The organism is Pseudoalteromonas prydzensis (genome assembly GCF_001661495.1).
Taxonomy (GTDB): Bacteria; Pseudomonadota; Gammaproteobacteria; order Enterobacterales; family Alteromonadaceae; genus Pseudoalteromonas; species Pseudoalteromonas prydzensis.
Map to the genome: position 1 here is coordinate 1 of NZ_BDDT01000020.1, position 51,784 is coordinate 51,784.

Annotated in this window: 49 protein-coding genes, 1 rRNA gene and 1 riboswitch; of the genes, 11 read left to right on the forward strand and 39 right to left on the reverse strand. The window is 39.8% G+C overall.

Annotated elements, in window-relative coordinates:
• Positions 1 to 491 precede the first annotated feature (491 nt).
• Positions 492 to 971, forward strand: coding sequence for an RNA recognition motif domain-containing protein (locus A7968_RS21365; RefSeq protein WP_064668535.1), 480 nt, complete (start codon positions 492 to 494; stop codon positions 969 to 971).
• On the opposite strand, the gene murI is transcribed toward A7968_RS21365, so the two are convergent.
• Both murI and A7968_RS21375 read right to left on the reverse strand, forming a co-directional pair.
• On the reverse strand, positions 934 to 1,725 hold the full coding sequence (gene murI, locus A7968_RS21370; protein WP_064668536.1) for a glutamate racemase: 792 nt from the start codon (positions 1,723 to 1,725) through the stop codon (positions 934 to 936). The genes A7968_RS21365 and murI overlap by 38 nt on opposite strands.
• A 63-nt stretch (positions 1,726 to 1,788) precedes the next feature.
• A complete protein-coding gene (locus A7968_RS21375) occupies positions 1,789 to 2,910 on the reverse strand; it encodes a DUF5610 domain-containing protein (RefSeq protein ID WP_064668537.1) in 1,122 nt (373 codons plus the stop codon).
• Between the two features lie 165 nt (positions 2,911 to 3,075).
• Between A7968_RS21375 and trmA the strand changes: the two genes are divergently transcribed.
• Positions 3,076 to 4,173, forward strand: a complete 1,098-nt coding sequence (trmA, locus tag A7968_RS21380) for a tRNA (uridine(54)-C5)-methyltransferase TrmA (protein ID WP_064668538.1) — start codon at positions 3,076 to 3,078, stop codon at positions 4,171 to 4,173.
• Positions 4,174 to 4,195: 22 nt separating this feature from the next.
• Here trmA and A7968_RS21385 read toward each other — a convergent pair whose 3' ends face one another.
• The 18 genes from A7968_RS21385 to galU all read right to left on the reverse strand — a co-directional run bounded on the left by A7968_RS21385 (position 4,196) and on the right by galU (position 23,621).
• Entirely contained in the window at positions 4,196 to 4,900 is a 705-nt protein-coding gene (locus A7968_RS21385; RefSeq protein ID WP_064668539.1) for a VpsP family polysaccharide biosynthesis protein, read from the reverse strand.
• Positions 4,890 to 5,627 carry a tyrosine-protein phosphatase gene (locus A7968_RS21390; RefSeq protein ID WP_064668540.1) on the reverse strand — a complete coding sequence of 246 codons (738 nt, stop codon included), beginning with the start codon at positions 5,625 to 5,627 and terminating at the stop codon, positions 4,890 to 4,892. The genes A7968_RS21385 and A7968_RS21390 overlap by 11 nt, the downstream gene beginning before the upstream one ends.
• Positions 5,624 to 7,840: a GumC family protein gene (locus A7968_RS21395; protein WP_064668582.1), complete on the reverse strand. Its 2,217-nt coding sequence runs from the start codon at positions 7,838 to 7,840 to the stop codon at positions 5,624 to 5,626. Before A7968_RS21395 ends, A7968_RS21390 begins: the two co-directional genes overlap by 4 nt.
• Positions 7,841 to 7,861: 21 nt before the next feature.
• Positions 7,862 to 8,386 carry a polysaccharide biosynthesis/export family protein gene (locus A7968_RS21400; protein WP_064668541.1) on the reverse strand — a complete coding sequence of 175 codons (525 nt, stop codon included), beginning with the start codon at positions 8,384 to 8,386 and terminating at the stop codon, positions 7,862 to 7,864.
• A gap of 2 nt (positions 8,387 to 8,388) precedes the next feature.
• On the reverse strand, positions 8,389 to 9,582 hold the full coding sequence (locus A7968_RS21405; RefSeq protein WP_167542984.1) for an outer membrane beta-barrel protein: 1,194 nt from the start codon (positions 9,580 to 9,582) through the stop codon (positions 8,389 to 8,391).
• A gap of 1 nt (position 9,583) precedes the next feature.
• Positions 9,584 to 10,984 (reverse strand): undecaprenyl-phosphate glucose phosphotransferase, encoded by a 1,401-nt coding sequence (locus A7968_RS21410; protein WP_064668543.1) that lies wholly within the window; start codon positions 10,982 to 10,984, stop codon positions 9,584 to 9,586.
• A gap of 537 nt (positions 10,985 to 11,521) precedes the next feature.
• Entirely contained in the window at positions 11,522 to 12,373 is an 852-nt protein-coding gene (locus A7968_RS21415) for a polysaccharide lyase family 20 protein (RefSeq protein ID WP_064668544.1), read from the reverse strand.
• Positions 12,374 to 12,431: 58 nt separating this feature from the next.
• Positions 12,432 to 12,514, reverse strand: a riboswitch (cyclic di-GMP riboswitch).
• Positions 12,515 to 12,621: 107 nt separating this feature from the next.
• Positions 12,622 to 13,353 (reverse strand): WecB/TagA/CpsF family glycosyltransferase, encoded by a 732-nt coding sequence (locus A7968_RS21420; protein WP_064668545.1) that lies wholly within the window; start codon positions 13,351 to 13,353, stop codon positions 12,622 to 12,624.
• A gap of 7 nt (positions 13,354 to 13,360) precedes the next feature.
• The gene (locus A7968_RS21425) at positions 13,361 to 14,107 is read right to left on the reverse strand and encodes a heparin lyase I family protein (protein WP_064668546.1); all 747 of its coding nucleotides are present in this window, start codon (positions 14,105 to 14,107) and stop codon (positions 13,361 to 13,363) included.
• Positions 14,085 to 15,122, reverse strand: a complete 1,038-nt coding sequence (locus A7968_RS21430) for a glycosyltransferase family 4 protein (protein WP_064668547.1) — start codon at positions 15,120 to 15,122, stop codon at positions 14,085 to 14,087. Before A7968_RS21430 ends, A7968_RS21425 begins: the two co-directional genes overlap by 23 nt.
• Before the next feature lie 2 nt (positions 15,123 to 15,124).
• Positions 15,125 to 15,682, reverse strand: a complete 558-nt coding sequence (locus A7968_RS23735) for a serine O-acetyltransferase (protein WP_064668548.1) — start codon at positions 15,680 to 15,682, stop codon at positions 15,125 to 15,127.
• The gene (locus A7968_RS21440; protein WP_064668549.1) at positions 15,675 to 16,772 is read right to left on the reverse strand and encodes a glycosyltransferase; all 1,098 of its coding nucleotides are present in this window, start codon (positions 16,770 to 16,772) and stop codon (positions 15,675 to 15,677) included. The genes A7968_RS23735 and A7968_RS21440 overlap by 8 nt, the downstream gene beginning before the upstream one ends.
• Positions 16,769 to 17,698: a glycosyltransferase family 2 protein gene (locus A7968_RS21445; protein WP_064668550.1), complete on the reverse strand. Its 930-nt coding sequence runs from the start codon at positions 17,696 to 17,698 to the stop codon at positions 16,769 to 16,771. Before A7968_RS21445 ends, A7968_RS21440 begins: the two co-directional genes overlap by 4 nt.
• Position 17,699: 1 nt before the next feature.
• Entirely contained in the window at positions 17,700 to 19,022 is a 1,323-nt protein-coding gene (locus tag A7968_RS21450; protein WP_064668551.1) for a flippase, read from the reverse strand.
• Positions 19,015 to 20,235, reverse strand: a complete 1,221-nt coding sequence (locus tag A7968_RS21455) for an O-antigen ligase family protein (protein WP_064668552.1) — start codon at positions 20,233 to 20,235, stop codon at positions 19,015 to 19,017. The genes A7968_RS21450 and A7968_RS21455 overlap by 8 nt, the downstream gene beginning before the upstream one ends.
• Before the next feature lie 48 nt (positions 20,236 to 20,283).
• Positions 20,284 to 21,522, reverse strand: coding sequence for a UDP-N-acetyl-D-mannosamine dehydrogenase (gene wecC, locus A7968_RS21460; RefSeq protein ID WP_064668553.1), 1,239 nt, complete (start codon positions 21,520 to 21,522; stop codon positions 20,284 to 20,286).
• Between the two features lie 25 nt (positions 21,523 to 21,547).
• Positions 21,548 to 22,681, reverse strand: coding sequence for a non-hydrolyzing UDP-N-acetylglucosamine 2-epimerase (wecB, locus tag A7968_RS21465; RefSeq protein WP_064668554.1), 1,134 nt, complete (start codon positions 22,679 to 22,681; stop codon positions 21,548 to 21,550).
• Between the two features lie 4 nt (positions 22,682 to 22,685).
• Positions 22,686 to 23,621 (reverse strand): UTP--glucose-1-phosphate uridylyltransferase GalU, encoded by a 936-nt coding sequence (galU, locus tag A7968_RS21470; RefSeq protein ID WP_064668555.1) that lies wholly within the window; start codon positions 23,619 to 23,621, stop codon positions 22,686 to 22,688.
• A 328-nt stretch (positions 23,622 to 23,949) separates the two neighbouring features.
• Between galU and A7968_RS21475 the strand changes: the two genes are divergently transcribed.
• The 4 genes from A7968_RS21475 to A7968_RS23855 all read left to right on the forward strand — a co-directional run bounded on the left by A7968_RS21475 (position 23,950) and on the right by A7968_RS23855 (position 28,521).
• Positions 23,950 to 24,615: a transglutaminase-like cysteine peptidase gene (locus A7968_RS21475; protein WP_064668556.1), complete on the forward strand. Its 666-nt coding sequence runs from the start codon at positions 23,950 to 23,952 to the stop codon at positions 24,613 to 24,615.
• 15 nt (positions 24,616 to 24,630) lie between these two features.
• Complete coding sequence (locus tag A7968_RS21480) at positions 24,631 to 26,622, forward strand: bifunctional diguanylate cyclase/phosphodiesterase (RefSeq protein ID WP_064668557.1); 1,992 nt, start codon at positions 24,631 to 24,633, stop codon at positions 26,620 to 26,622.
• 21 nt (positions 26,623 to 26,643) lie between these two features.
• Positions 26,644 to 27,126: a hypothetical protein gene (locus tag A7968_RS21485; protein WP_064668558.1), complete on the forward strand. Its 483-nt coding sequence runs from the start codon at positions 26,644 to 26,646 to the stop codon at positions 27,124 to 27,126.
• Between the two features lie 699 nt (positions 27,127 to 27,825).
• Entirely contained in the window at positions 27,826 to 28,521 is a 696-nt protein-coding gene (locus tag A7968_RS23855; protein ID WP_371850155.1) for an O-antigen ligase family protein, read from the forward strand.
• On the opposite strand, the gene A7968_RS21495 is transcribed toward A7968_RS23855, so the two are convergent.
• The 5 genes from A7968_RS21495 to ccoG all read right to left on the reverse strand — a co-directional run bounded on the left by A7968_RS21495 (position 28,462) and on the right by ccoG (position 32,804).
• Complete coding sequence (locus A7968_RS21495; protein WP_064668560.1) at positions 28,462 to 28,950, reverse strand: 2-thiouracil desulfurase family protein; 489 nt, start codon at positions 28,948 to 28,950, stop codon at positions 28,462 to 28,464. The genes A7968_RS23855 and A7968_RS21495 overlap by 60 nt on opposite strands.
• A gap of 56 nt (positions 28,951 to 29,006) precedes the next feature.
• Entirely contained in the window at positions 29,007 to 29,642 is a 636-nt protein-coding gene (locus A7968_RS21500) for a thiol:disulfide interchange protein DsbA/DsbL (RefSeq protein WP_064668561.1), read from the reverse strand.
• A gap of 34 nt (positions 29,643 to 29,676) precedes the next feature.
• A complete protein-coding gene (locus A7968_RS21505) occupies positions 29,677 to 30,300 on the reverse strand; it encodes a thiol:disulfide interchange protein DsbA/DsbL (RefSeq protein ID WP_064668562.1) in 624 nt (207 codons plus the stop codon).
• 27 nt (positions 30,301 to 30,327) lie between these two features.
• Complete coding sequence (locus A7968_RS21510; protein WP_064668563.1) at positions 30,328 to 31,305, reverse strand: serine/threonine protein kinase; 978 nt, start codon at positions 31,303 to 31,305, stop codon at positions 30,328 to 30,330.
• 68 nt (positions 31,306 to 31,373) lie between these two features.
• Positions 31,374 to 32,804 carry a cytochrome c oxidase accessory protein CcoG gene (gene ccoG / locus A7968_RS21515; RefSeq protein WP_064668564.1) on the reverse strand — a complete coding sequence of 477 codons (1,431 nt, stop codon included), beginning with the start codon at positions 32,802 to 32,804 and terminating at the stop codon, positions 31,374 to 31,376.
• A gap of 292 nt (positions 32,805 to 33,096) precedes the next feature.
• Here ccoG and A7968_RS21520 point away from each other — a divergent pair, with 292 nt between their 5' ends.
• Positions 33,097 to 33,456, forward strand: a complete 360-nt coding sequence (locus tag A7968_RS21520) for a hypothetical protein (RefSeq protein ID WP_064668565.1) — start codon at positions 33,097 to 33,099, stop codon at positions 33,454 to 33,456.
• A 205-nt stretch (positions 33,457 to 33,661) separates the two neighbouring features.
• On the opposite strand, the gene A7968_RS21530 is transcribed toward A7968_RS21520, so the two are convergent.
• From A7968_RS21530 to gspC, 13 genes are all read right to left on the reverse strand, one after another.
• Positions 33,662 to 34,282: a UPF0149 family protein gene (locus tag A7968_RS21530; RefSeq protein WP_064668567.1), complete on the reverse strand. Its 621-nt coding sequence runs from the start codon at positions 34,280 to 34,282 to the stop codon at positions 33,662 to 33,664.
• Positions 34,283 to 34,300: 18 nt separating this feature from the next.
• Complete coding sequence (locus tag A7968_RS21535; RefSeq protein ID WP_064668568.1) at positions 34,301 to 35,059, reverse strand: type II secretion system protein N; 759 nt, start codon at positions 35,057 to 35,059, stop codon at positions 34,301 to 34,303.
• A 3-nt stretch (positions 35,060 to 35,062) separates the two neighbouring features.
• Positions 35,063 to 35,536 (reverse strand): type II secretion system protein M, encoded by a 474-nt coding sequence (locus tag A7968_RS21540; RefSeq protein WP_064668569.1) that lies wholly within the window; start codon positions 35,534 to 35,536, stop codon positions 35,063 to 35,065.
• The gene (gene gspL, locus A7968_RS21545) at positions 35,533 to 36,741 is read right to left on the reverse strand and encodes a type II secretion system protein GspL (RefSeq protein WP_064668570.1); all 1,209 of its coding nucleotides are present in this window, start codon (positions 36,739 to 36,741) and stop codon (positions 35,533 to 35,535) included. Before gspL ends, A7968_RS21540 begins: the two co-directional genes overlap by 4 nt.
• On the reverse strand, positions 36,738 to 37,733 hold the full coding sequence (gene gspK / locus A7968_RS21550; protein WP_064668571.1) for a type II secretion system minor pseudopilin GspK: 996 nt from the start codon (positions 37,731 to 37,733) through the stop codon (positions 36,738 to 36,740). The genes gspL and gspK overlap by 4 nt, the downstream gene beginning before the upstream one ends.
• Entirely contained in the window at positions 37,723 to 38,448 is a 726-nt protein-coding gene (gene gspJ, locus A7968_RS21555) for a type II secretion system minor pseudopilin GspJ (RefSeq protein WP_064668572.1), read from the reverse strand. Before gspJ ends, gspK begins: the two co-directional genes overlap by 11 nt.
• A complete protein-coding gene (gspI, locus tag A7968_RS21560; RefSeq protein ID WP_064668573.1) occupies positions 38,449 to 38,826 on the reverse strand; it encodes a type II secretion system minor pseudopilin GspI in 378 nt (125 codons plus the stop codon).
• Positions 38,826 to 39,428 carry a type II secretion system minor pseudopilin GspH gene (gene gspH / locus A7968_RS21565; RefSeq protein WP_064668574.1) on the reverse strand — a complete coding sequence of 201 codons (603 nt, stop codon included), beginning with the start codon at positions 39,426 to 39,428 and terminating at the stop codon, positions 38,826 to 38,828. Before gspH ends, gspI begins: the two co-directional genes overlap by 1 nt.
• A 49-nt stretch (positions 39,429 to 39,477) precedes the next feature.
• Positions 39,478 to 39,897, reverse strand: a complete 420-nt coding sequence (gene gspG, locus A7968_RS21570) for a type II secretion system major pseudopilin GspG (RefSeq protein WP_064668575.1) — start codon at positions 39,895 to 39,897, stop codon at positions 39,478 to 39,480.
• A gap of 74 nt (positions 39,898 to 39,971) precedes the next feature.
• A complete protein-coding gene (gene gspF, locus A7968_RS21575; protein WP_064668576.1) occupies positions 39,972 to 41,207 on the reverse strand; it encodes a type II secretion system inner membrane protein GspF in 1,236 nt (411 codons plus the stop codon).
• Positions 41,208 to 41,209: 2 nt separating this feature from the next.
• The gene (gene gspE, locus A7968_RS21580) at positions 41,210 to 42,769 is read right to left on the reverse strand and encodes a type II secretion system ATPase GspE (protein WP_064668583.1); all 1,560 of its coding nucleotides are present in this window, start codon (positions 42,767 to 42,769) and stop codon (positions 41,210 to 41,212) included.
• Complete coding sequence (gene gspD / locus A7968_RS21585) at positions 42,762 to 44,825, reverse strand: type II secretion system secretin GspD (protein ID WP_064668577.1); 2,064 nt, start codon at positions 44,823 to 44,825, stop codon at positions 42,762 to 42,764. Before gspD ends, gspE begins: the two co-directional genes overlap by 8 nt.
• Before the next feature lie 23 nt (positions 44,826 to 44,848).
• Complete coding sequence (gene gspC, locus A7968_RS21590) at positions 44,849 to 45,796, reverse strand: type II secretion system protein GspC (RefSeq protein ID WP_064668578.1); 948 nt, start codon at positions 45,794 to 45,796, stop codon at positions 44,849 to 44,851.
• A 203-nt stretch (positions 45,797 to 45,999) separates the two neighbouring features.
• Here gspC and hslR point away from each other — a divergent pair, with 203 nt between their 5' ends.
• From hslR to A7968_RS21610, 4 genes are all read left to right on the forward strand, one after another.
• Positions 46,000 to 46,422, forward strand: coding sequence for a ribosome-associated heat shock protein Hsp15 (gene hslR / locus A7968_RS21595; RefSeq protein WP_371850156.1), 423 nt, complete (start codon positions 46,000 to 46,002; stop codon positions 46,420 to 46,422).
• Positions 46,423 to 46,434: 12 nt separating this feature from the next.
• The gene (gene hslO / locus A7968_RS21600) at positions 46,435 to 47,280 is read left to right on the forward strand and encodes an Hsp33 family molecular chaperone HslO (protein WP_064668579.1); all 846 of its coding nucleotides are present in this window, start codon (positions 46,435 to 46,437) and stop codon (positions 47,278 to 47,280) included.
• A gap of 265 nt (positions 47,281 to 47,545) precedes the next feature.
• A complete protein-coding gene (locus tag A7968_RS21605) occupies positions 47,546 to 49,084 on the forward strand; it encodes a phosphoenolpyruvate carboxykinase (RefSeq protein WP_064668580.1) in 1,539 nt (512 codons plus the stop codon).
• A 580-nt stretch (positions 49,085 to 49,664) separates the two neighbouring features.
• Positions 49,665 to 51,056 (forward strand): MATE family efflux transporter, encoded by a 1,392-nt coding sequence (locus tag A7968_RS21610; RefSeq protein WP_064668581.1) that lies wholly within the window; start codon positions 49,665 to 49,667, stop codon positions 51,054 to 51,056.
• Positions 51,057 to 51,474: 418 nt separating this feature from the next.
• Here A7968_RS21610 and rrf read toward each other — a convergent pair.
• Positions 51,475 to 51,589, reverse strand: a 5S ribosomal RNA gene (gene rrf / locus A7968_RS21615).
• Positions 51,590 to 51,784: the final 195 nt, after the last annotated feature.

Consider the following 51,784-nt stretch of genomic DNA (forward strand, 5'->3'; position numbering starts at 1 on the left):
TCATCTAGCGAACTAGAATCTGCTGTTAGAACTCAATCTGTACGAGTGCCCACACAGATGATTGCTTTATATTGTTAAAGAACGTTGCGATTAAAGCGCTTTGCTTTACGTCGCTAGGGCTGCGCATGTTACGCTTTCCTATTTTTTTGTCAACACTTAATTTTAAACTTTCTAAAAAATCTAAACTCAAGTTTTACTCGACTTACTAAGTAGCTCGTGCCCCGCTATGCGTTGCGCTCTGCCGTCTCAGTGGGGTCGCATTATAGGGAGTTCCAAAAACAGATCAACACTTTTTTTCGATCTTTTAATCGTTCGCTCAAAAAGCATGCAAAACCACCTAAAAAACACATTAAACACCCTTTTTACTCACTTTTTTTGCTGTAAATTAAATAATTTCACACAAATAACATTGCTATGTTCATTTATCGCGTTAAGATAGCAAGTTCACAATGTTAAATTAATGTTTATTTCCTGTTTATTGGTAGATCAAAATGAAATTACCCGATCAAAAATCTCTTATCTCTTCAGTTATCCTTGCTGTTATTGGTTTCGTTATAGTTAACTTTGCACTTTCAAGCCTACAATTAAGTCCTGCACTATTATTTGCTGCTGGTTTATTAATTGGTGGTGTGGTTGTTGCTGCAATGTCATCTGGCGATGTAGAAGAAGCCGAAGTAAAAACAAAAACACTTTATGTTGGCAATCTTCCTTATCGTGCAAATGAAGGTGTAGTACGCACTTTATTTGAAGAACAAGGCAAAGTATTTAATGTTCGTTTATTAAAGGATAAAAATACTGGCAAACGTCGTGGCTTTGGTTTTGTTGAAATGGCAGAACTAGATGCAGATAACGCCATTGCTAAACTAAACGATAGCGAGTTCCAACAACGTACGTTGAAGGTTCGTGAAGCAAAACAAAAACAAGATGATGAATCTAACTCTTTTCGTTCTGAGTCAGATCAATCAGCGTAACTAGCTCCACCAGTTGCTTATCGATACAAATAGAAGCCGTTGCATAATAGTGCAGCGGCTTTTTTTTGCCTGTAAAACTGACTTTTTGCCCGGCTAATAATGTCACTACTCTGTTTGCTATCGCAGCACCTGAGTCCAACAAAACTACCGTTTTGTTAAAATAGCTATTTATACCATCCGCTAGAATGGGAAAGTGTGTGCATCCCAATACCATTACATCTACGTTTGGATGAATCGCGAGTTCATTAAGTTCTGCTGTTAATCTATTTTGGTCTAGTTGTTTGTTTAGATATGCTTGCTCGGCAATAGTGACTAGTTCAACACTTGCATAGAGGTGCACCGTAAAACCTGCTGCGTATTCGTTTATTAGTTGCTTTGTATAACTACTTTGTATCGTTGCTGGGGTTGCGAGTAATGCAATATGCTTTGTTTGCGTTACTAAGGTGGCAGGCTTTATTGCTGGTACAACACCAACAATGGGAATATCGGTTAATTTCCTAACTGCTGACAGAGCTGCTGTTGAAGCGGTATTACAGGCGATCACTATGATATCAACCGCTAATTGATTAACTGCGATAAACTCAAGCAAAGCACTAAGACGGTTAATGATGGTTTGTTGACTTTGCTTACCATAGGGTAAGTAGGCATTATCCATAAAATAACTAAATTGTGCATCGGGCAGCGCGCGTTGAATATGCTCAAGTACAGTGGTGCCGCCAAGGCCTGAGTCAAAAACTAAAATATGTGCAGACAAACTACTCGCCTCGTGTTTACTTTAAGCGAAGCAGTTTGCCATGCAGTTAAACAGAAATAAAGTTTACGCTTCGCTTTCTAACGCGGCTGAGCGTAGCTTATTCATTTGCTCAAACATCGATTTAGTATATTCCACCAACTTGCCAATCTCTTCTTTATCTTGATTCAGCCATTGTAAGATACCGGCAAGCTCATTTTGCAAACCTAGATCACCCGCTTTATTGAATGCTTCCTTCAAGTCATCATTAAATGGCGCAATCTGTTCGGCAACTTTTTTCTCTGGCGCAGGTTTATTCTCTTCGTAACCTTTTATAGCGGCGAAGGTTTTGGTTTGCCTTAAGTCCATTGAAAATGCCACCAACTGTTCATTACCAAGATTTAGCTCTTGTGCTTGCTCAAACGCCTGTTCAAATGACCCTGAGAAGAAGGTTTGGCTCACACCCTGTAAGTCTTCCATCAGTTCATTAATAGCCTGCTGTTCATCCTCGTTCAAATCACCATTGACCGACATACTAAATGATAACTCGCGCGATTGTGATGACTCACTGGCATAGCCTTCGTTTTGGCCATTACGTTGATAGCTACTAGCAGATTGCTGTTTAAAGGCATCGGCAAAGCTAATCGTCACTTCATCACCCTCTGCAGTGGTAAAGTTATATTCTGCGTTATTACTTAAACTTAAATACTGTGCTTGGCTCACACTCACAGATTCGGGTTTTGGGTTAAATAAGTTCTCTTCAAATTCATCAAGGCCACTAAAAATACCTGCTCTTGATTTTTCGATGCCTTCTTCTATTTCGTCATTTAAAACCCCTGTGCCTTTGAGTTCTTCATAAGCATCCTCGATACCTATTTGCACACCTTTACGAGCATCGCCTAACATGCCTTTGAGTTTTTCATCATCGGCACCATTAGCTTGGGCTTTTTTTACTGCACCAGTTACAAACTCCAGTACATTTTTGACGATTGCGTCAAAATCAAATAGCGGCTTGTCCTTTTTTTCTTCAGCGACAGGTAAACCTAGGGCTTGTGCCATTTTATCACCTAATACTTTTGCGGCTAACTCCCTACCACGTTGCTGGTAACTATCTTGGGGAGACTGTATTGTAGGTTGCTGTAATGCAGCTTTGTTACTGTATTTATTGACATTGTTATTTGGAACAAAGCCAAAGTTACCAATTTTCATGATCCGACTCCTATAGTTGCATTCTTTAGTATCGGCCTAAAAATAAATAACTGAAGCGAAATGTACAAAAAAACAGCAGTATTCATTACGCAAAACTAGACAAATACTCCCTGCCCCCTACAATAGCGCCGATAAATAGCTTAAAGATAGAAGGTAGTGGGCATAATGGCAGTTATTAAGATCGATACATCAATATACGATGCGCAATTAAGCGAAAAAGAGCAGCGTATTATTGCGCAATTCCAACGCTTTGGGGTTGAGCAGTTAGAAGTATTTGGCTCTGAGCCTATTCACTACCGTCAACGTGCTGAATTTAGAGTCTGGCATGATGGGGATGATTTATTTCACATTATGTTTGACCAAGCTAGCAAAGAAAAAATTCGTGTTGATAGCTTTGATCCAGCTGCACCGCTGATTGGCGAAGTTATGCAAGCGATGATCGAAAATTTAAAGGGTTGTGAGATATTACGCCGCAAGTTATTTCAAATAGATTATTTATCAAGTCTCAGTGGTGAAATTCTTGTAAGCTTGCTTTACCACAAACCATTAGATGATGAATGGCTAACAGCCATTAAAGCGTTAAAAGTGGCGCTGAGTGAACGCTTTAAAATTGATTTTATTGGCCGTGCCCGCAAACAAAAAGAAGTGTTGGGTGATGACTTTGTTACTGAACGTCTAACCGTTAATGGCCAAGAGCTTATTTATCAACAAGTAGAAAATAGCTTCACCCAGCCTAATGCCAAAGTAAATATTAAGATGCTAGAGTGGGCTCAGGATTTATGTAAGCCATTAAAAAATGATTTGCTTGAGTTGTATTGTGGCAATGGTAATTTTTCGATTGCATTGGCAGGCTCGTTTAATCGTGTGTTAGCTACAGAGATCTCAAAGTCATCAGTGCACTCTGCGCAGTACAATATTGCCAAAAACAAGGTGACTAACTTAGATATTATTCGCATGTCGAGTGAGGAATTCACCCAAGCGATGAATGGCGAGCGCACGTTTTCACGCTTAGAGGGTATTGATTTAACAAGCTACGACTGCCAAACCATTTTAGTTGACCCGCCACGGGCTGGCATGGATACACTCACTTGTGATTTAGTCGCTAACTATGAAAGCATTATTTATATTTCATGTAACCCTGATACGCTCGAGCGAGACTTAGAGCATTTAACCCGTACTCATGAAGTTAAGCGCTTCGCTATTTTTGACCAATTCCCTTACACCCATCACATAGAATCTGGGGTCTTTTTACAGCGCAAATAATTTAACTGAGCTATTGTGCTGCTTATTTGGCACAATAGCTGTTATTCATCCATGACTGCTTAATTTCATCAAACCGATTATCCTTATCAATAATTAGACAAAGCAGGGGTAATTGCTCGGACTGTTTCGCAACTTTTAATACCTCTACAAATTTATAGCCATGACGCAGTGCTAAAAGCAGATGCTTAAAAAAATACGCTTTATATTGTGGTTGCAAGCTTGGCCAGTGCTGAAGCATGATTTCGACTACAGTTTTATGGACATCAAAATCATAAGGGCCAACCTCCTCAGCACGAGAAATATAGTGAATTACCTGCTCATCAACACCAGTTAAATATGCTTGAACCCGCGCCAGTTCAATCCAACTTTTAGGCCAAGTTTTACGATTATAAATAGAATGGAGTAATAAATCTCTAGCTATTACTAGCTCAGATGAAGATAACCAACCCTGACTAATACCTAGGGTAATTATATTCGCTTTGATATGTAAGTAATGTGGATGCGTAGGATCTTGCTCTACGGCACGACTGATAGAGAGTAACATTGACTGGTAATCACTTTCTTTAAATACCGCGGGGTTCTGTTGCCAGTTTTGCAGACTATATAACGAGGAAAAGTACCAAGCATTAGCCGTTGCCTTTTGTAAACTCCAATAGCCAATAATCACAGCCGCCAAACCTAAAGCGATGCATTGTAAAAAGTAAACCGTACTACGCTTAGTTATCATACTGATTAAACAATGATTGCGTTAAGCGCTTAGGATTACTATAAAAAAGCTCATGGGCGTATGCTAAGTCACTAAAACGACAAATGCGCTCATGAGCTAACGTTAGCATTGGTGGCCGACGTTTAACACTATGCATATCAGACGCTACATAATCAGCTAAGCGATGCGCTAGAATATATTCACTCAGTTGTTGTGCAGGCTCACCAAAATGACCAATAACGCTCGCTGCTGTCAGTTGTAATTCGCAACCTAATTTTTTTAACTGCGTTAAGTAGGCAACATTTTTTTGAATATCACGATTGCGCTCTGGGTGTGGGATCACAGGAACTATATTTTGTTTTGCGAGCCAGCGAATAAAATTTTCAAAACCAACTGGCATATGCGAGTGCGGTAACTCTAACAACACATAATTAACGCCATTTAGCTGCCCTATAAATGGTAGTTTTTGTTGTTTAACGAGTGGCATAATTTCCAAGTCGAGTCGCACTTCAGCAGCGACTGCCAACTTGATATTTATATTCGCCTTCGCAACAATTGTGCGAAAGACATCAAACTGTTTTTTGATCACCTCAGCACTATTATCAAAACGACCAAAATGCATATGCGGTGTGGCAACCAAATGTGTAATGCCGTCTTGTTGCGCCAACCGTAATAATGCTAAAGACTCCGATATATCTTTAGCACCATCATCAATTTCGGGAAGAATATGACTGTGAATATCTATCATGCCACTTTTTTCGGATCCGACACAGTATTGTGCCCGTAATCGTAATAATCATAATAGCCTTGATAACTACCATCATGATCTTTAGTCACATCAACTTGATTTAGTACTACACCGGCAATATTCGCTTTCACTTCAAATAATCGGTCTAAGCCACCTTTAATTGCTTTGATCCGTGTAGTGTCTGATTTAACAACATAAACAACGGCATCTGCCAGTTGTGCAATCACTAATGGATCACTCACAGCTTGTGTCGGTGGCGTATCAATAACAATATAATCAAACTGACTTTTTAATGAGTTAATTAATTTTGTAAACCGCTCTGATGCCAGCAGTTCCAGTGGATTACTAGGTACAGGTCCGCTGGGCATAATCATAAAGTTTGCTGTTTTATCTGTAAAAATACACTCATCTAGCTTTTCAGTACCTATGATTAAATTGGATAAACCGGGGTGATAAGCTGGTATATCAAAGCGTCTGCAAATGCTTGGTTTTCTTAAATCAGCATCAATCAATAATACCTTGCCCAGCTGACCAAGCGACATTGCAAGATTCGCTGAGGTGGTCGTTTTCCCCTCCCCTGGCACTGTCGATGTAACTGCTATCACATGATGATTACGTTCCATTTGTGTCAATATCAAACCAGTACGAAATGTTCGCACTGCCTCTGCAAAGTTTTTATAACCATCCTGTAGGTAGGCATGGATAGGTAAATTTGCTTTTTTAGGTAAGCGCACCAAAGGCAGTAATCCTAGCATACGGTGCATTAAGCGATTTTCTATATCGGCTTTACTCTTAATAGTGTCGTTTAAAGAGTCGAAAATTAATGCCATTACCATTGCAAAGCCTAGGCTTGCTATGAATGTTAGCAGCACAATTACTTTTTTATTTGGTTTACTTGGGTTAAGTGGAGCAAAGGCAAGATCAGTGAAGCGTGCTGCGGCCGAGCTAAAGTCACTGGTTACTTCAGTTTCTTTCGAGCGAGATAAAAAGCTATTAAAGATAGTTCGGTTAGTATCAACCTCTCTTTTCAGCTGGTTATAGTCTGTTTCTTTTCGAGAAATATCTTGATAACGCGCCCTTACATCTGCAACATCTTGCTCAAGCGCTTGAACTGTTCGAATCGAGCGATTCAATTCTTTTTCAATCCCTGCAACCAGTCCCATTATCTGCTCGTGCAAATTTTTGGTAACTGTTGCCAACTCAGCTTTAGCTGAAATAATTTTGGGGTGCTTAGGCCCGTATACTTCTCCAAGCTCACTCACCTTACGCTGCGCAAGTACCATCTCTCGTTTTACATCTTGAATAACACGATGGGAGGTAATTTCCGGCATACTACCTAAACGTTCAATGTTCTCTTTTCCATACTCGGCAATTACTCGATTAATACTATTTAGATTGTTTTTCTCGTTACGGGCCACAACTAATTGTTGTGAAGTTTGCTCAAGCTCTTGATTGATCAAACCAGAAACCCCTTCAATATCGATTAACTCTTGTGATTCACGATATTCTTGTAAACGCGCTTCCGAATCATCAAGCTGAATACGTAACTCCGACAACCTAACATTTAACCAATCAGATGCCTTTTTAGTAATTCCCATTTTTGCTCGCATATTGCTGTCGATATACACTTCACCAACAGTGTTTGCAACTAAGGCTGCGAGCTCAGGATCACTTGATTCAAATGAAATATGAACAAGTTGAGTTTTACGAATAGGATTAATTGTCAAACGTGATTGAAAAGCCGCCACTAACCCCAGCATTTTCTTTTGTTGCTGCGCATCTATATCACTTTGCTCAGGCTCTTTTTGCGGTAAAAATGGTAATAACTGTTTCAGGTAGGTTTTAAATTCAGCAGTTAATGATGGCTTAGAATTAAAATCAGGGTGCTCAGCTAAATTCAGTTTTTCAATAACCTCACGGGCAATGCTATTAGATTTAAGTACTTCAAATTGAGTTAGGTAATACTCTTTTCGTGAGGAGTCTAGACCATAAACTTCTTCAATACCGATTGCTTTAGTTTGTGAAGACTCTATTAATAGCGTTGCTGTGGCAACGTATTTGGGGGTCAAAGTCATTGCAAGCATACTAACAGCAATAGTAACAATTAAGGCAAAACCGAAAATAGACCATTTTTTTTGCTTAATTACACGCAAATATGCGCCAAAATCAATAACATGATCTTGTGGCTGCGCCGCTTCACTGCTTTTTCTCATATGTTCCATATACTTATAATCCTAAAACAAACGCTGATCAATTTTAATGGTATCACCAGCATTTACATCGGTATTTAAACCAGCTAAAGCCTCCTGGCTTTTAGATTTTTCTTGTGACAAGTAAATTTTACTCTCAGAAGCTCGCTCGGTCATTCCCCCAGCAAGTGCCACAGCTTGACTGACGGTCATGCCAGGCTGGTAGGGGTATGCACCGGGTTTTTTTACTTCACCATGTATATAAAATGGCCTATATTCAACAACCTGAGCATAAACATTAGGTGCGACTAAATAGCCATTTTTTAAACCTGCACTGATCAAGTTTTCCACTTGCTTAACCGTTAAACCAACCAGTTTAACTTCACCCAAAAAGGGGTAGTTCACTAAACCACTATTACCTAATAATGCTTCAACCTCTAAATCCGGTTGCCCAAAGACGCGAATACTAACCTTATCTCCAACTCCAAGCTCATAACGTTCAGCATCACTAGCGATAACAAGCTCACTCATTAACATCAGGATTAATACAAAAAAATAACGACTGCGCATTATCACCTCCGTAAACCTAACGTTAGCGAAATACCGACAACCCCTTTATCGTATTGGTAAATAGGGCGAGACGAGTTTTTATCATTGAGTTCATAATAAAGGCTAAATACGCCCATCGTACTTTTATAATCGAGCGAAGCATGAAGAGTATTGGTTTGCTCATTACGAGCCACACCAATGTATTTATCTTGAACGTGGTTAAAAGACAGGTTAGTTCGCAGAAGCTCTTGCCATTCATGCGTCCACTTAACGCCATAAAGCGTGGCTTGTACATAATCGCCTTCAACAAGTGGATCTTCAGCTGCTTGGGATGTTACCAACTCAATTTTCGTGTAACTCAATGGCTTCCACGTAACGCCAGCCAGCCAACTTAGACCCGTAAAGTTCTCTCGTAACGACGAATCAAAATCTTTCTTTTGATAACCAAGCTTTATCTTGCCTGAGGTTAAAGCTGATGCTTGCCATTGCATACCTAACATGGCACGGTAATCTGATGAATCTCGATCTGTTGTGCCTCCCCTTAAATGATCATACTCAATATCTTGCGAACTCAACTCGAGAAATACGTCAGTTCCAGCCTGCGTATTATAGAATCCGGTGACGCTGAAGCGGGTCTTTTCTAAATCACGGAACTGTGAAATCGCACGAAAGTTTTTATAACGCTTATCATAAAAACGAGCACCAAACGCAACGCGCGCAGCAGAGCTTTTTGCCCCATATTCATAAGTACCTGACAAGGTAGAATCAATGTATTCAACGGGCTCGGAAATTAAAGCCCCTGTACCTTCACTCAATCCGGTACCACGAGGCTCGGTTTTACCATCAAGAGCAACAGAAAGGTCAAGGCGTTGCTTACTTGAAAACTCATTATGGGATGCTAGCTTAACGTTATAATCAAAAAAGTTATCAGCTGAGTCCAGACGGTAGTAGCCACTATCAATACCTAAATCTAAGCTGTATTGGTTTACGCCATCGTCTAAAAGAGTTTGCAACTTTGGGGTGATTCTCAAGAATTCACTATTTTGCTCGTTCTCTGGTTGATAATAGAGGTTATCATCATAACCAAGCCCGATACTAAGCGATGGTTTTAACTCAACACCGCCATCAGTGATGTAACTACCAGGCTCAAAATTAGCACTTGCAGTTGTACTAAGTAATAACGTAGATGACAGCAGAACCACTCTGTTCAAGTCCATTTTAATAAGCATTTTTATTCACAAACCCTTTGAATATAGTTAAAAAAATAATTTTTATATCAAACCATAATGACCAATGCTTTATATATTGCAGATCATGCTCAACACGCTTACTCATTTTCTCTAGCGTATCTGTTTCACCTCGCCAACCATTAATTTGCGCCCACCCAGTGATCCCCGGTTTAGCTTTATGACGCAACATATAAAACTCAACTTTTTTACGGTATTCCTCGTTATGAGAAACTGCATGCGGTCTTGGTCCAACAATCGACATATCCCCCCACAACACATTAAAAAATTGCGGTAGTTCATCTAAACTTGTACGACGCAAAAAACTACCAAAAGGCGTTATCCGGCTATCATGCTTTTTAGCTTGAGTGACAACTTGGCTATTTTCCATCACCTTCATAGAACGAAATTTCCAGACTTTTATTTTTTGCCCAGCAAGCCCATATCTATCCTGCATAAAGATTGCGGGACCTTTAGAGGTCAGTTTTACACCAATAAAAATAGCGAGTAATACAGGGGAAATTAAAGCTAAGATCACAAGACTAAGCACAATATCTTCGGTACGCTTTATCCATTCTTTAGCACCTAGATATGGAGACTCAAACACACTCAAAGTATCGACAGCGCCAATATGCTCAATCCGGGCATGAATCAAGTTAGACAACAAAAAATCAGGAATAAAATGTACATCGACGGTGGTATCACCTAATTGCAGCAAAATATCTGCAATCCGTTTTTCTGCTTTCATTGGCAGAGCAATAAATAGCACTTCAATTTCACCGCGACGCGCCTTGTTGACTGCGGTATCAATCTCATCAGCTACACTTTTATGTAATTGCGTAAACACTCGGTCAGGACTACGGTCATCATAAAAACCTACAAAATCATAGCCTAACTCGGCATGTTTAATGATCTCTTGATATAAATATGCTCCGCTTTCTGTAGCGCCAACGATAGCGACCTTTCTCGCACCAACACCCAATTTACGTTTATGCCGTTTATACAACATCACAACTAGCCGCCAGCTATATAACATCAAGAAGCTAAATCCGAGCCACAACAATAAACTTACGCGTGACAACGATTCTGTGAACTTGAATAAAAATGCAATTGCAAACAATGCCATAAATGCAAGAGCCAAGGCAGCCCAAGCGCATAACACCATGTGTCTGAACTTTCCCGCACGCCAAGAGCGATAAGCAGCTAAAGCTTCTGTACTGTAAAGGTAAGTTGTAATAACGACTAACAAAGAAATAACGTAATAAGGCGAAAATACAACGCCATAGATAAATATTGCTAACTGCAAAGATAAGCACAAAGAAGCAATATCGAGTAGGCGATATAAACTCGCACTCGACGAACCTGAATCTTTAAAAGTCCTTGAAGAATTCATTTTACATGTCCCTGTAGAATTAAATTATTGCAACCGCAAAAAACTTAAAAAATCACAATAAACAAGACTATATTACTAGTAAAACAGTATCAATATTTATTATGTTTAAAGCTAAGCAAACAATTTTATTCATGAAAAAAAACCAAGAAACATATATAAACATTTGTTTATAAACAAACTAAAAAAGCAAAACAACCAATCGCTAGCTATTTATTATAAAAGTAAATTTTACCTTTGAACTCTATACAAATAAAATACACGTTATAATTTTTAGTAAAACATTTAACTAAATAAAAAATTAAATTTATCAAAGCCAAAAAGCCAATTTCATAGGCATAAAAATTAATGTAATTCATAGATTAAATAGGAGGAAAAATAAAGAAAATGACTTAAATTGGCTTCACCAATCATGAAGTGGATTATTATATTTAAATATAAATTTAGGTTTAGATAAAATAACTAAAAAGAAACGAGCGTTATAGTAAAATTGCTAGGGGCAGAAAAGCAGCCCCCGAGCCTTAGTTAAACTATTTTATTTCAAAAATCAGGATTGTTATCCGTAATATCTGCATTCATTTTCTCAAAGTCTGCAAACTTGTTACCGACACGAATACGATCATAATACATAACCCGAGATTCAACGGGATCATCTTCTTGCCAATTCCAACGATACAAGCCGAATTTAGCATACGTTTTATGATCCAGAGACTCTACGGCATAACCAACTGCACCAGAGTAGTTTATGACTAAGTCGTCACCTTTCCATAATTTAAGAAAGCCAACATCAGCATCCCCACTGTATTTAATGTGCAGCACCCAATCACTCCACTGACCAAAATCAGCACTGTAATCACCAATGTCTAATACCGCCTGCTCATGGTCTAAGTTAGGACTTGGTACTTCATTACTGCCTGCAATCGTTATTCGATAGCGCCCATTAATTGTTTGCAGTGATATTGGAGTAGTTACATAGCGGTTCCAATTTCCATCCGCTGGAGAGGTGTGAACTTGAAAGAAAGATTCAGGAGATGAGCTATAAACATAGTCGCTATTTAACAGTGTTGAAAAAGCATACCACCGCTCAATTTCCTTACCCCTTTCTAAAGGTGCTAACAGCTCAGCACGTTTGGAGCCATTTACGTCATCATCACTCTTGTTAATAGTTACTTTTGCGCCGTATTCTCCCTCTCTTGCTTGAGTAGCTAATTTCAAATTAGCTGAATGAGCCCTTTCATATTTATAATATGGATTAATTTCCCAATCTAGTGACCATACAATTTCATCATGTCGATCAGTAAAATAGCCATTATTCAAACTTGCCGCTGTCAACTGAAAAGGAATAAGAATCGCGGCGCACACTGTAATTTCCTGAACATATAGCTTATCCATAGAGCCCCCTTATTAACCTAACAATAAGAAGAAAAGCATAATTGAGTATTGCTCAACTATCGTAAGTCACCCGGCCATAACCTGAGGTATTAGAGGATCACTTTGCGCCCTTGGGTTTCCCCAAGTTTGCCCTTTCCAACATTAAGGCTAATAACAAAATACCAATGCATCAAGGTAAAACAATAATAAAGAACCACAACCAATAATAAGCAAGCATTTATTATCAAAGCATCGCTGATCAGAAAGATTCAGGAGCCGAGCTTTTCTTTTAATAGCAACCAAGCAAACTTTGAGTTTGTTACTAGGTACCTTTTCCACATACGTCTAGGCTCTTGCAACACCCGATAAAACCATTCGAGTCCCGAGTTTTGCATCCATAAAGGCGCTCTGTTTACTTTGCCGGCTACAACGTCGAATGTGCCGCCAACCCCCATCACAAAATCAACACCTAATTTGTCTTGCCATTTATTAATAAAGTTCTCTTTCTTAGGAGAAGTAATAGCGACAAATAACAATTTAGCGCCAGATTGCGCAATTTTATCAACCAGTGCTTCTTCGTCATCCCAAAAGTAACCATCATTAAAGCCAGCGATATTCAAATTTGGGTAGAGCTCATGCGATTTTGCTACCGTTTTTTTAACAACGTCATCCGTTGCGCCAAGTAAAAAGATAGGAAAATTATTTCGCTCACTCATAGCGAGTAGATTATGAAATAAATCAACGCCGGCAACCCGTTGTGGTACTCGATGCCCCAAGAGTCTTGCACCCCAGACAACTCCCATACCATCAATGTTGATAACATCACAAGATTTTACAGATTCAGCTAATTGTGGATCTTTTTGCATATTAACAAGCTTGGCAACATTAACTACAACATGCTGTAAAAACCCGCCAGCTGACACTCTTTGCTCAATGTAAGAGACCGTTTCTTCCATGGTTGCGACATCCATTGGCGAGCCTAAAAATTCAATACGTTTCATAATTTCCCTATTTAATTGTTTGGATATCGAGTGCTTTAAACGATATTTGGTTACGAGTGGGGATTTTTGAATGGCGATATAAGCCTATTTTTAAATAATGCTGAAAATCATTAAGCATATTTGCACCCGTAAATAAAAACCGTGTTTCATCATTGAGCACAACCGTTAATTTGCCATCCTGTTTGTTTGACCATAAAAATGTCAATTGAAAACTATGCCATTGCCCCTTTGATAAGGGGATCCATTCTCTATATACCCGTCCATAATCAATACCAATGCCAAACACTCCCTGACGAGACTCTGTAAATAATGACACCATAGGACTATTACCAGGAAAATTCTGCCATGTTTCACCTCTTTTGGGGTTAGGCTGATCGTGCCATTGTGCAAACAAACTCCAACGGTTTTGTTTATCACTTTTAAAGTCATCTGCAACTTTCAGATCAAAGCGATAACTTACTGTCTGCCCCAGCTCATAAGGGTAATCAATAGACAATTCTGAGCGAATACCAGAATGTAGCCGAGCTTGGTTAGGGGCAATGCTAAAGGTGATATTATTTTCAGTATACGTAACAGTTTCATTAGCTACGGCTTCTAAAAACATATACTTATATAAATGCTCAGCACTCAGCGATTTTGCTAATTGTGCAGTAAATGCCTTATTATCTACTTGGCTTGATTGCGCGTAACAGGTAAAGCTAAGAGTTATTAAAGCTGTTATTACGAACCACCTAATTACTTTTTGCAGTTGCATAAACTGACTCCCACAAAGGAAGAATAACTTTAGATGTAAACCGCGCCTGATACACTTCATTGGCAGTTTTTATCACAGTGTTTAGCTCTGTTGGCTTAGCCAAAACGTAGGCTAGTTTTTCACGAATTTGGGTAACATCTCCTGGCTCAACTAAATAACCTGTTTGCTGTTCAATGATCACTTCAGGAATAGCGCCAACAGGAGTGGTAATAATTGGTATACCGCAGGCCATTGACTCTATTATGGTCATTGGTAAACCTTCATTATAAGTCGGTAGAATCATCACACTGCAAGTGCTCAGCAAAGCTTTCTTTTGCTCGGTATTAACCCAACCATGAAAAGTGATTTTATCTTCTAATTTAAGTGTTGATACTAAATCTGCGACCTTTTTATTTTCCCCACTTCCACATAGGTGTAAATGAAAATCAACCTCCAGTTCGGAGCATGCCTGTAGTAGTTCATAGATACCTTTACGATTAATAAATGCACCAAGAAATAATATTTGATTGCTTTGCCTAGGCAGGTCCAATTGGCAAACATCAACATAGTTATTAATAACTCGCGCTTTACGCCCAGAAATACTTTCGATGTAGTCACTCCACCCTTGAGATAAAACCACAAACTCATCTGCATGTTTGATTAGCCATAGAATGAGCTTTTTAGTTAATTTGGAACGAGAGCCAAAATAAACCCTAAACTCTGAGCCATGTAAATGGATAATACTGTAATGATGAAACAACTTTGCAATGACAGTAAACACCAACTTACGCCAAAAGCTCCCTTTATAAGACATATGACAATGGACAATTAAATTGCGACGCGTTAATGCCAGCCAGCTAAATTTAAAAAAGGCTGCAATAAACAAGTACAAATCTTGCCATTTATTTAAGCCTAAATGACTGGTGATCCGAGTATGTGTTTTATTTTCGAATAAGCCATTTTCTACATAGCCATTGATCACAGAATCAATACCGCCGGGCGCGCTTGTTGCAATGGTTACAATGTGAGTTTTCATTTTTAACCTAATTTCCATATATTTTGTTGAGCGGCATCCGCTCCGTTAAAAGAAATAACTTTGCTTGGATTACCGACGACCACGGCATTGTCTGGAATATCCTTCGTCACTACAGCATTAGCCCCAATGACCGCATTACGACCAATAGTCACACCACCTAAAATACATGCTCCACAGCCGATATAGACATTATCTTTAATAACGGGAAATGAACCGCCCTTGCCTGCAATCGTCACACCATGCACTATGGTCACATTGCTACCTATTTTGACTTTGGCACCAAAGGTTGTACAAAACACATGATACATAGCAAAGCCAGGACCGATATCAGCGCGATAGTTAATATCAGAAACGTACACACGCTTGTAGTAGCTGTAGATTAATTTAGGAAAAATACGTAATAGCGGATTAGTGTCAAAATGCTTAGCAACACGCAGCCAAAAAACAAACTTAAAGCCCTTATTGAAAAATAAACTTTTGCAAAATAAGGAAAAGCTAACGGCGCCCTGTTGTCGATAAAGATCAGATTTCAATAAATACTTAAGTGTATAATTAGCCATGCATTACCTCGCTAATTAACTGATGATATTCACTTGCTATATTGCTTTCTGAAAAGTTTTGAGAACGTTTAATTAACTGTTCAGGCGTGACTAGCGGGCTATTAACTTCCGCTGCAATGGCTTTTGCAAACGCTTGGTAATCACCAACATCAACGAGTCGCCCATAAACACCACCTTCGAGTATTTCTCCAGGACCATAATTGCAATTTGTTGCCACAACCGGTAAACCGAATGACATTGCTTCAACAATCACATTACCGAACCCTTCCCAGGCGGAGGAAAGGACAAAAATATCTGCTGCTTTATAATAATCCTCAACACAATCGCTATAACCAACAAAGGTTATGTGCTCAGCAACTTTTAATTTTTCAGCAAGCGCATATACTTTTTCATATTCAGCATTGCAAAAAACCCCACCGACAATAGTCAGCTTTGCCTCATGGGTTTTTCGCAAATAGAACAGTGCGTTAACTAAGGTCTTGTAATCTTTTTGCGCGGTAATACGCCCTACTGCCAACAAGTTGATTAACGGCCGCGCATCCTTTTGTATTTGTGGTTCTGACTTATTGAACCTTACGGGGTTATAAATTGTAGTGATATTTCTATTATGACCGAGTAAGTCACCCACTTGCTTACTTAAGCCTTGGGAGACACAGATAACATGATCTGCATATCGGTAGATATAGGAAACATAGAAATTAAGTAGTCGTTTTTTAAGTTTACTTTTATCTTGCCAATGCTCGGTCAAAGAAGCATGTTCGCTAACAATTACTTTAGTATTAGAAAAAGATATTAATTGCGATAACACACACGCAGCATTAGTATCTGTGTAAGCTGAAATAATAAGATCTGGTTTTGTTTTACGAATATACTTTGCTAGCTTAAAAACTGAAAATAAGGTTCTAGATACAGCAAGATTGACAACTTCAAAACCTAAGTTTTTCGCAGTTATAACATTTTGACCATTCAGATTATCAATAACAAAGATAACCTCACAGCCATATGTTTTTTTTAACACTTTAGCAACCGATAAAAAAACCTGTTCAGCACCGCCAAAGCCTAATCGAGAAATTCTAAATACAACTTTCAACTTAAGCCCTTAATATATTTTAGTGAATCATAAAGTCTAGACGAAAGTAATATCATCTTTTTTCTATATGATATTTTCTCGTCAAAAAGATACCTTATGAATAATAATAAAAAATCCATCTTTAATCTAAACCCTGGCTTTTTGCCTTCTGAACAGCGATATAATATGTATGCCAGGTTAATTCTTAAATAATCTAGATACCTCAAGTTTCCGCTCGGCAGTGAATTGTAGAATAACAACAAGTTATCGAAGTAATCAGGTTTAACATTTAATGTTGCACCCTCTGCGTTTATTCTGTATCCATATAAAGCTTTATCAATTTGGTATACATTTTCCACTTTTTGATATATTTTGCTCAACGCCATCAAGTCTTCACAAAACCTAACGCCTTTCGGGAATACGTCTCCACTAACTAAACTAGATTTGAATACTCTTATTGTTGGATACCATACTGATCTAGAATATATATCATCAATGGCATCGCCAATTTTTGTCATACCAAAGTGATTATGTACAAAATTTGGTTTTTTGTTATTAAGCTCCTGTTCTTCTATAAAGGAGCAAAATCCAAACTCAATTATTTCAGGTTCTTTATTATCAATAACTTTTATAATTTCGCTTAGGTAGTTATCTAGGAGAAGATCATCAGCATCAAGAAAAGAAATATAACCACCAGTGCATCGCTTTATTGCATTATTTCTAGCAACACTCACGCCTTGATTATCTTGAGAGTACACTCGTATATATGAAGGGTTATTAATTTCAGACAAAGTACTATTAATAACATCCAAACTAGAATCAGAGGAGCCATCATTTATAATAATTAACTCAACACCAGCTTGGTATTGGTTAAAAAATGAAAAAATGGCATCTGCAATATACTTCTCAGTATTATAAACAGGTACTATTATAGAAAGCTTAGTCATATCACCGACAACCCACAGTGTAAGATATTGATTTAAAATTAAGTAACGGATTAAAAAAGAAATAGCCGACGGCTTTTGAACCGGTATAAAACATGGCTCGTGTTTTCTTAAAGGCACTGTAGATCAGAAAATCTGCTATAAAGTAAGACAATAAAGATACGTATGCCGCACCTATCAAACCAAATTGCGGGATCAATAAGTAGTTCAATGACAAACTTAACCCAGCAACAACCAATGATTTGATAAATTCATATTTGCCAAGCCCATCCAAAATCAGAATGCGCGAGTAAAGAGCCGCAGGAAAAATAAACACCCACTTCCAAGCGAGAATGGCTAGTACGTCGCCAGCGCCTAAAAATTTATCACCGTATAGTAAAGCAATTATTTGATCGGCAAATACACAACAAAATAATGCAATAACAAATGCCATGCTAAACAGCAATGCTACAAGCCCTTGTATAAACTGGTCTTGATCTTCATCGTTATTGGTTTTTTTATTAGACAGCGATACGTAAAAGGTCATGGTAATAATATGACCAATAAACACAAACTGAGTGATAAGGCGTCCAGCAGCACTATAGATACCAACATCTTTTTCTGTCATCAGCATTGAGATCAACAAAATATCGGCTTGCATAAATAACGGGAATAAAATGGATGAACCAATCAAAGGCAACGCTTCAACTAGCAATTTTTTAGCGAGTTTAGCGTCAAAACCAAACACAAATTTATGCTTGGTTGATTTTATGAAGTGGTATAACAAAATCACAAATTGTAAAAATGCCTGCAATGGAATGAAAAACACAACAAACTGGTACTGAAATTCAAAATACAGTGCAATACATAAATACAACAGCGCGCATAAACGTGAAATAAGTGCTGAGTACGCTATTTTTTTAGGGTCATTAATTGCCTGAAAATACAGTTTAAAAACAGTTGCCCTAGAGAAGTAAGTGGTTAGAAAAACCGCCAGGCAAATAATTAACAAAGTAGCATCAATAGCCCCATCACTGATCAGGTATAAGCATAATAAAACAACACCACCGTGAAGTAATGAACCAATCATCTGCACGATTAGTACCGTCGTTATATAACCATAGTGGTCTGGCTTTTTGGCTAAATCTCTCACCACAATATGATCTAAGCCTAACACCACCATAAACATCGCAACCGCAGAAATCGCCTGAATCATACTGAGTTTGCCCAAGTTTTCTGGGCCAAATATTCTTGCAACTACAACAACGGTAAACAAACCAAAAATGATAGTGGTTAGGTTCTCAACTGAATACCAGGCTGCTTTTTTTAAATTATAAAGCTTAGACATTCATACCACCTTGCTTATTTTGGTATAAAGAGAATGTTAAACATGAGGTTAAAATGACTACAAACCACAATACGTTGGTAGAGAGCAAATAAGTGCTTTCACTGATGTTATGGCAAAAAGCAAAGAAGAAAAATGCGAACAGCGGTTTAAAGTACGGACTTTTTTTATGACTAATTAGATCTTGAAATACACTTAAGATAAAGAATAGAAAAATGAAAAAGCCAACCAGCCCCAGTGAAACTAGAATATCAATATAACCACCATCAGAAGCCGCTAAACTCTCAACCCACAGCGGGTTGTAGCGGAATAAATCTGTGTAGTAAATTTCTGAAAAGTCTCCTTTTCCCCACACCGAATTAAAACCAAAACCAACGAGAATATCGTTTTCAGCATGCAGTAACATGGTTAACCAAAGCATACCTCGGCCCGTCATAAACTCTTCATCAAGGTTGTAATAAAGGTAATCCAAGATCTCATTATGAAAACTAACGGAATAACTAAACAAAGCAATCACCATAACCACAGTGAGCAACTTTACTTTAAAGTTAAACAATTTATCTTTTATATTAAATGTAGAAACATAAAGAAATGAACTCAGAAAAACCGAAATAACAAATAGCGACATCGAGGTTTTTGATAACGAAGCAACCAAAACAGTCATCGAGATACACATAAAGAATAATGAGTCTTTACTGTTCCCCCTTTGGTAATCGAAATAAAGTATGATTGAGCATAAAGCCATAATTAAACCTAAGTTGTTCTTATGGTTATAAAACCCGGTCATACCCGCGGATGAAAATGCATTCGATGTAAATAAGGTTGAATATAAGACATTGATAATAATCGTGATTATCGCTGCATATTTTAATAACTTAAAAATTGTTTTAAGCGAATATGTATTAGCAATTAATAGACAAGTAAGAAATAACATACATTGGATCAACGACTCTTCAATACTTGCCCATTGCCAATTAGACCATGCAGCACTGAGCAGACACCAGCTTAGCACCATAATCATTGGCAATGATTTACTTAATCGATAAACAATACTGCTGAGGTTTTTGAGATTGAATAACAGCAGCGCGACAAAATTAAGGAACAATACTTTCCGATCAAACAGGTTGTTACCCAACAACAAGAAAGTCATTGATATAAGTAACATTATTTTAAGGAAAAACGGCTGATTAATTCCGCCACGAATGATTAGTTTCATTATTGGCACGCAAAGTTTGAGCTAATCACCACTGTTAAGTGCCACATATTAAATAACACCACGCGTATCAATAACCGCTTTACTAGCAAATAGTGCTTTATCTACAGCCTTAAACTGCTTGTGATCCACCAGCACCACAAATATATTTGCAATTTCTAATGCTCTTTCTAGAGTGATAAGCTCCACATTTTTTTCTACTAGCGAGCCAGGTAAAGATGTAATGTTTGGCTCGATCGCTAATATTTGCCCCACATTTTTTGCAGATAACTCTTCAACAATTTGTAATGCTGGGCTTTCTCTTAAATCATCGATGTCAGCTTTAAATGTTAATCCCAAGCAAGCTATAACAGGTCGTTTAAACTGATCAGCCACTTGCTCAACTTGGTTAATTACATAAAATGGTTTTGCATCATTGGTAAGTCTAGCTTGGCGAATAATTTTTGCTTCATCAGGGCAACTATCAACAATAAACCAAGGATCTACCGCGATACAGTGACCACCTACGCCAGGGCCTGGACTGAGTATATTTACACGAGGGTGACGATTTGCTAAACGGATCAGCTCCCATACGTTTATTTTCAATTTGTCACAGATAATGCTCAACTCGTTAGCGAAGGCAATATTAACATCACGAAAAGAGTTTTCCGTTAACTTGGCCATCTCAGCAGTACGCGCGTTAGTAATAATACACTCGCCACGCACGAACGTTTGATACAACTTTACTGCCTTTTCGCTACAGGCTTTTGAAATACCACCAATTACGCGGTCATTCGATACTAACTCCTGAAGTACATAGCCCGGTAAAACCCGCTCAGGACAATGGGCAATTTTAATATCAGCCGAATCACCAACATCTTGTGGATAGCTTAGATCTGGACGTGCTTCTTTCAACCATCCAGCAAGTTTCTCAGTTGCACCAACCGGAGAGGTTGACTCAAGAATAACTAAGTTACCTTGCTCAATAACAGGTGCAATGGCGTGTGCCGCGGCTTCTATATAAGAAAGGTCTGGCGCATTGCCTTCCTTAAAGGGCGTTGGCACTGCAATCATAAATACATCTGCAGCTTCAGGTTGAGTTGTTGCTCGTAAGTTTCCAGTAGTTACAACGCTGCGAACAACAATATCTAAATCTGGCTCTACGATATGAATTTTACCTTCATTGATCGTATCAACTGCTTTTTGATTAACATCAACGCCAATCACTGTCATACCGCGTGATGCAATTACTGCGGCTGTTGGTAAGCCGATATAACCTAAACCAATTACCGAGACTGTTTTAATTTCCATCTGAAAATCCTTTTAACTCAAAAAACTATTTGCTTAATGTGCTGGCTAATTTTGCAATAATCCGCTGGCACGCTTTACCATCCCCATAAGGGTTATGCGCTCTGCTCATTCGTTCATATTCAGCTTGATTAGTGAGTAAGTTCGACACTTCTTGAACAATTCGCTTAGTATCGGTGCCCACTAATTTAACGGTACCTGCGGCTACCGCCTCTGGCCGCTCTGTAGTATCGCGCATTACTAATACTGGCTTGCCTAAACTCGGCGCCTCTTCTTGAACACCGCCTGAGTCGGTCACAATAATATGTGCTTGGGTCATTAAATAAACGAACGGCAAATATTCTTGTGGCTCAACCAAAAAGACATTTTCAATATTTTTGAGGATACGGTTGACTGGTTCACGAACATTTGGATTTAAATGCATCGGATATAAGACTTGTACATCGGGGTGAGCTTCAGCAATTTCAGCTAGCGCCTTACAAATTCGCTCAAAACCACCGCCAAAACTCTCTCTACGGTGACCGGTGACTAAGATAAGCTTTTTACTGCTATCTAATTGTGGGAATTTTGCTTGAAGAGTATTAATTAAGTCCTTATCAGACTTCACTTTCTCCACCACTTGTAGCAATGCATCTATCACCGTATTACCCGTTACAACAATGTCATCTGGCGCAACCGACTCAATGATTAAGTTCTCCTGGGAAGTTTGTGTTGGCGCAAAATGCAAACGGGCAATTGCACCGGTCAACTTGCGGTTACCCTCTTCCGGCCAAGGCGAACTTAAATCCCCCGTGCGTAACCCAGCTTCCACATGTCCAACGGGTATTTGCTGATAAAACGCAGCTAAACTAGTAGATAATGTGGTACTTGTGTCACCGTGAACCAGTACCATATCTGGCTTAAATTCTTCTAATACACCCTTTAAGCCCAACAAAATATTCGTTGTTACATCATAGAGACTTTGGCCTGGTTTCATGATGTTCAAATCAAAATCAGGTTCTATTTCAAATAAATCAAGAACTTGATCAAGCATCTCTCGGTGTTGAGCGGTCACACATACTTTAGCTTCAAACCCAGGAGCTTGCGCAAGTGCTTTGACTAAAGGTGCCATTTTGATTGCTTCTGGGCGAGTGCCAAAAACACTTAATATTTTAATATTCATCAGATTAAGCTTCTTTAATTGAGTGTTTGGTTTGTTGCTGAGCCTCATTAATAGCAATCAGGCTGTGTAACGCGGCAGTAAAATCTTTTCCTAAACTATTACACCTCATTGCATACTCTACATTTGCCAGCATATAGCCTAACTTTGAACCGCAATCATGAGATTTTCCTCGCAGGTGGTAGGCTTCAATGGTTTCGAGTAATTGTAATTGGTGGAGAGAATCGGTAAGTTGAATTTCCCCACCGGCGCCAGGTGGAGTAAATTCAAGTAAATCCCAAATAGCAGATGACAATACATAGCGCCCAGTTATGGCTAAGTTACTTGGAGCACTCTCTATAGCTGGCTTTTCAACCATATTAGTGATCTCAACACTATCACCTGCATTTAATTTCTGGTTATTAATATCAACAATGCCGTATTGATTTACTTGTTCAGCTGCGACCGGTTCAACCATAATCTGACTAATGCCGCTCTCTTCAAAGCGCGCTATCATTTGTGACAAGTTATCTTTAGCTAGGTTACAGCTGTATTGATCGATAATGACATCAGGCAGCAACACCGCAAAAGGTTGATCGCCAACAATAGGTCTAGCACATAAAATCGCATGGCCAAGTCCTAATGGTTTTGATTGTCTAACCGATATAACCGTCACGCCTTTAGGAACAATTGCACGCACTTCTTCTAATAAGCTGCGCTTTACACGTGCTTCTAGCGTTGCTTCTAATTCAAAGCTGGTATCAAAATGGTTTTCAATCGAATTTTTTGAAGAATGGGTGACCAGAACAATTTCTTTAATGCCCGAGCGAACAGCTTCTTGCACCACATACTGAATTAGTGGTTTATCAACAAGTGGTAACATTTCTTTTGGAATTGCTTTTGTTGCTGGCAACATACGAGTTCCCAGTCCTGCAACTGGCAGTACAGCTTTTTGTAATTTCATAACGTCCCTTTCATTACAGTTAGATTTTTTTGGTACTCAAACCCAAGAAAACACGAACTTCCATATCGCATTTGTTTAACTATGAAGCATCTACTCAACAATCATACTCAATAAAAGCCAAATATCAACCCTTTTTACTAGCCCTTTATAATTACAATTTTGTTTCAAATTGTTATTGCAGGATAAATATAATCAATAAGAATGTTGTATTTTGCTTTTAATCCTTTATTCTTTGTTGATAACGTTCAAAAAATCTTCAGTGTAAAAGTGACGTGAAGCACTTATGATCATAATAAAAACAGCAACGTACCTTGTTCGTTGACGATAAATGAAGGGATATATATATATATCGCTAATCGTCTCTTGCTGCGCATTTGCCACCAATGAGATAACTAGCAAGTTACTTTCAACTGAAGCATTAGCGGAAATTGAGCGTACATATTCACAATCAGCTGTTGAGCGAATTAATAAATGGCTCGATTTTTTAAAACGTTCGAAACATCAATCACAATGGCAAAAAGTCGCTCTCGTGAATGATTTTTTTAATCAGACTATCGCCTATCAAACTGATAGTCAGTTATGGGGCAAGGAAGATTATTGGGCCACGCCAATCGAGACATTGGCGCAAGGTGCTGGAGATTGCGAAGATTTTGCCATTGCAAAATATTTTAGTTTGTTAGCTTTAGGGGTAACAGAAGACAAAATAAGATTAACCTATGTACGCCAATTAAATGTCAACGAGCCGCATATGGTGATTAGTTACTTAGAAGCACCTAATGACGTACCATTTATTTTAGACAACTTTAACACTGAGTTACTACCGGCAACAATGCGAACCGATATCAAGCCTATTTATAGTTTTAATGGCCAAGGTTTATGGCTGGCAAAAGCGAAAGGGCTGGGTAAAAAGCTCAATAACAATAAAGGTTTTAGCAATTGGAATATGATGTTAGAACGAATTGAACATCATCACGTTACCAATGCAAGCGAGTAATTTAAAGGATTAAACATGCAGCGCCTATTTGAAAATGGACTAAGTTTAAAAACACAAATTATCGGCTTAATTCTACTTTTTGCTGTGCTCTCTTTTTTTGCTCGTTTAGTCGTAAGTATTAATACCACTAAAGAGTATATGCAAGACCAAATGGGCAGTCATGCTCAAGACACGGCCACTAGCCTTGGCTTATCTATAGCTCCTTATTTAGACGAAAATAATCACATTATTGCTGAAACCATGATTAGTGCAATTTTTGATGCTGGTTATTATGCAAGTATTGAGCTTAAAGATAACACTGGAAAGGTGTTAATTTCTCGAACTAATCCAACGACAATCGCAACAGTGCCAACATGGTTTCTTGAGTACTTTCCTTTACTTGCTCCAACACGAGAGTCACAAATACATAATGGTTGGCAGCACGCAGGCGCAATTTATGTTACGAGTCATTTGGGTGTGTCATATCAAAAATTGTGGCAACACAGTGTTGATAACTTTTATGCTGCGCTTATTACTTTATTGATTTGCTTAGGTGTAGCCCTAATTATTTTACAAGCAGTATTAGAGCCATTAAAAAAGATTGCACGCCAAGCAAAGCTTGTTACACAAAAGCAATTCACCCTTTATGACGAACAGCCTTTCACTAAAGAGCTACGCACAGTAACGCTTGCGACTAATAACATGGTCAGAAACTTACAAAAAACGTTTTCGACACTTACCCAACAAACGCAAAGATTAACTGCTGAAGTGTATTTAGATGAACTGACTAAACTTGGTAACCGCCGTGCATTTGAAAATCATTACTTGGCGCGTTGTCGTGATGTAACTAATGATGCACCATTAACGCTTTTTCTAATTACTTTACCCTCACTGCATAATATGAATTCAACACTAAATTATCAAAGTGGTGACTGCTATATTAATGAAGCAAAAAAGATCATCGAAGAGGCTTTTTATCATGTTAATGACTGTAAAATATTTCGAATTTCAGGCGGCTCTTTTATTGTAACTTCGCCACTGGAACATGGCATGCTGAATGACAAAAAAACACAACTGCTTAAGTTGTTTTCTCAGCCGTGTAAGAATAATTACCTGAATGGATTTGCCAATTTATCTTTTCAAACTATTTACGCACCAGCTGAATTATCAAGCGTATTGTCAGCATTAGATACTGCGGCAACATTTTCAACAAAAACAAACAACAACCCAAACGACAGTACAAAGTTTAGTGTTCAACAGTGGAAAACGATTATTCACAGCATATTAGAAACTGGCGATATTAGTTACACTATGCAACCAATTTTAAACACTTCAAACTCGCAACCTTACTACTTTGAAGTCTTCGCTAAATTTAACTACCAGAATAAAACTCTTAATAACGGCCATTTATTCGCAATGGCTGAAAGGCTAGGATTAACGGTTGAGCTAGATAAACAACTCATTCGCAATTTTACCATGATTAAAACTCTCTATCCCGAGCGACTATTCGCACTTAACCTCAGCCACGGCTCCATTTATGATGCTGATTTCTTAGGCTGGCTAAAGCTATATGCACATACTAACCCATGCATAAAGCACAATTTACTTTTTGAGATCAGCGAAACCGCGTTATTACACAATGTAGAAGCCGCAGCTAACAGCATTTGTTTGTTCCGCAGCCTAGGTATTTCAGTTTGTATTGAGCACTTTGGTACAAGCTTAACGTCGTTTAAATACTTACAAGGTTTGGATATTGAGTGTGTGAAGCTTGATGGTAGCTTTGTACAAGACTTAACAGACAATGTGCAGAGTCAATTCTTTATAAATACCGTTAACACAATTTGCCACGGCTTTGGTATTAAGGTACTCACCTGCCTAATAGAAGATACCAACACATTAAAAATATTACATCAATTGGGCTGCGATGGGCTACAAGGCAGAGCGGTACAAGCCCCTACAAAAATAACCGAAGAGCAAGCAAGCTTTTCTTTTGATTTCCCCCCTAACACTTTAAATTTACTTAACTAACACATTTTGAAGGGACACACTATGAAGCTAACACAACTTGCAGCAATTATTTGTTTGAGCACATTATCTTTTACTACCAGCGCACAAACGGTCGAAGCCGATTTCCAAGCTCGACTAGCAAATAATGAAGCATTGGAGCAGATAATAGCCGCACTTATTGCTGCGCAGCCAGGATCTGCACTCACCGTTTTAGAACTAGCAATGAACAATACATGTACCCAAACACCTCCGGCAGCAGATGAAGTACTTACTGCGGTGATCAATGCTCTTGGTAGTGATCATGATCAAATTGAAAGTATCCTCAAAGCTGCAACCAATAAATGTATCGATAGCGACTCTGTGACGGTGATTGCTATTGCCGCTGGCGTGGATCCAAGCCTAGCATCATCAGCTACGGCTTCAGGTGGTGCGGTGAGCAATCCTGCTACAGCCATTCTCGCGCCAGTAATTCCAACCGGCAGTGGTAGTGGTGGTGATTCTGGCATTTCGGAAGTAAATAATTAATCAACTTCATTAACAGGTTAAATAAGCCGCGGTATGTTAATAAGCAACAACTCTAACTATGTAAATACAGTGAGCAAAAGCATTTTTTGCTGCCTATGCTCACTGTTGTTTATCTTACCATTGCTGCTAGGTGGATATCGCCCTTGGGCTATTACTAGCATTGGTATATTAATATGCGCTGTGTTTGTTTTGCATATCCTAGCGAGAGCGGTGCAATATCGCGATGATCCCCCAAGCCTTTACCCGCCAAGCTATTGCTGGCCTCTTTTTCTGATATTAGCAGTGGTTATTGTAACTCTCTGTATTCAATTAATACCCAGCACTAGTTTTACCAGTATTGATACAAATAAAACCAAACTTACACTCTTAAAAACTATTTATATCACGCTATTTTGCTGGCTAATCACTCGTTATTGCACGACGCCAACACGGTTAAAATTTCTTATTTATACATTATTGGTAAGCGCAGTATTTCAAGCTATTTACGCCGCATACTTAAATTTTTCGCCGCAATTAAGCAGCCCATTTTTTGACTATCCCTATAAACAACGAGCGATAGGCTCCTTTTCATACGCTAATTTTTTAGCCAATTACTTAGCATTATGCTTATCGCTGGGAATTGGTTTATTAGTGAGTGAGTTGGTAATCAATCCTGTGCAGAAAAGTCCTATACAGCAATTAAGAGCGCTCACAAAAATAATGCTAAGTAATAAAGTTATTTTACGTTTGGCATTAATTATTATGATTATTGGCTTGATACTTACCCGCAGTAGAATGGGAAACTCTGCTTTTTTTATCGCATTATCAGCAGTGAGTATTTACGCATTATTTTTTTACCGCCGTAAACCTAAACATTTACGTACGCTAATAATCAGCTTTTTTATTATTGATTTAATAATTATTGGCGCATTATTTGGTGTTGAAAAAGTTACTGAGCGCCTATCCCAGACCAGCTTAAGCTCAGAAACAAGAGATGAAGTGCTCCATGACTCAATACCTCTAATTTTAGATAAACCATGGCTAGGATCTGGTGGCGGTAGCTTTTATACCGCCTTCCCTGCTTATCAGCCACAGCCCTACTCTGGATATTATGACAATGCTCACAATGATTATATTCAATTTGCTGTGGAACTTGGTATACCAACCACCATGCTACTAGGCGCACTTACATTATTTTGCTTATATAATTGCATAGTGGTAATGCACACTAGAAAAACGCCTCTCTACCAAGGACTTGCTTTTGGCTGCGCAATCGCAATTATCCATATGCTATTACACAGTAGTGTTGATTATTCATTACAGGCTGGGGCTAATACGCTGACCTTTATGCTGATCCTAACTCTCAGCTTTATTATTAAAAATATCCCCACTACAACGACGCAGCGCAACGTGTAATTGAGCAAGTTGGCTTTCGCTATACACTTCAATGGCATGCTGAGTTAACAATGCCGCTGTCAGGCCCATCCCTTTAACCTTAGTGCCACTGTGCGAACCATCGTAAATGGTATTGCGACCACAAGAAGGGCTTGATTCCTTTAACAGTGCAAAGCGAATATTGTGCTGCTGGCAAAGTTGTAGTGCTTTGCGTGCACCTAACTTAAATTCAGCCGTCACATCATCCCCTATATTGGTAATCACTTTATCATTGCTGATTTCAGCAGGATCTCTAGGGGTGGGTAAACCACCAGCAACCTCGGGGCAAAAAGGCACGATCAGCTTTTGCTGTTGCCAGGTCATTATTTGCGGATGAAGTAATTGTACTCCCGTGCCGTCGTAACGCACAGGAGTGCCAAGCAAACAGCTTGAAACCAGTATTTTTTCCATTGTTATCCTAACAAAAAAGCTCCGCGTACGGAGCTTTTTATAAATACTAACTGCGCTTATTTTGCAGCTAAATAGTTTATTAATTTGCTAATATCTTCTGGCTCGGTAATACCTGATTCACGACCCAAGTTAAGCTTATATTTACCATTTACGATAAAAGTAGGTACACCTCGCAGTGCGCCTTTGTCTTTATAGTAATCTTGGTCACGCTTCATTTTTGAGCTCATAGTACGTACTGAAAAGCTTTTATAGAGTTTGTCGAACTTATCGCCGTCTACGCCTTGCGCTACAAACACATCTTTAACATCAGCTAACTCATTAAACTTAGCGCGTTTAACGTGAACATGGTTGAACATAGCTGCAATGATGGCATCTTTTTGTGGTAACACTTCGGCGGTTGCAAGGGCTTGCGAAATCATTTGTTGGTTTTCAGTATCGCGAACTCCAACAAAATCGACATGGCTTTTTTTGAACTCTACGTCTTTATTCAGTTTTGGTTTTACTTCAGCCAGTAAAGACTCATAGTTATTACAAGCTGGACAATAAAATGAGAAGAACTCTTTTACTTCAGGCTTTTTACTCGCGCGCTCTGATACCACATCATAATGCACACCTTCTTCGTACGTCGTTGCTGCATTTGCGGCTAATGGCAACAACAGCGCTAGTAATCCAGCTTTAACTAGTTTGATCATCGGTAAAAACTCCAAAAATTATTGTTTTAATAGATTATTGTTTTAATAAAAAAGCAACTAACTCATCAAGCTGCTGTTGGCTCTTGATGGTATTGATATTAATTTTGTATTTATCATTAACGATAAAGGTTGGCACCCCTGTTAGAGCACCCATTTTTGAATACTTGTTTTGCTTGTCTTGCATTGCTTTTTCAGCACTGATCACAGGCATGCTGGCAATATCTTTATCAAATGTATCGCTATCAATACCATTAACGTCGAGCAATGCTTTTACATCTTTAATATTATCAAGTGGCGCACGTTGTACGTGGATGCTCTGAAATATTTGATCAGCAACTTGCTCACCTTTGTTATGCTGCTTGGCAATAATGTAGGCATAGCTTAGGTTACTTTGGATCTGTGGGGATACACCACCTAAAAAGTTAACGTGATTTTTAATAAACTCGGCGCCATCTGGTAAGCTTTTTTCCATCGCTTTTGCTACAGGTTCAAATTTAAAACAGTGCGGACAATAAAAAGAAAAGAACTCGGTTACTTGAGGCGTTTTACTTTTTTCGATATCTAATACCGTATAGTCGTCACCCGCTTTGAAGTCCGCGGCCATGGCGGCAAATGGTAGACATAATATTAGTAAACTCAGTTTTAGTTTTTTAAGCATTGGACTCTCGTTTCAATATTTTAATAATTAGTTCGGTAGCAATTTTAACGGCGGCTCTTGCAGTGCAGAATATTGCTCTTTTAACGCTAAAATCTGTTGCTCCCAGTATTTGTCATCAGCGAACCACGAAAAGTTCCGTGGAAATGCTGGATCTTCCCAGCGTTTAGCTAGCCAGCCCATGTAATGAATCATACGCATAGCACGTAAAGGTTCAATTAATTTGAGCTGAGTGTGATCAAAATCACAAAATTCTTCATAGGCTGCGACTAAGGTGTCTAACTGTAACAGTTGATTGTGTCGATCGCCACTGAGCATCATCCATAAATCTTGAATGGCAGGTCCTTGACGGCTATCGTCTAAATCTACAAACATTAAAGCATCCCCTGCCCAGAGAATATTACCAGCATGGCAATCGCCGTGTAGGCGAATCGTTTCGACTTGTTGATAGAGCGATTTCGTTTTTGCGATCACCATATCCAAAATAGTATAAAATGCGGTAGTTAAACTGCTAGGCACCAGATTACTGTTTTGTAACTGAATTTTAGCTGTATCTAAATACTCATCACATCCTATGACCGGGCGCTCGCTAAAGACATTGCCTTTTGCTACCTGATGCATTCGGCCTATTAAACGCCCAAGCACATCTAACTGGTCAAGATTGTCCATTTCAAAGATGCGCCCTCCAACACTTGGGAACAGCGTAAATAGGTAACCATCGTGTTCGAATAAACTTTCGCCATCACGAACAATAGGTGCAACAACAGGCACCTCGGCATCAGCTAACTCAAATGTGAAGCTATGCTCTTCTAGTATTTGCGCCTTACTCCAACGCTCTGGACGATAAAACTTCACCACATAACGCAGACCATCGTCCGCTTTAAATTGATAAACACGGTTTTCGTAACTATTCAGTGCAAGTAAGCCAGATTCAGCATAAATGCCAATACTTTCTACCGCATCTAAAATCGAATCGGGGGTAAGATCTACAAAACTAAATTTACTCATAATTCTCATCAGTTATAAAAAAAGCGAGAACATCCCGCTTTTTATGTGCTTATCTATAGTGTACTTAACTATCGCGCTTTAAAGAAGTTACTCGGCTGCGATATTTGTGAACTTGGATCATTTGCTGGTGACAATACAAAACTAAACTCTGTCATTGGCGCTTTCAAATCATAAGGGTCCATGACTAAAGACAGTGGTACATTGTGCGACTCGCCCGCTTGTACGGTAAAGGTTTGCTTACCAATGTATTTAAAGTTCTCCAACCCTTCCACTTTAATATTAAAAGTTTGCTCATATTGCGCTTTGTTGATCACCTTAAGTGTATAGGTGTTTTCAACAAGGCCATTAAAATCAACACGGTATAATTGATTACGATCGCGAATAATATCTAAATCCATAGGTTTACGCATCACGATATTAGCCACCAGCGCAGCACTTAACACCACTAAGATAACACTATAGCCGATGATTTTAGCACGCAGCGGATTAGTTTTATTCTCTGGCGTTTCTAAATTACGCTCAGTGGTATAAGAAATAAGGCCACGTGGATAATTCATTTTATCCATAACCCCATCACACGCATCAATACAGGCGCCACAGTTGATACACTCTGCCTGTAAGCCGTTACGAATGTCGATCCCTGTTGGGCATACTTGCACGCACAAATTACAGTCAATACAATCACCTAGGTTAAGCTCTTCTCGATCTTGTTTACGACTACGTGGCCCGCGGTTTTCACCGCGCTTTTCATCATAACTTACCGTATAAGTATCTTTATCAAACATTGCCGATTGAAAACGTGAATATGGGCAGATGTGCAAACACATAATTTCCCGCATCCAGCCAGCATTGCCATAAGTACATACCGTAAATACAACAATACTGACTAGTGCATAACCACCAACATTAAAGGTAACAAAATCAGGTAAAAGCTCACGTATAGGCGTGAAATAACCGACAAAAGTCAGCGCAGTGTACAAAGAGAATGCCACCCAACTAGTATGTTTGGCTGTCTTACGCCAAAACTTATCAAAGTCCATTGGCCGTTGATCTAGCTTTTTGCGTTGATTGGCGGTGCCTTCAAACTTTTCTTCAAACCAAATAAAAATAAAGGTCCAGACTGTTTGCGGGCAGGTGTAACCACACCAAACCCGGCCATAAAAGGTGGTCACTAAAAATAATGCAAATGCGGCAAGCATGAGGATAAAGGCAAGGATGGTGAAATCTTGCGGCCATAACGTTAGCCCAAAGATATTATATTTTTGACCAATAAGGTCAAACAACACAGCTTGCTGGCCGTTAAAGTTTATCCATGGCAAAGCCATAAACGCCAACATGCCAAGAAAACCTATGCGCTGTCTTAATAATTGATGTAACCCAGTTACCGCACGCACATAAATTCTATTACGAGGGTTAAACCTATCCTGCTGAGCATGCAGATCGGGCTTTTCGATCTTTACCTCACTGGGAATATTTTTTACTTTTATTTGCTTGTCCATCGAAGTTCCTCAACGCCGCTTGGAGAATGAAAGTCAAACAATCATATAACGCCATTTTACTAGCGAATCACTCCGCTAATCTTTAAAAATAGTGCAAACTGAACCACAATGCAGTAAAAGTTCAGAGATTTCTGAAAAATCTAATTGTTCCTGTCCATTATACCTACTATTACTAAAAATGCTGAAGTTGATCGCTAATAATTTATTCATCTAACTTACTTGCTTTACAAAGGTGCATTTTATTACACTGGTGGTCAATTCGTACCCGTTCAGATCAAAGTTTACTTACAATATGAAAAAATTCCTTGTACTCGTAGTAGTGATACTCGCATTATTTACAATTGATCACCCAATGATAAAAGAACCTAGAGAAAAGCTGCTAGGTGAAGGTGTGGGTCTATTAAGTAGCGCTAGTAACGTAAACCGTGGACCTGCCGCCAGCATGGCCAAAAACCGGATTAAATCTGAATTAACACTCTCAGAAACAGAATTAGATTATCTTGAAGAAACCATGCAAACTGATGAGCAGTTACAGCTATTTCACACCCGCTATTGCCGCAGTAAAGATCTCAACTTATATTTTTACGAAGATCGTTTAAATACAGTGTGTGACATTGTTTCAACATCATTAGCTGAGCGTAGAGGTAAATAGTGGACTTTTCAGCTTTAACAAAAAAAAGCAGTGCGTCCTTTAATCAGCATAAAAATCTGCTGAAAAAGCTCGCTAAGGGACAAACGGTAAAGTGTGAAGTGTGCCAAGGCACACTAACATTGGATTTAAAAACTCAGCAACCCGGTCAAGGGGTTGCTAAATGCCCGAAGGGCTGCACAGAAATCGTGTTGGATTTAGCGTAGCGCTAGCTCCAACTCTCTTCTTCATCGGTATATAGGCCACTTTGTACCGCGATGATCTCTATTAGCTCTGCAAAGCCTAATGCAAAATCTCCCATCACTGCAAACTGTTGCTGACTTAGCTGTACTTCACTAAGCTGATTTTGCTCAGCAATTGTTGTAATAAGCTGTGGCTCTAAAGCAAAAAAACCTAAGCTCGCATAAGCAGTTTGCAATGCTTCAATTAAATCGCTCGTAAGAGTATCTGCTTGCAACAGTTTATCAATATAGCTTTGTGCGCCTTGTACAAAGCCCTGACACCATTGCTGACACTCATGTAAATCAAGGTAGCTGTCATCTTCGCCACTGACTTGTAAACTAACAGGTAGCTTAAATCCCGTCTCATACACTTGTTCACTGATCTGATGGTACAAGGCCATAAAAGCAAATAATACTTGCTCTTCTAACTGCCCATTTGTATTTGGCACAATCTGTTCAAGCCACTCATGAACATCTAATGGCTCGGGTGAACATATTACCGCAAACAAGTACCCTTTACTTTGCACTAAGGTCATAGCACCGTCATGACCCGCTAAATAGCTACTTAACTGTTGGCCATGTTGCGCTGAAAACTCAGGGATTTGCATATAACACTCTAACCTTACTTAAAAATTTAATGGATAACGGCCATCACTATCCGCACGGCCCAAAAATTTAGCGGCATCATGTACTTCTTTGGGTAGCGATGCTTCAGGTTTAATAAAACCAGCTACTTTGAAATCTAGATTAGCTTTTAAAGTGGCGTCGGCGGCTAGTCCTAAACGATTTTCTGGATCAACTAACACAGCAATGTCACCTGATTTACAACTTAGCTTGCCGCTTAGTGGACCAACACTAAACCAACCAGATAACCCTTTTACGTCTATGTTGGGGCTGGCAATTTCGCCGCTTAACGCATCACAATAAGGCTGTCCTGAGTTATATTCGTCTAACTCAACAATTACACGCCCTTTCGCACTAATAGGTAACGGTAACTGCAAACGCTGCATCGCACGTTCAACACTTAAACGTAACGTCGCATCATTTAATGCCACCGCTTGATTAAATAAACCATAACTAAAGTCACTACGACCAGACATTTCATCAGTGTTACGCACATCACCAAACTTCAAATTGCCCTTGAGCTGACCGGTGAACAATGCCCAACCAGACACATCCCAGTTTAGATTATTAATTTGCTCGCCCTGATAACGCAGTTGCATGATCCGCCCCTGCCAAATACTGCCTGAGGCTTGGCCTATTTGCAGATCTTTCGGTAAGTGAGGGCTTGCCAAATTAAGTGCAACGGCAGCGGGCGTTTTTAATAATGCAAAAAAGATAAAAGCAAACAAAAACACTACTATAAGAATCGCTATTTTTTTCATTCTTTACTTCTCTAATACCAATCGGCTAACACGCACATAGCCTGGTTTATCGTCGCGACTAAGATCTAAATTTTCAATCAATACGCCTTTTGTATTTACTAGCTCATCCAGCCATTGCACAAGTTTATTAAACTGTACTGAGTCGATGGTTAACCTTAGTGAATTATCGCTAGGTTGCATTTTGCTAATGGTAATATCAAAACGGCCACGGGTGGCATTCACGATTTGACTCAAATTTTGATTACTTGTAATAGCACGCGCATTGCCAGCTTTGAGCTTAACAATGCTGCTATCAACCCAAGTTAATAACTCTTGCTGTTTAATTTGATTTTTTTCAGCTTCTGCAATGGCATTATTTAATGGTCTAAAAATTCCCATTACTAAAACAAAGATAACAAAAATAACACCCGCAACCATCACTAGTTGTTGCTCTTGCTCTTTTAAGCTACGCCACTGTTTTAAAAGTTGTTGTTTCATGCAGCACCTCGTAGTTTGATTTCACCGACTACAAAGTCGCCGTCATTATTCAATGACCCCTGATCAACAGTTAAGCCTCGTTGTTCAAGGATTGATTTAACTTTGCCAAATGTTTGAAAATCTTTGCCGCGGGCACGAATTCTAAGTTCATTGCGACGTTGGTCATAACGTAACGTCTCTGGGGTAAATTCTTTAACTTGATTAAACACTGTCACCAGTTCATTGGTTAAATCAAGAAAACCAGCGCTGTTGCCCCCCTCTAATTTAGCCAGTTCACCCTGAATTTGATTTTTAATTAAATGTGGGCGCACGGTTTTACCTGGAAAAGCAGTTTGGTAACGCGTAACGACTTGTGTTTTAGCAATCTCAAGCTCGCTATTTAACTGATGTAATTCAAAGCCTTTAACAGCAACGGAGCCAACTAAGGCGATACTTGCTGCAATGGCTGCACTTTGCCAATACCCCCACCATAACGCGCTTTTCTTTTTCAGTTGATACTGACCTTGACGTAGGTTGAACTTAATATTCGGTAATTGCTTGGCAAATAACGCCAATGGTAAATCATAGGCATCAGTTTGTGCTGTAAGAGTCACGGTCTCTGGAAATTGTGATGCAGGGCTGTAATGAGCAACATCAGGATGACCTAACGCAGTTAAGTATTCAGCTAACCAACTTTGCTCTACAGCACTAATGCGCCATGAACCTTGCTTACACAGCCACTGATTATTAAGCTCTATAACACTTAGGCCGCCATTTTCAGCAATAGGTAATAATAATGCATCTGGTAACAGTTTGAATACTTCTATGTCATGCTCAGCAAATACAGTTAGCCAAGTTTCAAACCAGTCCCTATCTGTCATGGCTACTTTAATCGCATGTTTATCTTCCACCATCGTCGGCTCAGCAATGGCTATAAATAAATCATCTACATCACATGCAATTTCTTCTTCAAGCATATACGGCAGTGCTTGCTCAAGCTTGCGATTGAATTTAGTAGGTAGTATTACCGTTTTTAGTTGCACTTGATCGCAAGGCAACAATACAACAACTTCACGGCTTTGTGATTTTTCAGCAAGCTCACTTAGTTGCTCAGCGTTGGGCAATTCGCCACTGGCAATTATTTCTTGTTCTAATGGTGAGTAAATCAGCCAATTAATACTATCTTGTTGAGTTTGACCCGTGCGGATCAACAGTATTTCTGTCACTGTACGCCTCCAAATTTTCGCGCCAGTATAGTTACTTCGCCATTTTTGGCTTGCAGTAAAGTGGTCATCGAAAAACGCAGATCGACAAATTTAGCCTGCGCTTGTAGTTTAAAATATTCGCTCTTTATGGTGAACAAGTTCTCAACGGACTTAACATTTTGCGCCCCTTGTTGATTAACTTGTTCAAAAAATTCTTCTATATCAGTAAAACCATCTTCTGGTCGAGCAGATAACACAGCTTGCGCCCCTGACTCACTTAGGCCATCAATCAATGCGCTCAATAATAATGCTTGCTCAGGAGCGAGGGTATTGACATTAATCGCTAATAATTCGCTACCTGGGATCACACACACATAAGGTAATACTTTTTCCATTACTAAAGGGTTAAAGCCTTTTACTAAGCGTAACTCTGAGGTTGATGCAAAATAACTATTCGCGGTCATATAAGGAGTTTGACGCGATAAGTACTCGTCCTCTTCTGCACCCGAGCGATACGTAATGCTGTCTTCATCTAACCAGTCGTATACGCTGTCTGCCATTGCTTCTTCTGATTCTTCGGCTGGCAAATTTTCAATATTTTCCAATAATGCTAATAGCGCCGAATGGGCAGGGTTGGTTTTATTCGTACTACCGCTACCCGTTTGCGGAGCTTGGGCTCGTAATGCGTTAAGGTTCAAACACGCCTGCAAATCAGTGATATTACCTTGCAAGGTACCATTATCAACCGGATACGGTATATCACCTTGCTGTGCCCATATTTGTTTTAAAGTTGTTTTATCAGGATCATCTTTTTTGCTCTGTAAAATAGCTTTTATGGCAAGCTCTTCAGCTGCATAGGCATACCACTTAGCTTGCTGGTGACCTTGTATATTGGTACTTTTTTGCACTTGAACGAGTAAGTTAGCACTCATCTCAACAGCTAGAATAGAGGCTAAAGCAACAATAAATAAAACAATGATAAGCGCAGCACCACGGGAAGATCTAATTGCCATTAGCCCCCCCTCGCTGGTTTTGCCCACTATTACTATTACCGCCTGTTCCACCATTACCAGTATTATTGCCGTTATTGCCCGCAGCACCATTTCCGGCAGGTGCTTGTACAGTAACTTTCCCATCACCAGGGACTAAAAATACACGGCGAATAGGCTCGGCCTCAATTTGTTGCATTGTCACTGCAATCGCTTTTGGCAATGCTTTAATTTGCCATTGCTCTTGCCATTCATTCTTGTCATCTAAAAATTCAAACTTAAGATCTTCAATATCATGAAGGATCACTTGTACACGCGGCTCAATATTATCGAGTTGATCAACATACACACGGTAGACACGTTCAAGATTATCATCAACTACCCGATAGCCAACGGCTTGAAGCTCTGAGCGTGGCAGTAAATTAATTGGGTTGATCCAGCCATCACGTACAAAGCCAATGCCATCATATTGGCTATCTAAAGTGTAACGTCCGGCAAGTATGTATAGCTCTTGCACATCACCCGCTTCATTACGCACTGCGCGCTTGGTCATTTGGCTAAAATCTTGATCCATTAATCTAAAGGTGGTTTGCAGCCCATTTAACTCAGCAATTTTTTCATCTGATGCATCTTTAGCTTTAGTAGTTGAATCCAGAATTTGGTGAGTCGCTAACACTACAAAGGCCAAAATACCCAGCGCTACCATCACTTCTAAGAGTGTAAAACCGCGCTGCTTCACTTATTTGCTGCCTTTATTTAAATAGCTGGTTAACTCATAAACTGAGTGCTCTAGCTTTTCATCACTAAATACATTAATCGTGACTTTTAAAAAGCTTTTATCAGCTGTTGCTTCAGTATCTTGGCGCCAATACCAATCTATACCGGCCATTGTTTCAGTGCCTTTGGTGCCATTTTTACCTTGCCACTTTTCACCTAAGGTACGCTGTTCAATCAATACATTTTCAGCGACCCAAGATGCATAAGTTTGCTCTTCGAGGCTTGATAAGTGATTAATATGCTCACCAGTCGCTTGCATCGCAGCGATGCCGGCCATAGCGCAAATACTTAGCGCCACCATAACTTCTAATAAGGTAAAACCTTGATATTTGTTATGCATTATTCTGGCTCTCTACGTAAGTTAACCGGCGCCGAAAACTCTCCTTCAATGAAGTACACAGGTTCTTTTTCGTCTTGTAATTCATAGATAAGTTGAAAGGCACTTACTTCACCTGAAGATAAAAGTAGTACTTGTGGAATTTTCATTTTTTGTAATTCGAGTAAACTTTCGTCGTCGCCACCACTCATTAGCTCACGCCAATTGGATTGCTCTAGTAAGTTATCCTGTGACCATGCTAAATCGTCTAAATTGAGAGTTAGTTTTAAACGTTCATCGACGGTGATTGGCGCAAACAGTTTTTCACGATCAAAGGTGATCCACTTTTCACCATCAAACACTAAAAACTCAAAGGTGTTTTTATCCAAGTGAAAACCGAGTTCAACCTGATTTAATATCGCAAATTCAGAGGCCATATTAATAGTGGTATGCAGTCTCAGTGCCTGTTTATCAAGCTCATCTTCGTCGCCGCCATCAAGGCTGTATACCACCATTTTAGTGGCAAAAGCGATCACCACTAGCACAACTAAAATCTCAATTAAGCTAAAGCCACGATTCGGTGACTTTAGCTTTGCAAGGCGTGACTCATTAGCACTTAACAGCATATTAAGCTCAGTGCAGAGTGTAATAACGCCTTTAGTTCACTGCGCATTATTATTTTTCTTCATCCCAGTTACCAATGTCATCATCAGTACCTACTTCGCCATCTGGTCCCATAGAAAAGATATCAATTTTACCAATTTCCCCTGGGCTGATTAACTGATACGGGTTACCCCATGGATCTTCTGGTAATTTAGAAATAAAGCCACCTTCAGGAAAACGCTTTGGTACTGGCTCAATGCTAGTTTTAGTTACTAAGCCTTCAAGGCCTTGCTCTGTGGTTAGGTACGCTTTGTTCTTTAATTTATAAAGACTCATAGCATCTTCTAGTTGCTGAATATCAAGATGCGCTTTATCTAATGCCGCTTCTTCTTGCTGGCCCATAATATTGGGTGCCACGATTGACATGATCATGCCAATGATAACCAGTACCACCATAACTTCGAGTAATGAGAAACCTGCTTGTTTATTCACGTACATACCTCTGTTGTTCTTAATAATTAACCATCGTAACACGCTGAAAATGCATTACGAAATCCCTAAAAATATTAAAGTCCAATCGCTTTATTCATAGCCATAATCGGTTGCAATATAGCCATAACGATAAACAATACAATAACTGCCATGGACGCTATCATCGCAGGCTCTAAGAGTTTTAGCGAGACATTTACCATGGTTTCAAATTCGCGATCTTGGTTGTTTGCAGCGCGCTCCAGCATCTGCTCAAGTTCACCTGATTTTTCACCACTGGCGATCATATGCAGCATCATCGGTGGAAATAATTTAGTTTGTTGTAAAGAGGCTCTTAAGCTCGCCCCTTCACTGACACGAGTGGCAGCATCGGCCACCGCTTTTTTAATTTTTTCGTTGATCAATACGCCACCAGAAATACGCATCCCTTCCAATAATGGCACTGAACTTGACGATAAAATACTCAAGGTACGGGCAAATCGAGCGGTATTGATACTGCGCGCTACTTTACCGATACCCGGCATGATCAAAATTTTCGAATCATACCAAAAACGGATCTTAGGCTGTTTTAATGCGTGTTTAATACCAATCACTGTCGCGGTAAATAATACCAAAGTAATGAACCAGTAATTTTGTACGTAGTTACTCGCAGCCATTACCCATTCGGTGGTCCAAGGAAGAACCTGCTTTGACTTCTCGAATGTCTTTAATATCTTAGGCACCACAGTACCTAATAGTATTGAAACAATACCAATTGCAAAGATCACTAAGATCACCGGATAGACCATTGCCTGCGTTATTTGACTACGCATATGCTGGCGTTGTTCCGTGTAATCTGCCAAACGGTTTAATACCGCATCTAAGTGACCTGACTTTTCACCTGCAGCCACCATGGCGCGATATAAATTATCAAACACATGCGGAAATTCTGACATACCATCAGCGAGCGTATAACCCTCAACCACTTTTGAACGTACCGACATTAGCATACGTTTCATACGCGGTTTTTCACATTGCTCAGCCACCGCCATTACCGCCCCTTCAACTGGCAGTGCCGATTGAATTAAGGTCGCTAATTGACGAGTGATTAGTGCAAGATCAGCGGTGGATATTTTTGGCTTAAAAAAGCTGCCAAACAGTGTGCTTTTCTCACCTTTGACGTGCTTTTCACCTTCCGCCGCCGGAACGACTTCAAGTGGAGTAAGCCCTTGCTCGCGTAAGGACTGGCGAATTTGTTTCGCAGTATCCGCTTCTTGAATACCTTTTTTTTCTTTGCCACGACTATCGAGTGCGCGGTATTCAAATGCTGCCATGGTTAACCTTCCTCACGCGTTACACGTAATACTTCTTCAAGGGTCGTTTTACCAGCTAATACACGACTACAGCCATCTTGGCGAATACTTGGCGTATGTTTACGAATGTATTTTTCAACACTTTGTTCGCCTTTACCGCTGTGCACGAGCTCGCGAACTGTTTCATCAACAACCAGTAATTCATGAATACCGGTACGGCCACGGTAACCATTAAAGTTACACTCTTCACAGCCTACAGCGCGGTAAATTGTCGGAGGCTCAGCAAATGGTACACCAAGCAATTCACACTCTCGCTCATCGGCAACATGTGCTTCTTTACAGCTGTTACATAAAGTACGTACTAGTCGTTGTGACAGCACGCCGAGCAAAGAGGATGATAATAAGAAAGGCTCTACGCCCATATCTTCCATCCGAGATATAGCACCGGCTGCGGTATTGGTATGTAGCGTTGACATCACTAAGTGACCCGTAAGTGAGGCTTGTACGCCAATTTGCGCGGTTTCAAGGTCACGTATTTCACCGACCATCACCACATCAGGATCTTGACGTAATATGGCGCGCAGGCCACGGGCAAAGGTCATATCCACTTTAGTATTTACTTGTGTTTGCCCAATACCAGGAATTTCATACTCGATAGGATCTTCAACGGTAAGAATATTACGGTCACGAGAGTTAATTTGGCTCATGCCCGCATAAAGCGTGGTACTTTTACCGGAACCTGTTGGCCCGGTCACCAAAATAATACCGTGAGGTTTACTGATCAAATCAGAAAATAATTCACGGTTACGCAGCGTCATACCTAAATCTTCAAGATTTAGACGGGCGTTATTTTTATCTAGTAAACGCAGTACTACGCGCTCACCGAAACTAGACGGCATAGTTGATACCCGGACATCAACGGCACGTCCGGCAATTCGCAAACTAATACGACCATCTTGTGGAATACGTTTTTCAGCAATATCGAGTTTCGCCATTACTTTAATACGCGAAACAAGTAACGAGGCCAGCTTGCGGTTTGGTTTCAGTACTTCTTTAAGCACACCATCGACTCGGAAACGGATCACCAGCTCTTGCTCAAAGGTTTCGATATGAATATCCGAAGCACCTTCTTTGATAGCTTCACTGAGCATCGCATTGATCAGCTTAATGATTGGCGCATCATCATCGCCCGCTAATAAATCTTCGGTCTGCGGCATCTCTTCAGCAAGGGAAAACAAGTCAACTTCGTTGCCAATATCTTCCATCATTTGCTGGGTTTCTGAACTATCGCGTTGATACGATGCTTCTAATAACAGCTCAAATTTATCATCCGGTAATTGCTCAAGGGTAAAACCATGACCAGCGATACGACGCACCTCTAGCAGTGCATCAATATCTAGCTCACCACGATAGAAAACCACACGGTCATCATTATTTTTGCTTAATAACATGCCTGCACGTCGCGCATACGAAAAAGGCAAACGCTTATTTGGCAGCTCGACCAAGTCATCACTGGTCATCAATTCGCTGTTATCTAACGGCGTAGCTTGCTCGTTGGTGATCTCAGTGATTGCATCAGTCATTATTGCGCTCATCTGCATTTTGCTGTTTTAAATATTCTTCGTACGTCGGTGGTAGCACAAGTGCGTCATTCCACTCAGGTAAAATAGGTGCCTCTGTGAGCGGCATCAGATCAATACCATCTTCTTTCTGTTTAAACTGCTCACCACGGATAAAGTTATACTTACTGTGGCTCAGTTTATTCATTTTAATGCCATCACGAACGATAGTTGGGCGAATAAACACGATTAGGTTACGTTTACGCTTGCTGGTGCTGGTTGAGCGGAATAAATGACCAAGAATAGGGATGTCGCCTAACAATGGCACTTTAGAAACGCTTTCTTGCACGTCTTCATCGATTAGACCACCTAGCACGACCATGCCACCATCATCAGCCATAACCGTGGTTTTAATAGCACGTTTATTAATTGAAATATCAACCGAGGTAGCACCACTGACGCCAGACACTTCTTGCTCGATAGTCAACTGTACAGCAGTACCGTCATTAATCTGCGGTGTTACTTTTAGTTTTACACCCACTTCTTGACGTTCTACTGTTTGGAATGGATTTGAGTTATTAGAACCAGTTTGTGAGCCGGTGATAATTGGCACTTCTTGACCAACAATAATTGACGCTTCTTCGTTATCCATAGTGGTAACAGAAGGTGTAGCAAGGATATTAGAGTTAGTATCAGTAGAGACCGCCTGAATAATCGCGCCCCAGTCATTTTTGATAATACCCATGGCTAAGCCATTGATGCCACCGAGTAGTGCAGCAAGAGGTCCAAGATCACCTTCAACGGTTTCATCATAAGGCGTGGTAGTTCCAGACTCACTACCTGTAATAGTCTTCTTAACTGTCTTATCACGGGCTTGCTCAGCTGCCACAGCGAGTGAGCCAACCGGCACGGTACTGCCGTTATTAAACTGCACCATACCACCTTGCTCTGAAATCCACTGTAAGCCAAAGTTAATCCCATCGGCTTCCATGACTTCAACAATGATTGCTTCAACAAGTACTTGCGCGCGGCGAATATCCAAACGCTCAATAACTGATTCAAGTGAACGCATGGTATCGGGCTGTGCGGTAATAACTAACGAGTTAGAATCTGGATGAGCTTCGATACTGGTTTCATTTTGGCTGCGACTACGGGTTTTAGTTGCCGCACCTTGGCCTTCTTCGGCAAGGGTTTTACTCACCCCTTGCAACACTTTAACTAAATCTTCAGAGTTAGCGTAATTTAGGTAAATAACCTTAGTATTACCTTGGCTTTGCAATTCACCATCAAGGCGTTTTATCAATTCAATCGCGCGAGTTCTTGCTTGGCCTTCACCGCTGACAATCACACTATTTGTACGACCATCGGCAACCACTTTAGGGATCAAAAATTCTGGAATACTGCCTTTACCACTATCTTTATAGATGTTTTCTACAACGGAAACCACATCATCAGCGGTGGCAAAATTAAGCTTTACAATATCAACCCGCTTATCACCCGCTTGGTCTACTGAGCGAATAATTTCAACTAAGCGGTTTACTGAAGCTGCATGACCGGTCAACATCATGACGTTTGCGGCATTGAAGTTAGCCACATGACCGCCATCTTTTTGGTCACTAAACTGACGAACCAGTGGGCCGAGCTCTTGCACACTGACGTTTTTAACGCGCACCACACGGGTGATCATCATGTCACCGCGTGCTTGGTCATCTTCTGTGACTAACGGCACATTTGACTTTTTAGCATCAGAGCTTTTTTCTATCTTTAAAATGCCATTATCCATTTCAACCACTGAATAGCCGTAAACCTCTAACACATTTAAAAAGAATTGATAATAAAGCGCTTCGTCCATCAATTCATAACTGCGCACATTAACTTTGCCACGCACATTAGGGTCGATAATGACGGTTTTATTTAGATTTTTACCAACGATATTTATAAACTCGTTAATATCGGTCCCTTTAAAGTTTGCAGCGTACTCAACGGCTGACACCGATAGAGATAAACTAGCCGCAAAAAAAAGTGTTGCGTACTTAGCTAACCCTTTTCTGATTTTTTTGAGGTGTAGCGCGTGAACCATTATATTAGAACTCCAAAGCTAGGTTATTGCAGGCTAAATTGTACATCGATTTGCTCGCCATCACGTTCAATCGTGATGTTTGCATCGGTGCTATTACGCAGCTCATTAATAGCTGACATGGCCTGTTGTAAATCATTGAGTTGATAGCCGTTAATCGAAACAGCTAAATCATTATTTTGTAATCCCATCTTCGTAAATAAAGCGGGGTCTTTGCCTGGGCTTAAACGGTAACCAATTAACTCACCGTCTTTCATGGCCTGAGATACACGAATATAGTCAAATAGTTTACCGGGATCTTTTAATAGCTCTTCGCGGGTTTCTATAATCTCTTCCTTTACATCTTGGTCCGCTGTTACATCAATTTGGCGGTCACTTTCCATTTGCGGGCCATCGTCAAGTTCTGGCTCATCATTTTCGCGCTCTGCAAGTACAGGCATTGATACAGTTTTAGTAAAGTCCATGCCATCTAGCATTAATGTCTCAAAACGACCGCTGACATCTAAAATCACTCGATCAGGCAATACTTGAGCAAGCTTTGCTCGTGTTCCTTGCACAACGTCATCAACTAGATACGTTGTTTGTTGACCTTGAGATTCTATAATTGCTAAGCCAGTCAGGTCGTTACCACTGACCGCAACAATACCAGTTAAATTAATGCTTAATCGTGTTTCTGGCGCATTGTTAATAACTTGTACTTGTTTGTTTGCTGGTTTTTTAGCCACGGCATCAGCCTTGCCAAACAAGTTTTGTTCTAAAATGGATTGCGTATTAACACGCTCAGATTTACCTGTAGCAGTGTTTATATAGCTGGGGGAAAGGCTTGAATTAGCAGGCACTGGCCATATTAACCAAAATAGTTTTGCAGCTAAAAAGGCAATATAAACAACGGCTAAAAGCGTTACCGCCCAACTCAATTTAGCGTGGGGTAATTTACTTACTAAGTGTTTTAGCTGTTGTAATTGTTGTTCCATAAATGATGTTCTTATTTTAATTTACTGCTTTATCGCTGGTCTATAGTACCTTTTCATTTTTCATTCAACAAGCGCACTAATATTAAACTTTGTAAACAGGGTAAATTAACGCTTACGTTGAGTGTGAAAAGCTTCGACTATTTCTTTGTTAGTAAGTTTCATGCTAAATTTTGCCTTACAGAACCGCGCGTTAAAAGAGTACAATTGTGTCAAAAAGTAACACTCGTAATACTACGTCAAAAGATGAAACAATGAGTATCCGTTTAGACAAGTGGTTGTGGGCTGCACGCTTTTATAAAACCCGTGCTATCGCACGGGACATGGTGCAAGGTGGTAAAGTACATTATAATGGGCAACGCACTAAACCTAGCAAAATAGTTGAATTAGATGCCGTGATTAAACTTGCTCAAGGAGTTGATGAAAAAGTTATCACTGTGCTTAAATTACTTGATAAACGCTTAAGTGCCCCCATTGCTCAAACCTTGTATCAAGAATCAGATGCAAGTATCGAAAAACGCGAAGCCAATAGCATCGCGCGCAAAAACAATAGCTTTTTTGCACCGCATCCGGATCGAAAACCAGATAAAAAGCAAAGACGCGAACTTTTAAAAATGAAATCAAGTTAGGTAAAGCCACTCATGCAACAAGATCTACTTCATCGTTATACATTTGATCAACTAGACGTCCGCGGCGAACTCGTGCAAATAGAGCAAGCTTATAATGAAATGATTGCCAACCATAATTACCCAGCCCCCGTGCAAGCTTTATTGGGTGAATTACTGGTGGCAACTTGCCTACTTACTGCCACCTTAAAATTTGAAGGTGATATAGCCGTGCAACTGCAAGGCGATGGTCCTGTTAAATACGCAGTGATCAATGGTGATCATAAACAAAATATGCGCGGTATTGCCCGCTTACAAAGTGAAGTATCCGGCTCAACCATTCAAGACTTAATGGGCAATGGCGTAATGGTATTAACTATTACTCCAACTAAGGGTGAGCGCTACCAGGGTATCGTACCGCTTGAGCACGATACCCTAGCTGCATGCCTAGAAGCTTACTTCACCCAATCAGAGCAACTACAAACGCGTTTGTGGTTTGCAACTGACACAACACAAGGTCACGCGAAAGCTGCTGGTTTACTACTACAGGTGTTACCTGTAAATAAAGAAAAGTCGATTACTGACTTTACTCACCTTGAAGCACTCAGCAATACGATTAAAGCTGAAGAGTTGTTAGAGCTTGATGCTGCTACTGTCCTTACTCGACTTTATCATGAAGACAATCCGCGTGTTTACGAACCGCAAGCAATCCAGTTTAAATGTGGTTGTAGTCGAGAAAAAACCATCACTGCACTTGTTAATGTAGGCCAACAAGCATTATTAGATGATGTTGCCGAAAACGGTGAAGTGAAAATTAGCTGTCACTATTGTTTAAAAGAGTACATTTTTAACGAACAAGATGTGAAGAGTATTTTCAACTAACATCACTGTACAAAATAGCAGCAAAAAACCAACCGCATTTATTGCGGTTTTTTTGCACTAAAAATTGATACCGGTGTCATGAATTGTATTACTTTTATGACACCGGTATCATTGAAATTATTCATGTTTTTTACCAAATATATGTGTTTTTAGGCCTTTCATAGGCTCGAATATCCCTAATCCATCTGTTACTATAATTACAGCTTAAAGGGAAACAAGAACCCCAGAGCTATCCCGTTCAATCTCACACAATTTAGGTATAAACATGACTTCAAGCGCTACTCGTTTTGTCGATCTAACTGCAGCTGAACTTGTCGAACACGCGATCCGTCGTGGCGAAGGGACTTTAGCCGCCAATGGAGCTTTTGTTGCGAACACTGGTCGCCGTACTGGCCGTTCTCCAAAAGACCGTTTTATTGTTCAAGAATCAAGTACTGAAAATGAAATTCAATGGGGTAATGTAAACCGCCCTTTCGATGCAGATAAATTTGACGCTTTATGGGCACGTGTAGAAGCACATGTGCAAAGCAATGACCACTTCATCTCTCACCTTGAAGTTGGCGCTGATCCTGAGCACTATTTACCAGTTGTTGTTACAACTGAAACTGCATGGCACCATATTTTTGCCAAAAACATGTTTATCGAGCCTAAATCTTATAATGCATCTGATTTACCCCAGTGGCAGGTAATGAATGTACCTTCTTTTGTCTGTGATCCAGAACGTGATGGCACAAACAGCGATGGCACAGTAATTATCAACTTTGCACAGCGCAAAGTACTGCTTGCAGGTATGCGTTATGCCGGTGAAATGAAAAAATCAATGTTTTCTGTTCAGAACTTCCTACTGCCAGCGAAAGGTGTATTACCAATGCACTGCTCAGCTAACGTAGGTGAAGCTGGTGATACCGCATTGTTCTTTGGCCTATCAGGCACAGGTAAAACAACTCTATCAGCGGATCCAACTCGCTTTTTAATCGGTGATGATGAGCACGGCTGGGCACCAGGCAGTGTTTTCAACATCGAAGGTGGGTGTTACGCTAAATGTATCGACCTTTCACAAAAGAATGAGCCTGTAATTTGGGATGCTATCCGCTTCGGTACTATTTTAGAAAACGTAGTACTTGATGAAAACCGCGTACCAGATTTTAACGATACTAGCCTTACGCAAAATAGCCGCGCAGCTTATCCACTAGAACATGTTGAAAAACGTAAAGTAGAGAACCGTGCTGGCGAGCCAAAAGCAGTGGTATTTCTAACTTGTGATGTAAGTGGTGTATTACCACCAGTATCAATCCTTAGTGAAGAAGCCGCAGCGTTTCATTTCCTAAGCGGTTACACAGCTAAAGTAGGTTCTACCGAGATTGGCTCTACAAGTGATATTGAATCAACATTTTCAACCTGTTTCGGTGCACCTTTCTTCCCACGTCCAGCTGGTGTGTACGCAGAGCTGCTGATGAAGCGTGTACGCGAGTTCGGCGCTAAAGTTTACCTAGTTAATACAGGTTGGACTGGCGGCCCTTACGGAACAGGCAAACGTTTTGATATTCCAACTACGCGTGCAGTAGTGGATGCTATCGTATCGGGCAGCCTTGTAGGTGTTGAAACACAACATATTGACGTGCTAAACCTAGATGTGCCAGTTGCAGTACCTGGTGTAGACAGTGAGCTACTTAACCCAATCAATACTTGGGAAGATAAAGCTAAATACGCAGAATATGCAGCTAAACTAGCAGCAGACTTCACTGAAAACTTCGCAAAATACGATGTTTCAGACGAAATTAAAAATGCCGGACCAAAAGCGTAATAATTCGCTTTAAACCGAATTTAAACGCCAGCCTCGTGCTGGCGTTTTCGTTTACTTGCAATAGGCCTGCTATTGACGCGGAAATTCACCTTGTTATTGCTAAAAGTCTCCAGCTGGGGACTGATACCAATCGACTTAAATACTTAACCATTCTAGCGAAGCTAAATAAAGCGCTAACTGCGTTATAAATTTTTCATGTAGAACAATGACAAATACATTCGCTCTTTAATACCAATACATAAGTACATCTCTTAACCAAAGTTCCGATTAAATATCTTTATATATCAAAGATAAAACAGCATTATCGCGATTTGTTAAAACTTCCACCATTTTTTATAACGATAATATTGGATACAATACTTTGGTCGGATCTAAAACTTAGCTAGAGTAGAAAATAAACTTAATCGCTTACCAATGTCCGTGCTAATTTTACCGTTAGCAAAAACCCACAATCATCAAGCTTGAGCTAAACGCACAATAAAAAGTATCGTCTTAATTGTTTTGATTTGTCGATTGTGTGCTTACTCATGCGACTACTAAGTAGAGATCTATTGTCATTTAAATTCAGGAAAGTTAAACAATGCAAGGACAAAATCTAACAACAGGCCCTATTCCAAAGCAGTTATGGTCTTTGGCATGGCCTATGATGCTCTCAATGTTTTTTCACTCGCTCTACAACTTAGTGGACGCATTTTGGGTTGCGAAAATTTCAGCTTCCGCCATTGCCGCGGTATCAATTTCACAAATAATTTTATTTATTATGATCAGCTTGGCAATGGGCATCTCTGTTGGCACTTCTGTCTTAGTTGGGCAAAATATTGGCGCAAAAAAAATAGCGGTCGCAGAGCGAGTACTTGGTCAAGGCTTTCTATTAACCATTATTGCGGCACTACTTTTTACCATGATCATTTTTAGCTTCAGTAATGAGTTTCTGATTATTTCTGGCGCAGTTGGTGACATATTACCGCTCGCAACCCCCTATTTCACAGTAATTACTGCGGGATCGATACTGACCTTTTTAATGATGATGATATCGATTTCTTATAATGCCCAAGGTGATAACTTTACCATGACTAAACTCTTCGCCCTTTCTACTATGATAAATCTGGTGCTTGATCCCATTTTTATTTTTGGTTTTGCAGGCTTCCCAGCATTAGGGATTGTTGGTGCCGCGTATGCGACCTTGATCTCTCAAGCTGTTTTTATTGTGTTAGCCTTAAGGTTGTTGATGAAACCCAGCATGATGGTGCCACTACACCTAAAGTATTTACAGCTAAATTGGTCCTCGGTAAAAAAAGTCATCGATATTGGATTACCCGCCTCGCTCAACCAAGTGCTAAATCCGCTCGGTTTTTCTGCATTAATGTTTCTTGTCTCTGCTACTTTTTTAGAAGCGGGAGCCGCCGCATTTGCCATCGGTTTTAGAATAGAATTTTTTGCTTTTATTCCCGCAATTGGCTTTGGCTTTGCTGCAATGTCGATGATTGGGCAAAATATAGGAGCAGGTAATCATGATAGAGTTCGCGCAGTTTTAAATGTGTCTGTATGGTATGGCTCAGGCTCTGCCTTGCTGTTCAGTTTACTCGTGTTAATTTTTGCTCCTTATATTGTAGCCATTTTCACAGTCGATCCGCTTGTCACAGAATATGCCCTGCAATATTTTCGCATCGTGCCATTAGGCTATCTATTTTTTGCCGTTGCTTTCATTGAAGCAAGTATTTTTCAAGGCATAGGAAAATCATGGCCAGGTTTCTGGATTACATTTGCAAGAATTGGCATTGCACTCGCCATTAGCTTTATTACCATTAATATATTCGAGTTAGAAATTTGGACTGTTTGGATTGCTATCGTTGTTGGTAGTGTCATTGCTTCTTTATTTGGGCTGCTATGGCTTAAACGTGCACTGACATCGGCACAACAAGAAACGCAACATGCAGATAGAAGCTTAGGCACTGAGGAAGTATTACCATAATAAAGCTAAGTATTTAAGTCGATTGATATAAAAAAGCCGCTACCTAGCGGCTTTTTTATGCCTAGAAAAATGTGAGTTTGCTTATATCTAATAAAAAGTGCGAGTTTGCCTATGTCTGATAAAAAGTGCGAGTTTGCTTATGTCTGATAAAAAGTGCCAATTGGTGAGTTTGCATTTTCTTGTAAAGAGTGCGAGTTTGCGAGTTTGCGAGTTTGCGAGTTTGCGAGTTTGCGAGTTTGCGAGTTTGCGAGTTTGCGAGTTTGCGAGTTTGCGAGTTTTATCAGAATGAATTTTTTAACGCGGTAGTCAAGTAGTTCGTCCTTTCACTAGCTTTACTCTCGCTAACTCGCTTACTATTTCACTTTCCTACAAACGTAAAAAAGCCCGAATCGTTAGATTCGGGCTTTCTCAATTTGGAGCCTGGCGATGTCCTACTTTCACATAACAAATGCTACACTATCATCGGCGCTGTTTCGTTTCACTACTGAGTTCGGCATGGGGTCAGGTGGGTCCAAAACGCTATTGTCACCAAGCAAATTTGGTGTAAGTTCGATTTAATCAAACTTACTAAAATTTGGAATTTCTGATAATAAAAAGTCTTCAGTAATCTACTTTAGTTATATTAACTTCTTCGCTTAAACTGTCGCATAAAACGCGTTTGGCGTTGTATGGTTAAGCCTCACGGGTAATTAGTACAAGTTAGCTTAACATATCACTATGCTTCCACA

Excerpts from the sequence above, each read along its gene's own strand:
- A7968_RS21395 (WP_064668582.1), bottom strand. The coding sequence starts at position 7,840 with ATGAGAAAAAGCAGTGAAGCGGCGCAGCCACAAGATCATGTTATTGAT.
- gspD (WP_064668577.1), bottom strand. The coding sequence starts at position 44,825 with ATGGTTCACGCGCTACACCTCAAAAAAATCAGAAAAGGGTTAGCTAAG.
- A7968_RS21455 (WP_064668552.1), bottom strand. The coding sequence starts at position 20,235 with ATGAAACTAATCATTCGTGGCGGAATTAATCAGCCGTTTTTCCTTAAA.
- gspC (WP_064668578.1), bottom strand. The coding sequence starts at position 45,796 with ATGGAACAACAATTACAACAGCTAAAACACTTAGTAAGTAAATTACCC.
- gspF (WP_064668576.1), bottom strand. The coding sequence starts at position 41,207 with ATGGCAGCATTTGAATACCGCGCACTCGATAGTCGTGGCAAAGAAAAA.
- gspH (WP_064668574.1), bottom strand. The coding sequence starts at position 39,428 with ATGCTGTTAAGTGCTAATGAGTCACGCCTTGCAAAGCTAAAGTCACCG.
- A7968_RS21390 (WP_064668540.1), bottom strand. The coding sequence starts at position 5,627 with ATGATAGATATTCACAGTCATATTCTTCCCGAAATTGATGATGGTGCT.
- A7968_RS23735 (WP_064668548.1), bottom strand. The coding sequence starts at position 15,682 with ATGGCTAATTATACACTTAAGTATTTATTGAAATCTGATCTTTATCGA.
- A7968_RS21485 (WP_064668558.1), top strand. The coding sequence starts at position 26,644 with ATGAAGCTAACACAACTTGCAGCAATTATTTGTTTGAGCACATTATCT.
- A7968_RS21365 (WP_064668535.1), top strand. The coding sequence starts at position 492 with ATGAAATTACCCGATCAAAAATCTCTTATCTCTTCAGTTATCCTTGCT.
- A7968_RS21445 (WP_064668550.1), bottom strand. The coding sequence starts at position 17,698 with ATGACTAAGCTTTCTATAATAGTACCTGTTTATAATACTGAGAAGTAT.
- wecB (WP_064668554.1), bottom strand. The coding sequence starts at position 22,681 with ATGAATATTAAAATATTAAGTGTTTTTGGCACTCGCCCAGAAGCAATC.
- A7968_RS21500 (WP_064668561.1), bottom strand. The coding sequence starts at position 29,642 with ATGATCAAACTAGTTAAAGCTGGATTACTAGCGCTGTTGTTGCCATTA.
- A7968_RS21510 (WP_064668563.1), bottom strand. The coding sequence starts at position 31,305 with ATGAGTAAATTTAGTTTTGTAGATCTTACCCCCGATTCGATTTTAGAT.
- A7968_RS21375 (WP_064668537.1), bottom strand. The coding sequence starts at position 2,910 with ATGAAAATTGGTAACTTTGGCTTTGTTCCAAATAACAATGTCAATAAA.
- A7968_RS21385 (WP_064668539.1), bottom strand. The coding sequence starts at position 4,900 with ATGATAACTAAGCGTAGTACGGTTTACTTTTTACAATGCATCGCTTTA.
- A7968_RS21400 (WP_064668541.1), bottom strand. The coding sequence starts at position 8,386 with ATGCGCAGTCGTTATTTTTTTGTATTAATCCTGATGTTAATGAGTGAG.
- A7968_RS21475 (WP_064668556.1), top strand. The coding sequence starts at position 23,950 with ATGAAGGGATATATATATATATCGCTAATCGTCTCTTGCTGCGCATTT.
- A7968_RS21415 (WP_064668544.1), bottom strand. The coding sequence starts at position 12,373 with ATGGATAAGCTATATGTTCAGGAAATTACAGTGTGCGCCGCGATTCTT.
- A7968_RS21430 (WP_064668547.1), bottom strand. The coding sequence starts at position 15,122 with ATGAAAACTCACATTGTAACCATTGCAACAAGCGCGCCCGGCGGTATT.
- gspE (WP_064668583.1), bottom strand. The coding sequence starts at position 42,769 with ATGACTGATGCAATCACTGAGATCACCAACGAGCAAGCTACGCCGTTA.
- A7968_RS21420 (WP_064668545.1), bottom strand. The coding sequence starts at position 13,353 with ATGAAACGTATTGAATTTTTAGGCTCGCCAATGGATGTCGCAACCATG.
- A7968_RS21530 (WP_064668567.1), bottom strand. The coding sequence starts at position 34,282 with ATGCAAATCCCTGAGTTTTCAGCGCAACATGGCCAACAGTTAAGTAGC.
- A7968_RS21495 (WP_064668560.1), bottom strand. The coding sequence starts at position 28,950 with ATGGAAAAAATACTGGTTTCAAGCTGTTTGCTTGGCACTCCTGTGCGT.
- A7968_RS21410 (WP_064668543.1), bottom strand. The coding sequence starts at position 10,984 with ATGAATTCTTCAAGGACTTTTAAAGATTCAGGTTCGTCGAGTGCGAGT.
- A7968_RS21425 (WP_064668546.1), bottom strand. The coding sequence starts at position 14,107 with ATGCAACTGCAAAAAGTAATTAGGTGGTTCGTAATAACAGCTTTAATA.
- A7968_RS23855 (WP_371850155.1), top strand. The coding sequence starts at position 27,826 with ATGCTAAGTAATAAAGTTATTTTACGTTTGGCATTAATTATTATGATT.
- gspK (WP_064668571.1), bottom strand. The coding sequence starts at position 37,733 with ATGGCAATTAGATCTTCCCGTGGTGCTGCGCTTATCATTGTTTTATTT.
- ccoG (WP_064668564.1), bottom strand. The coding sequence starts at position 32,804 with ATGGACAAGCAAATAAAAGTAAAAAATATTCCCAGTGAGGTAAAGATC.
- wecC (WP_064668553.1), bottom strand. The coding sequence starts at position 21,522 with ATGGAAATTAAAACAGTCTCGGTAATTGGTTTAGGTTATATCGGCTTA.
- A7968_RS21505 (WP_064668562.1), bottom strand. The coding sequence starts at position 30,300 with ATGCTTAAAAAACTAAAACTGAGTTTACTAATATTATGTCTACCATTT.
- A7968_RS21450 (WP_064668551.1), bottom strand. The coding sequence starts at position 19,022 with ATGTCTAAGCTTTATAATTTAAAAAAAGCAGCCTGGTATTCAGTTGAG.
- A7968_RS21540 (WP_064668569.1), bottom strand. The coding sequence starts at position 35,536 with ATGAAACAACAACTTTTAAAACAGTGGCGTAGCTTAAAAGAGCAAGAG.
- galU (WP_064668555.1), bottom strand. The coding sequence starts at position 23,621 with ATGAAATTACAAAAAGCTGTACTGCCAGTTGCAGGACTGGGAACTCGT.
- A7968_RS21480 (WP_064668557.1), top strand. The coding sequence starts at position 24,631 with ATGCAGCGCCTATTTGAAAATGGACTAAGTTTAAAAACACAAATTATC.
- trmA (WP_064668538.1), top strand. The coding sequence starts at position 3,076 with ATGGCAGTTATTAAGATCGATACATCAATATACGATGCGCAATTAAGC.
- A7968_RS21610 (WP_064668581.1), top strand. The coding sequence starts at position 49,665 with ATGCAAGGACAAAATCTAACAACAGGCCCTATTCCAAAGCAGTTATGG.
- A7968_RS21605 (WP_064668580.1), top strand. The coding sequence starts at position 47,546 with ATGACTTCAAGCGCTACTCGTTTTGTCGATCTAACTGCAGCTGAACTT.
- gspI (WP_064668573.1), bottom strand. The coding sequence starts at position 38,826 with ATGCATAACAAATATCAAGGTTTTACCTTATTAGAAGTTATGGTGGCG.
- hslO (WP_064668579.1), top strand. The coding sequence starts at position 46,435 with ATGCAACAAGATCTACTTCATCGTTATACATTTGATCAACTAGACGTC.
- A7968_RS21405 (WP_167542984.1), bottom strand. The coding sequence starts at position 9,582 with ATGGACTTGAACAGAGTGGTTCTGCTGTCATCTACGTTATTACTTAGT.
- A7968_RS21535 (WP_064668568.1), bottom strand. The coding sequence starts at position 35,059 with ATGAAAAAAATAGCGATTCTTATAGTAGTGTTTTTGTTTGCTTTTATC.
- A7968_RS21520 (WP_064668565.1), top strand. The coding sequence starts at position 33,097 with ATGAAAAAATTCCTTGTACTCGTAGTAGTGATACTCGCATTATTTACA.